Consider the following 57,671-nt stretch of genomic DNA (forward strand, 5'->3'; position numbering starts at 1 on the left):
CTGCGCATGGCCACGCAGCAGCGCGGCAAGGCGGTGTCGGTGTCGCTCAAGTCGCGCGCGGCCATCGCCATGGCGGGCCGGCTGGGCCAGGCGTGGTGGTTCGACGAGGGCAGCGGCAGGTTCGTCACCGGCACCTGGTACGCGAAGGAGTTCCCCCAGTGGGTCCAGCAGCTCAACGCACGCAAGCTCCCGGACCGGTCCTTCGGCAAGGCGTGGGAGCTGTCGCGTCCGCGCGCCGAGTACGTGGGCGAGGATGATCTGCCCCACGAGGCGGACTCGTATGGCCTGGGCCGCGTGTTCCCCCACCCGCTCACCGGCGGACTGAAGGAGCCGGGGACGGAGTTCTACAAGGCGTTCGGCGTGTCGCCGGACTCGCACGACATCCTCGTGGAGGCGGCGAAGGCGGCCATCACCGGCGAGGGCCTGGGCAAGGACGCGGTGCCGGACCTGCTCGCGGTGAGCTTCAGCGGCACGGACAACGTGTTCCATGAGTACGGCCCGTACTCGTGGGAGATGCAGGACACGGTGTTGCGGTTGGACAAGGCGCTCGGGGAGCTCATCTCCGCGGCCGAGCGCGCCGCCGGCGGTCGCGCCAACCTGAGCATCGCGCTGGTGGCGGACCACGGTGGAGCGACGGCGCCCGAGCAGTGGGCCACAGCGGGCCTGCCCGCGCAGCGGATGCCCCCGAAGGCCATCAGCGAGGCCATCGCGGCGATGGTGAAGGAGCGCTTCGGTCCGGACGTCACCGTGGCGATGGAGGAGCTGGACGTGTACCTGGGAGGCCCCGCGCTGACGTCGGGCAAGGTGGATGGCGCCCAGGTGCGCCGCGCGGTGGTGGACTGGCTGATGAAGCAGCCCACCGTGGTGGCGGCGGTGACGCGCGAGGAGCTGTTCTCCGCTCCGGACCCGGCGGGCTACCTGGCCACGCTGCGCAAGGGCTACTACCCGGAGCGCAGCGGCGACGTGCTCTACCTGCTGCGCCCCTTCCAGGTCGTCTACTACGACGCGCAGGGCAGCACGCACGGCTCGCCGTATTCGTACGACTCGCAGGTGCCGGTGGTGTTCGCGGGCAAGGGCGTCAAACCGGGCACGTACATGACGGAGATGGACCCGGTGGACGTGGCGCCCACGCTCGCGGCGTTGCTGGAGATGGGCATGCCCGCGTCGACGGAGGGCAAGCCCCGGGCGGAGGTTCTCACCGGCAAGTGACACGGCCTCCCCGGGCCCGTGAGCGGGCCTAGGGGGTCTTCGCGATGAGCTTCTGGACCGCGTCGAGCTCCGCGTCCACCGACTGCCGCTGGGTGGAGAGCTGCTGGAGTTGGAGCTCGAACGCCTTGTCGACCTGCTGGATGTTCGCGATGCGCGACTCCAGCGTCCGTCCCTCGCGCGAGCCGGGAGGATGCTTCGCCGCCAGATTGGACAGGACGCCAATCAGGTGGGTGAGCTGGTGGCGCGACTGGAGGATGTGCTGGGACTGGAGCTCCAGCTCGGACTTCTTCGTGGTCAGCACCGCCAGTCGCGCCTGTGAGGCCGCGAAGCCGGTGCGGGGTGGAGCCCCCGAGGGCTGGAACCCGTCCTTCGATGACGCGTTGACCCGCGCCGGTATCGGCGTGAGGGGCTTCGTGTCAGGCGGACGTGCGGGGACGGACGCCTTCGGCGGAATGTCCGGGAGCCCTCGGGCCCCGGGCTTCTTGGGAAACTTGATCATGGTCGGCTGGGGGATGACGGCGCGACGCTGGCCCTACGATCCGAATCTTCACATCACGACATTTCCCGGCAACGCCCGCACACCACGAATGCCCACCACGCGACACCCACGCCGCCCTTCGGAACGAGGATGAGGCCGGCGCGGCCGTGGATCAACTTGTGGTCACGAGGAACCGGTCCAGGACGCCATTCACCCACACAGGCGCATCCAGTTGGAGCCAGTGTCCGGTGACGGGCTCCACCTTCAGGAACGGCAACCCGGACACCACGTGCTGGTACGCGTCGGGGCCCTGGTTGTACGCCGTCACCACCGACAGCTTGGGCCCGGGGTAGGCCCGCAGCGCCGTCACCGGGTCGAACGTCAACAGCGCGCCGAGTCCTGAGCGCACCGCGCCCTGCGGGGTGGAGCGCAGACCTCCAAGCACCTGCGCCCGGACCTCTTCGCTCGACGGCGCGAGCATCGGCGCCCAGTACTCCTCCACCACGGACAGCCACGCGTCCGAGGCCAGCACCGCCATCAACCCCTGGGCCTGCTCGGCGGGAATCTGGCGACCGTCGGAGGCCGGGTCCAACAGCAGGAGCCCCGCCACGCGCGTGGGGTGCGCCGCCGCGTAGGCCGCGCACACCGCGCCGCCCAGGCTGTGTCCGACGAGCACGAACCGCTCCAGCTTCAACCCATCCACCACGGCGGCCACATCCGAGGCGAAGTCCTCGACGGTGGCGTCCGTGGCCTGCGGGAGCTCGGACTGACCGTGGCCGCGCAGGTCCAACGCGAGCGCGCGACGCGACGTGCGCAGGTGCTCGAGCTGCGCGCGCCAGTGCTTCGTGCTCCCAGCGCTCGAGTGGACGAACACCACCGGAAGCCCCCCTGCTCCACCGTCATCCACGTACAGCGCACCCGCCGGGCCCTTCATGACGACCTCCAGGAATCAAAAAGCGCGTCCAGCCGCGCCATGAATCCTCGAGTACGCCCCATCCCTGTCAGAATCTGTCAGCAAATGACGCGAGTCAGCCGAGTGATGCGACTGGTGGACTTCTTGCGCGGACGCGAGGCCACCACCGTGGGGGAGATTGCCGAGGAGTTGGCGGTGAGCGAGCGCACCGTCCATCGAGACCTCGCCACGCTGCGCGAGCAGGGCCTGCCCATCGCCAGCGACACGGGCCCGGGAGGCGGCGTGCGCCTGGAGCGGGACCGGGGCGTCACCGCCGTCCACCTGTCGGTGGAGGAGGTCGTCTCCCTGTGGCTGATGGCGAGCCTGTCCTCCACGGGGAGCGCGCTGCCGTGGGGGGACGCGGCGCGCTCGGGGCTCGACAAGCTGTTCGCCAGCGTGCCGAAGGAGCGCTCACGCAGCATGCGCGAGCTCTGCCGGGGCGTGGTTGGTGGGCAAGCCCGCGACAGAGCGGGTGCTCGCGGAGCTGGGGGCTCCGCCGCGGGAGCTGCTCGCCGTGTTCGAGCAGGCCTTCCGTGAGCAGGTGTGCCTGTCGTTCGACTAAGTGGACCGGCACGGGAAGAAGAGCCGCCGGTGCGTGGAGCCGCACGGCCTGCTGGTGGAGGCGCCCGTCTGGTACGTGCTCGCGCGCGACGTGGAGAAGTCCGCGGCGCGGATGTTCCGGATGGACCGCATCCAGCGGCCCCGGCGCGTGCCGGGGCGCCACTTCACGCCCGACATGGAGGGGTTGAAGGCCCAGGCCCTCGCCCAGAGAGGCAAGGGCCCGGAGCAGTGACGCTCAGCCCTGCGTGGGCGTCGCGCGCGGACGACGCGGCTTCTTGGTGCTGGTGATTTCGAGCGACAGGTCCATGGCCCGCGCCGAGTGCGTCAGCGCGCCCATGGAGACGAAGTCCACGCCCATCTTCGCCAACCGGGGCAGCCGGTCCAGCGTGACGCCACCGGAGACCTCGAGCGGGACGCGGCCCCCCGCGAGCTTCACGGCCTCGCGAATCTGCGCGTCGTCCATGTTGTCGAGCATCACCACGTCCGCCCCACCCTCCAGGGCCTCCGCGAGCTGCTTGAGGTTGGTGACCTCGATTTCAATCTTGCACAGGCGCGGGCCGTTCGCCTTGGCGCGCTTGAGCGCCTCGGAGATGGAGCCGCCCACCGCCGCGATGTGGTTGTCCTTGATGAGGACGCCATCGAAGAGGCCGAAGCGGTGGTTGGTGGCGCCGCCCATGCGGACGGCGTCCTTGGCCAGCACGCGCATGCCCGGAGGCGTCTTGCGCGTGTCCAGCACCTGCATCTTCGAGCCACGCACCGACGTCATCGCCTGTTGAGCCAGGGTGGCGATGCCGGCGGCGCGCTGCACGAGGTTGAGCGCGGTGCGCTCGGCGGCGAGCAGGGAGCGCAGCCGCCCGTGACACCGGGCGGCCACGACCTTGGGTTTGATCTCCTGACCGTCCTGGCGGACCAGCTCCACCTCGACGTCCGGGTCGACCTTGTGGAAGACGCGCGTGAAGGCCTCCAGCCCCGCGAGGACCAACTGCTCCTTGGCGACCAGCTCAGCGCTTCCCTCCGCGTCGGGAGGGATGAGCGCTTGCGAGGTGACGTCTCCCGCCGCCCCCAGGTCTTCGTCGAGGGCGAGGTCGATGAGCCGATCCAGGTAATCCTGCTGCACGTCTCCTCCTGCTACCGCCGGGCCTTCGCCCGTGTCGAGGGCTTCGCCCGGGTGACCTTCTTGGCCGCCGCCTTCCGGGCGGAAGCCTTCTTCGCGGTGGCCTTGCCACCCGTCTTCTTGCCCGCCGACTTCGCAGGGGCCTTCTTCGCGGCCTTGCCCACGGCCTTCTTCGCCGCGGCCTTGCCCGCGGCCTTCTTCGCCGCGGCCTTGCCCGCGGCCTTCTTCGCCGGGGCGCCCTTCTTCGCGGCGGCCTTGCCCGTCGCCTTCTTGGCGGCCTTGCCCGTGGCCTTCACGCCAGTCTTCTTCGCGGCGGCCTTGCCCGTGGCCTTCGCGCCAGCCTTCTTCGCGGCGGCCTTGCCCGCGGCCTTCTTCGCCGGAGCCTTGTCCGCGGGCTTCGCGGGAGCCTTCTTCGCCGGGGCCTTCACCACGAACTCCGCGCCAGGAGGCGCCACGTCCGCGTCGGCCTTCTTCGCGGAAACCCCACCCGGAGGCGTGGGCTTGGGCGCGGAGGGCTTCTTCGCCGGAGCCTTCTTGGCGACAGGGGCCGAAGCCTCCGTCGTCGTGGGCAGGAACGTGGTCGCGCTGGGCGCCTCCTCGTCGGCCTCCGTCACAGGCGCGGCGGCCTGGGCCTTGGCCTTCTTGGGCTTCTTCTCGGCCTTGGGAGCATCGGCGGGAGCCTCGCGGCCATCGCCGCCCTCCTTCGCCTTGCCGAACTCGCGCATCGCGTCGTCCACGAGCCCCATGCTCATGTACGCCACGCCCAGGTCGTGGTGGTCGGAGGGAGACAGCCCCTCCTTCGTCCCCTCGCGCAGCTTCGCGAGCGCGTCCTGGACCTGGGGGTCCGTCTGGGGCACCTGGCCCTCGTCTGCGCCCAACTCACCCTTCAGTTCCTGGCCCAGGTCGACGCCGCCCGTCTCCTCCTTCGACGGGGCGACCTTCACCTGGGCCGGCTCGGAGGGGGAGGCACTCTCCTCGGGATTCGTGGTGCTCTCGGACGGCAGGTTCTCGGGCATGGAGGGCTCCGGGGCAATCCGCTGCAGGTGATCTTCGAGCTTGGCCTTGCGCTCCTTCAACTCCTCCACGCGGGCGCGATCTTTCTCCACCACGTCCGGAGGCGCCTTGGCCACGAAGTTGGGGTTGTCGAGCTTGCGAAGGACGCTGGCCGCTTCCTGCTCGGCGCGGGCAATCTCCTTGCGCAGCCGCTCCCGCTCCGCGTCCAGGTCGATGAGCCCGGCCAACGGAACGTAGATCTCCAGGTTCGTCGCCACGAAGGCCGCCGCCTGGGGAGGCTTGGGGCCCGGCGGGCCCACCTGGACGTCGGACAGGCCGGCCAGGGGCAGCAGGTAGCCCCGCCACCGCTCGAGCAGCTCGCGCGTGCGCGCATCCGGGCTCTGCACCACGGCCTTCACCTTGGTGGCCGGCGGCAGGTTGCTCTCACCCCGGATGGTCCGCAGCCCCTCGATGGCCGCGATGACCGGCGCCATCTCCGACTCGGCCGCCTCGTCCACCAGCGCCGTGTCCGGCTCCGGGTAGGAGGCAATCATGATGCTCTCCGTCGGCCGGGACATCGGCAGCTTCTGCCAGATCTCCTCGGTGATGAAGGGCATGAACGGGTGCATCAGCCGCAGCACGCGGTCCAGCGCGTACACCAGCACCGCGCGCGTGGTGTCCTTCGCCGTCGCGTCGTCGCCGTACAGCGAGGGCTTCGACAGCTCGATGTACCAGTCACACAGCTCCGCCCAGAGGAACTGGTACAGCGTGGAGGCGGCCTCCGCGAAGCCGTAGACCTCCAGCGACGCGCTGGCCTCCTTCGTCGCGCGCTGCAGGCGCGAGAGGATCCACCGGTCCGCCAGCGTCAGCGGCAGCTCCTTCGGCGAGCGGCCGTCGTACTGGTACCCGCCGCCCATGTTCATCAGGGCGAAGCGGCTGGCGTTCCACAGCTTGTTGCAGAACGCCTTGTAGCCAGCGAGCCGGTCCATCGACAGCTTGATGTCGCGGCCCTGCTGCGTGAGCGACGCGAGCGTGAAGCGCAGCGCGTCCGCGCCGAAGGCGGGCATGCCCTGCGGGAACTTGTTCTTCAGCGTCGCGTTGAGCTGCTCGGGCTTGGCGCCGAGGATGACGTCCAGGGGATCGATGACGTTCCCCTTCGTCTTGGACATCTTCTCGCCCTTCTCGTCGCGCACCATCGCGTGCAGGTACACGGTGCGGAAGGGCACATCGCCCATGAAGTGCAGGCCCATCATCATCATCCGGGCGACCCAGAAGAAGATGATGTCGTGGCCCGTCTCCATGACGGACGTCGGATAGAAGGTCTTCAGCTCCGCCGTGTCGCGCGGCCAGCCCAGCGTGGAGAAGGGCCAGAGCGCGGACGAGAACCACGTGTCCAGCACGTCCGGGTCCTGGATGAAGCTCTTGCCGCCACACTTGGGGCACGCCTCGGGCGCGGTGCGAGAGACGATGGGCTCCGCGCGAGCGAAGTCCACGCCGCCCACCTTCACCGTCGGCGCATCCAGCGGGAGGTCGGTGTCGTCACCCTGACGGGGGCTGCAGGAGGTGCAGTAGTACGCGGGAATCTGGTGGCCCCACCACAGCTGGCGGCTGACGCACCAGTCGTGGATGTTGCGCATCCAGTGGAAGTACGTGTTCGTCCACGACTCGGGGACGAACTTGGTGCGGCCCTGCTCCACCGCCTCGATGGCCGGACGCGCCAGGGGTTCGATCTTGATGAACCACTGCGGCGACAGGCGCGGCTCCACCACGGTGGCACAGCGCTGACAGGTGCCCACGTTGAGCTTGTGCGGCTCCTCCTTCTCCAGGAGCCCCTGCTCCTGCAGGTCCGCGAGCACCGCCTTGCGCGCCTCGAAGCGGTCCAGGCCGGCGTACTTGCCGGTGTCCTTCGTCATCCGCGCCGACTCGTCCAGGATGGACAGCATCGGCAGCTTGTGCCGCAGGCCCGTCTGGTAGTCGTTGAAGTCGTGCGCGGGCGTGACCTTCACCACGCCGGTGCCGAACTTCGGGTCCACCAGCTCCGCGTCCGCGATGATGGGAATCTCGCGGCCCGTCAGCGGCAGCACCACGAACTGGCCGGCGAGGCCCAGGTAGCGCTCGTCCTCGGGGTGGATGGCGACGGCGGTGTCACCCAGCATCGTCTCCGGGCGCGTCGTCGCCACGGTGAGCGTGCGCTCGCTGTCCTTGATGGGATAGCGGATGTGCCAGATGGAGCCGTTCTTCTCCTCGTGCTCGACCTCCAGGTCGCTGAGCGCCGTGCGGCACGAGGGGCACCAGTTGATGAGCTTCTGGGCCCGGTACATCAGGCCCTCTTCGTACAGCCGGACGAAGACCTCGCGCACCGCGGCCGACGACTGGTCGTCCATGGTGAAGCGCTCGCGGCTCCAGTCCAGCGACGCCCCCAGGTAGCGGTGCTGCTCGCCGATGCGGGCGCCGTACTTGCCCTTCCACGTCCAGACGCGCTCGAGGAACTTCTCGCGGCCGAGGTCGTGGCGGCTCTTGCCCTCGGTCTTCTTGAGCTCCTTCTCCACCACCATCTGCGTGGCGATGCCGGCGTGGTCCGTGCCCGGCAGCCAGAGCGCGTTGAAGCCGCTCATCCGCTTCCAGCGCGTGAGGATGTCCTGGATGGTCGCGGTGAGCGCGTGGCCGATGTGCAGGCTGCCCGTGACGTTGGGCGGCGGCAGGACGATGGAGAAGGCGGGCTTGTCGGAGGTCGCCGCGGCGCGGAAGTAATCTCGCTCGAGCCAGAGGGCATAGAGGCGAGCCTCGACCTCGGAGGGCTCGTAGGCCTTGGACAGTTCGGTCGTGTCGGTCATTGAAGACGGCCAGTCCCCCTGAGGGGGACCGGCAAAGGTCAAGGGGTTACGGCGCGAAGCGCCTCAGTGCTGGGTCTCTCGGTCCTTGATGAGCCGCTCGAGCTCCTCACGGATGATGGTCTCCGCCAGCTGCGGTACGACCTCCCAGGCAATCTTCTCGATGACCTCGCGCGACGCCTTGGACAGCGCCTCGCGAAGCAGGGCCTCGCCCCCATCCGACGACGTGGGACGCGCCGTGGCGGCCGGACGGGCCACCGGAGCGGGCGCCGTCGGCGGGCCACCGATGTCGAGGGAGATCTCCTCCGCGCCGCTGGTGTCGGGCAGCGAGTCCTCGATGCTGATGGCCGGCTGAGCGGCCACCGGCGCCGCCGGAGCCCCCAGGCCGAACGGATCCCGGTTGCGAGCCGCCGGCTGCGTCACCCCGCCACCGGCGATGGGAGGCAGCGGCGTGGCCCCCGGCGGACGGGGCACCCCACCCGGCATGCCCGGCCCGGGCGCACCCGGACGCCCGGCCATGCCCGGAGCCCCAGGCCCCGGAGGCATCCCCGGACGCGGCGGCATGCCCGGCGCGGGAGCCCCCGGCGGAGGCGGTACACCCGGACGACCCACGGCGCCCGGCGGCATGCCCGGCCCCGGAGGACGCGGAGCACCAGGGCCCGGCGGCATCCCAGGGCCCGGAGGACGCGCCATGCCAGGACCCGGCGGCATGCCCGGACCCGGCGGACGCGGGGCGCCAGGGCCCGGCGGCATCCCAGGGCCCGGAGGACGCGCCATGCCCGGCGGCATCCCAGGGCCCGGAGGACGCGGAGCACCAGGGCCCGGCGGCATCCCAGGGCCCGGAGGACGCGCACCCGGCGCCGGCGGCACGCCCGGACGGGCGGCCATGGGGGGCGCGGCGGCGGGGGCCGGCTGCGGCGCGACGGGCGCGGCGGAGGGACGAATCACCTGCGTGGCGATGGAGGCCGGCAGGGTGTTGGACTTCTGGCCGACCAGCGCCTTCACCTTGTCGAGCAGCACCTGGCTCTCGAACGGCTTGGTGATGTGGTCGTCGGCGCGGGCCGCGCGGGCGCGGTTCTCGTCGAACGCCTCGAAGGTGCCCGCCAGCAGCATCACCGGGATGCCCTGGGTGGCCGGGTCGTTCTTCAGCGCCTCGCAGACCTCGTAGCCGCTCTTGCCCGGCATCATCACGTCGGCCAGGACGACGTCCGGGCGCAGCTCCCGGCTGCGCGAGATGGCGTCCAGCCCGTTGTCGACCGCGGTCACCTGAAAGTCCTCGGTCGCGAAGATCATGCCGATCACCTTGCGGATGGTGAGCGAGTCATCGGCGACCAGCAGATTCTTGGGCATCGGTATCGGGCCTCGGGGGCGTCGGACCCCCTGAATTCGTTGAAGAATCCGGCCGTGAAAACCTGCTTCACGGCACGGTATCAAGCCTGGCAGCTTACGGTTCGCGCTCCGGGACGATCAAGAAAACATGCGCTGCAGGTCGAGGAACAGCACCGGCTCCGCCAACCCGGGCACCCGGAAGGTCCCCGCCGTCTCGTCCGGCTCGAAGCGCTGCAGCACTCCGAGCACCCGCGTGGCCGTCAGCCCCACGTGACGACCCGCCAGCTCCGCCAGGAGGAAGAACGGCTCCGGCGCGGGGGGCGTCCCGAGCAATGCCGGAACCGAACAGATGGGCCACAGGACCTGAGCATGCGGGAAGATACCGGCGACCGGCCCGCTCTGCACGGGCAGGACGCTGAATGCTTCACCCCGGGCCACCACCTGGGACACGAAGGCCAGGGGCACGCCGAACAGCCGCCCCTGTGACTCGAAGACCAGCGCCCGCTCGGGCACGGACTCGGCCCAGTGCACGGGGCGCGGGGGAGCAGGCGTCGAGCGCGGGCCCACCCGGTGCGGCAGCGCCTCCGCGATGAGTTCCAGATACAGCCGGTCCTTGTGCAGCACCGCCCCCCGGCTCAACGGCGCCAGCGAGTCCGCCAACCCCGGCGGCAACAGGAAGAACGGCGCGCGCGCCACGTCCGCCACCTCCACCACGGAGCGCACTCGCACCGCGAGCGTGGGGCTCACATCCAACACCACCACCATGCCCGCGTCTGGCTCCGGCGCGCCGCCGAGCAGCGCCGCCAGGTCCTTCACTTCGAGCACGCCTCGCAGGTTGCTGCCATTGCCACCGGGCATCGCCACTTCCATGACGGATGTGGCTTCCACGGCATAGCGGGTCTCCCCGGCTTCGACGAGCAAGCAGAGACGGCGACCGCTTTCGAAGGGCGACACGGGGCGCGACCCTAGCAGCGTTCCATGGGGGGTGCTAAGCCATGCGGGAGATGGCGCGCATTCTCCTCGTCGACGACGAAAAGATCGCCCGCACCCTCTACGGCGACTACCTCACGGCCGTGGGCCACACCGTCACGGCGGTGGCCACGTTCCTGGAGGCCCGACAGGCGCTCGCCGCGGACCGGTTCGACGCGGTGGTGACGGACCTCATCCTCCCCGGTGGCGACGGCATGGAGGTCCTCCGGCACGTGCGGGAGCGACATCCGGGCGTGGAGGTCGTCGTCATCACCGGTCTGGACAAGGTGGACCCCGCGGTGCGCGCCATCAAGAGCGGCGCGGCGGAGTACCTGGTCAAGCCTGTCGCCCCGGAGGCCCTCCAGCACGCGGTGCGCCGCGCGCTCACCACGCGTGAGCTGATGCAGGAGAACGCCTCGCTGCGCCGGCATGTCGCGCTGCTCGAGGCCGGACAGCGCCTGGCCACCACGCTGGACCGCGAGAAGCTGGCCGTGGCCACCACCAGCGCGCTGGAGACCATGGCGCACGCCAACGGCGTCGTCCTGTTGGAGCGCGACGCCAACATGGGCCTGCGCGCGCAGGGCACGCGCGGACTCCCCGAGGGGACCGAGGAAGCACTGGTCGCGTGGCTGCGTGAGCAGCTCCTGCACGGCAAGGCGCCCAGCGATTCGGAGATGCTGGACGTCCCCTTCCAGCGCGTGAGCTCCTTCCCCGCCATCGAATCGAACACGGTGCTGGGCCACGCGGTGCTCTTCTACTCGGACGCGCGCGCCACCGACGGCAGCGCCGAGGCCGCCGGCTACCTGGTGCGCAACTGGGCGCTGGCCCTGCGCAACCTGGACCGCTTCGCGGCGGTCGAGGACCTGGCGTACGTCGATGACCTGACGCGCCTGTTCAACACGCGCTACCTGCACCTGGTGCTGGACCGCGAGGTCCAGGCCTCGATCCAGACCGAGCGCCCCTTCAGCCTGCTGTTCCTGGACCTGGACCACTTCAAGTCCATCAACGACAACCACGGCCACCTGGTCGGCTCGAAGCTCCTGGTGGAGACCGCGCGCGTGGTGAAGGGCTGCGTGAGAGACCACGACGTGGTGGCGCGCTATGGCGGCGACGAGTACGTGGTGCTCTTGCGCAACACCGACTCGGGCGGCGCCCTCAAGGTGGCCGAGCGCATCCGGCGCACCATGGAGACGCACCAGTTCCTCGCGCGCGAGGGGCTGTCGCTCAAGCTGTCCACGTGTATCGGTGTCGCGAGCTTCCCGGAGCACGCACGGGACAAGGCCACGCTGCTGGATTTGTCGGACCGGGCGATGTACCGCGGCAAGCGCGGCACCCGGAACGTGGTCTACATGGCGGCGCAGGACCTGGAGGCCCCCCCGGCCGAGCGGCGCCAGGGGAGCAACGGCACCTGAACTTCAGGGCCGCATGTTCCCCACGGTGAGGCGCTTGACGATGCTGGGCTCGGGGGCCTCGGCGCCGCCCTTGCCTTCCTTGCCCACCGCCTCCACGGACTCATGCGGGGCACCGGAGATGATGAGCCTGAACTTCTCCACGGCCTCCTGGGCGTGCTGGGCCTGCTCCGGGTCCAACCGGGCGATGAGCTGCCAGAAGAGGGCGGCGTGCTCGCGCTCCTCGTCCATGACGTGACGGAGGACGGCCTTGGCCTCCTCGTTGTCGGTGGCGTCGATGTGGGCGGCGTAGAGGTTGATGGCGTCCAGCTCCGCCTCGATGTTGAGCCGGATGGAGCGCGCCAGCTCGGAGTCGGTCATCTTCCGGGGCACGAGCGAATGGAACGGGTCGGTCTGCGGCATTGAGGCCCTCCGAGGCCTACCGGCGGCGTCCAGTCCAGGGGAGGCTGGGGCCGCGAGGCGAACGCGCGGAGCATCCGTGTCCCCGGGGAGTCGGTCAACGGAATCCCTCCTGGTGCGTTGCGTGGAGCCGCCCGCCTCCGTCATGCTCTTCACATGGAGATACCCGCGCCGCTCGCCCAACTGCTCCAGGCCCTGGATGCGGGGGACCTGCCAGCCGCGCGCGCGGCCGCGGCGGCCTTCCAGCGCTCGGGACTCCACTCCACCCAGCTCGCCGCCGAGGTGCTGCACGAGCTGCGGCAGCCGCTGCTCGGCGTGAAGGCGTATGCCCAGCTGCTCGCCGAGGACCGTGGCCCCACGGGCCCCTTGCGGCTGCTCATGGCGCAGGTGGAGCGGATGGAGCAGATCGTCTCCGACTACATCCGCCTGGCGAGCGAGCGTCCCGCGCCGCAGCAGCGCCTGTCGCTGGCCGCGCCCATCTGGGCCGCCGCGAGGCTCTTCAGCGTCAACCCGGACTCGGCGCGAATGTCGCTGGAGGTCGAGGCCCCCGAGGACATCTTCGCGCAGGGCAACGCGCGGCTCATCGAGCAGCTCACGCTGAACCTGCTCAACAACGCGCGCGACGCGATGTCGGGGCGCGGGCGGGTGAAGGTGGTGCTCACGCGCGAGGGCTCGGCGCCAGTGCTGTATGTCGCGGACTGGGGTCCGGGCATCCCCGACGATCTCAAGGAGCGCATCTTCGAGCCGTACGTCACCGCCAGCAAGCGAGGCACGGGGCTGGGGCTGTCGGTGTGTCGGCGCATCGCGCAGGAGCACCACGCGCGCATCGACCTGGCGCCGCAGGGCGCGATTCGGGACGTGCCTCCGCCGGCGACGGTGTTCCGGGTGCTCTTCCCCGCGACGGAGGCGGCACCCGGGCGACGCAAGCGACTGTTGGTGGTGGATGACGAGACCATCATCCGCATGGTGTTCCGCGACCTGATGAGCAAGGAGTGCGAGGTCATCGAGGCCGCGAGCGGCGAGGAGGCGCTGGACCTGCTGCGCGAGGCGCCCGTGGACCTCATCGTCACGGACAAGAACCTGCCGGGCCTGTCGGGGCTGGAGCTGGCGCAGCAGGCGCGGCGGTTGTCCGCGACGTCGCGGGTGATTCTGATGACGGGCTATCCGTCGCTCGTGACGACGCAGCAGGCGCTGGAGCTGGGCGTGGTGGACTACCTGCTCAAGCCCTTCGACGACATCCGCGAGGTGCGCAACCTGCTGCGCGCGACGCTCGCGGCGCCGCCGGCACAGCCTGGCGCGGCGACGCAGGTGAAGCGGGTGGACGTGCTCGAGGACAACCCCACCACGGCGGCGCAGATCGCCGAGGCGCTGGAGTTGGTGGGCCTGGAGGCGCGCATCCTCCCGACGTCGGAGCTCATCGCGTTGGAGCAGCCCGCGGGCGTGGTGGTGAGCTGGGACTTCGCGCCGGCGTACGGGCGCAAGGCGCTGGAGCTGGGCAAGGCGCTGGCGCAGGGCGCGCCCTTCGTGGTGCTCGCCGAGCACCTGACGATGGAGACGGCGCTGGAGTCGCTGCGCGCGGGCGCGGCGGCGTGCCTGCCGAAGTTGTTGTCCGACACCACGGCGCTCAGCCGTGAGCTGAGTCGCGCGTTCAAGAAAGGCGTCCCATGAGACTCGCGCTCCTGTCCGTTCTGTTGCTGGGTGTGGCGTGCTCCTCGGACAAGCCCCCGGCGCAGGGCGAACCGGACGCGAGCGGGCCCGTGGACTCGGGCTCGGATGCGGGGAGTGACGCGGGCTCCGACGACGATGGAGGGACGGGCGCAGAGGACGGAGGCTCGACGGGAGACGGAGGCACGGGCACTCCGGACGCGGGCCCCGGTGAGGAGGACGCGGGGAGCTGCGAGCCCCCCGCCTCGGTGCGCGAATCCCTGCTCGTCCCAGGGCTGAACAATCCGCGCAGGCTCGCGGTGGACGCGACCGACATCTACATCTCCGAATCCCACTCGCTGCGCCCCAATCAGACCGAGGGCAACGGGCAGATTCTCCGGGTCCCCAAGTCGGGCGGTGATGCGGTGACGGTGGCCAAGGGCTTCTTCGTCCCCAATGCCATCGCCGTGAACGCGCAGTTCCTGTTCGTATTGGACGAGACGGGACTGTGGCGCGTGGACAAGGCCACGGGAGCGCGCGGCACCGTGCCCATCGAGGCGTCGGTGCCGGATGTCATCTCCAGCGGGACGGACGTTCGCCTCGGACGGTTGGCGGGGCGCGACTACGTCGTGGTGGCGACGGGAGCACGGCGGCTCGTGCGCGTGGACGCGACGGGGAGCGCCTCCTCGGCGCTGGTGCTCTACGAGGGTCCCGCCGGCACCCAGGTCCGAGGTGCGCGTATCGACGGCTCGGACGTGTGGTTCCTCGTGACGGGAAACACGGAGCCCGGGCTCTACCGCGTCCCACTGGACCTGGAGACACCGGCGCAACGGGTGAATGCGAGCATCACGACAGGGACCTCCCTGGAGCTGACGCCCACGCGCTTCCTCATCACCGAAGGAGGCGGCGGCGCGGGCCGTGTCCTCGCGCTGCCGAGAGCCGGTGGCGAGGCCCGCGTGCTCGCGGACGGGCTGCAGGGGCCCCTCTTCCCCGTCGAGTTGCACGGCGCCGTGTACTTCAAGGAGTCCGTGGCGGGTGACGCGGGATTCCTGCGTCGAGTGCGCGGCTGCCCGGCGAACACCACGGACTCCGTGGGCCCCGTGGGCACGGGCCCGGGTGGCCTCATCGTGGATGGAGACACCCTGCTCTTCACCTCGCAGGAGAGCGGCACCGGGGGCGCGGTCGGACGCGTGCCCTGAAGCATCGTCGGACAGGGTCGGCCCTCTCCACACCCGACCTCGGTTTGAAGCACCCGTAGCAAGAGCCGATGCCCTCCGCGCCCAAGGCGCAACGGACCGCATCCCCTGAAGCGCGCCGGCCTCGCGTCGGCGCTTCGTCCGCGTGGGCCCGTGGGCACCCCGACGCACGCGGCCTCCCCTGCCCCGCCCAAAAACAACGGCCCCGGTGCCTCACACGAGGCAACCGGGGCCGAGGTCGGCTCACCCACCACGTCCCCGGGCATCGAGCCCGGGGCGCGGAGCGTGGCTCAGTACTCCATGTCGTCGCCGCCGTAGTCCGGCATGCCGGCGCCAGCGCCGCCGCCCTTGGACTTGCCCTTCGGACGCTCGGCCACCATCGCCTCGGTGGTCAGCAGCAGCGACGCGACGGAGGCCGCGTTCTGCAGCGCGGTGCGCTCGACCTTCGTCGGGTCGATGACGCCGGCCTTCTCCAGGTCCTCGTAGGTGTCCGTGCGGGCGTTGTAGCCGAACGCGCCCTTGCCCTCGCGCACCTTGTTGATGACCACGGCGCCCTCGACGCCCGCGTTGCTGGCGATCTTCCGCAGCGGCTCCTGCAGCGCGCGGCGGATGATCTCCACGCCGAAGTTCTGCTCCCCACCCAGCTTGAGCGCCTCCAGCGCGCCCAGCGTGCGCAGGTACGCCACGCCGCCGCCCGGGACGATGCCCTCCTCGACGGCCGCGCGCGTCGCGTGCAGCGCGTCCTCGACGCGGGCCTTCTTCTCCTTCATCTCCGTCTCGGTCGCCGCGCCGACGTTGATGACGGCCACGCCGCCCACCAGCTTCGCCAGCCGCTCCTGGAGCTTCTCGCGGTCGTAGTCGCTCGTCACCGTGTCCATCTGCCCACGGATGAGCTTGATGCGACCCTCGATCTCCTCCTTCTTGCCGTTGCCATCGACGATGGTGGTGTTGTCCTTGTCCACCGTGATGCGCTTGGCGCGGCCCAGCTCGGCGAGCGTCAGCTTCTCGTACGTGTGGCCCAGGTCCTCGCTCACCACCATGCCGCCCGTCAGCGTGGCGATGTCCTTGAGCATCTCCTTGCGACGGTCACCGAAGCCCGGCGCCTTCACCGCCGCCACGTTCAGCACGCCGCGGATCTTGTTCACCACGAGCGTGGCCAGCGCCTCGCCCTCGATGTCGTCCGCGATGATGAGCAGGGGCTTGCCCGAGCGCGCGACCTGCTCGAGGATGGGAATCATGTCCTGCATCGAGGAGATCTTCTTCTCGCTGATGAGGATGTAGGGGTCGTCGACCACGACCTCCATGCGCTCGCGGTTCGTCACGAAGTACGGCGACACGTAGCCGCGGTCGAACTGCATGCCCTCCACGACGTCGAGCGTCGTCTCGAGGCCCTTGGCCTCCTCGACGGTGATGACGCCCTCCTTGCCCACCTTCTCCATCGCGTCCGCGATGATGGTGCCGATGGTCTCATCCCCGTTCGCGGAGATGGTGCCCACCTGCGCGATCTCCTTCTTGTCGGAGGTCGGCTTGGAGATCTTCTTCAGCTCCTCCACCACCACCTCGACGGCCTTGTCGATGCCGCGCTTGAGGTCCATCGGGCTGTGACCGGCGGCCACCAGCTTCAGGCCCTCCTCGTAGATGGCGCGCGCCAGCACCGTCGCCGTCGTCGTGCCGTCACCCGCCTTGTCGGAGGTCTTGGACGCGACCTCCTTCACCATCTGCGCGCCCATGTTCTCGAACTTGTTCTCGAGATCGATCTCCTTGGCGACGGTGACGCCGTCCTTGGTGATGGTGGGCGAGCCGAAGCTCTTCTCGATGACCACGTTGCGGCCCTTGGGACCGAGCGTCACCGCGACCGCATCCGCCAGCGTACGAACGCCGCGCAGGATGGCCTCACGGGCGGACTGGTGGAAGAAAATCTCCTTCGCTGCCATCGCAACCTCCTGAAGTTACTTGGAATTTTCGTGGATACAACGCAGGCCGTTAGCACTCGGCCCTGGCGAGCGCCAACATAAGGGGCGGGGCAACGATGTCAACCGAGAAGGGCGGACGTGTGGCCGAGCGGACGGCCCGCCGCGTCCTTGGGACGGGGGCGGCCGGGACTACTCGGCGAAGCGCACCAGGGTCAGCAACTGACCCATGTCCAGGGGCTTGTTGAGGGTGAGGGCCACGCCCTTGCGCAGGCCCCGCTCGGTGACGTTGCCGTCAGTGCTGGCCGTCATGAGGAGCACCGGGATGGCCTGGAAGCGGGGATCCGCCTTGACCATCTCCGTGAAGGCGATGCCATCCAGGTGGGGCATGATGTAGTCCGTGATGACCATGCCCACCTCGTTGCGCTCCATGATGTCGAGCGCCTGGAGGGCGTCGGACGCCGAGTACACGGTGTACCCATGCATCTCCAGGAAGCGAGAGAGCAAGGTGCACAGCTCGAGATCGTCGTCGACGACAAGGATGTTCACAGGACGGAATGCCGCACCAACAGGGCGCTGAACCGTAACAGCCGCCCCTGTCGTTGACAACGCACAGCGGGCCTTCTTATGAGCCGGGCCATGGAGAAGCGGACCGGGAAGGCATCGGGGTCGGGGGACCCGAGGGTGCGGTTGGAGGCGGTGGCGGACGCCTTCGAGGCGGGCGATTTCGAGGGCGCCCTGGGACAGGTGGAGGGTCTGCTTTCGGACGCGCCGGAGCTGCCGGAGGCCCTGCACTACCGGGCCGCGGCCCTCACGGAGCTGGGGCGCCTGGAGGAAGCCGGCCGCGCCTTCGGCCTGGCGCTGAAGGCCGCCCCCGAGGACCTGGAAATCCTGTTGAGCGCCGCGGACTGTCTGGTGTGCCGCGCGGGGGAGGACCGCGAGGCGGTGGAGGAAGGCCTGGAGTTGTGTGCGCGGGGCAAGCGCCTGGCGCAGCGAGAGCAGGACGTGGAGATGCTCTACGAGTTCCTGCTCCTGGAGGGCATGGGGCTCAACCAGATGGGCGAGTGCGAGCAGGCCCTGGTGAGCCTGGACGCGGCGCTCGGGCACATGCCGCGCTCGGTGGACGCGAGGCTGGAGCGGGGCATCGCCCTGTTCGAGCTGTGCCGCTTCGACGACGCGCGCGGCGCCTTCGACGCGGTGCTCAAGGACATGCCGGACGAGCCCTGGGCGCACCACTACCTGGGGCTGATGGCGGAGCGGCGCGGGGACGAGAAGGAGGCGAAGAAGCGCTTCGCGCGGGCGCAGGCGCTGGTGCCCGAGGAGTTCCCTCCCCCGGTGGCGCTGGGCGAGGCGGAGTTCGACCGCGCGGTGGAGGACGCGGTGAAGGCGCTGCCCCAGCACGCCAAGCAGTACCTGGACAACGTCACCATCGCGGTGGAGGACATCCCGTCGGACGAGGACCTGTTGGGGCAGGATCCGCCCCTGTCACCGAGCATCCTCGGCGTGTTCCGCGGGACGCCCGTGGGCGAGCGCAGCGTGACGAACGCGTACGACCACCTCACCGCGTCCATCGTGCTCTACCAGAAGAACCTGGAGCGCTTCGCGAAGACGCGCGAGGAGCTCATCGAGCAGATTGGAATCACGGTGATGCACGAGGTCGGTCACCTCATGGGGTTGGACGAGGACGACCTGTGGCAACGGGGGCTGGACTGACGGGGGCCGTGCGCGGCGCTTTCATGGCGGCGAGCGTCTGGCGGATGCCCTCGGCGTAGGGCGTCTTGGGGACGTCCCCGAGCAGGTGGCGCAGCTCCGAGTCGTCCATGAGCACGGGATTCGTGAGCAGGTAGTGCATCTCCACCAGCTCGCGCATGAACGGGTCGAACAGGCCGATGAAGCGCACCATCCCCTTCCCCATCGTGGAGAGCTTCGTGGGACGGCCGAGCTGTCGGTACGTCTCTTCCATCATCTGTCGCTGGGAGGTGGCGCCGGCGCCGGCGAGGTTCCAGGAGCGGCCGTAGGCGCGGGGCTCGTCCATGAGCTTGAGGACGATGGGGCCCACGTCGGGGACGAAGATGAACTCGTGGGGTGGGTCGATGGGGCCGATGAGCTGCGAGCGCTTGCCGGCGAGCGCGGCGACGAAGGCGCGGTGGAGGAAGCTGCGCTCGACGTGGGGGCCGTAGAAGTCGGGCAGGCGGAGGATGGTGCCCTGGATGCGGCCGGCGGCGTGCTCGGCGAGGAGGAGGTCCTCCTGTTCCTTGCGCATGCGGCCCTTGAAGGAGTTGGGCTCGCGCGGGTGGTCATCGCGCACGGGCGTGGTGCGAGGCAGACCGTAGGGATAGACGGTGCCGATGAGGACCACGTGCTTGACGCCCTCGGCGATGGCGCCGTCGAGCGTCTTTCGCATGAGCTGCGGATGCAGGTGGAACTGCCAGTAATTGACGCCCACCATGTAGATGAGCGTGTCCACGCCCCGAGCCGCTTCGCGGACGGAGACCGGGTCATCCGGGTTCCACGTCACGACTTCGGCGAGCGGGTCCGCGCCGAACTCGGACTCGAGTGAGCCCCTGGAGCGGCCGACCACCCGGTAGGGTCGTCCCTCGGCCTTCAAGGCGCTGGCCACGCTCTGGCCGATGACTCCGGACGCTCCGAACAACGCCACCTTGCCTGCCATGTCGGACTCCTTTGTGCGAACAGCGGAGACTTTATGAACACCGTTCACTGAACGCCGTTCATTTAGTGGTGGTCGTTCGGAAGGTCAAGTCCTAGGGTGGTGGGTATGGGGATTCCAGAGCGGAAGGAGCGCCAGCGGGCGGAGTTGCGGGAGCACATCCTGCGGGTGGCGCGGGAGATGGTGGTGAAGGAGGGGTTCGGGGCGCTGTCGATGCGCAAGCTGGCGGACGCGGTGGAGTACGCGCCGGCGACGCTGTACCTGCACTTCGAGAACCGGGAGGCGATCGCCCGGGAGCTGTGCATCCGGGGGTTCGAGGAGTTCCTGGCGAAGCTGGAGCCCGCGGCGGTGGAGCCCGAGCCGCTGGCGAGGTTGAAGGTGATGTCCGCGGCCTATGTGGCGTTCGGCCTGGAGCATCCGGAGACCTACCGGCTCATCTTCATGGAAGACCCCAAGCTGTCGGCGGAGCTGTTCCAGGGCACGCAGGATGGAGCGGGGCCGCGCTCGTTCGGACTGTTGGCGAGTGTGTTCGTGGATCTGCAGACCGCTGGGAGGCTGGCGCCGGAGGCCCAGCCCGCGAGGCTCGCGGAGATGCTGTGGGCCGGGCTGCACGGGATTGTGAGCCTCAAGCTGACGTGCGCCGCGTTCAAGGACACGACGGCGGAGATGCTGCGGGATACGTTGTTGGAGACGCTGGTGCACGGGCTGCCGGGGTTGAATCCAGTGCGGGGCTCACGGGCGCGTTGACGGGTGCGGGGGTGGCCGGCACTAATCGGAGGCGGTAGGGCCTCCGGACCTGGTGGCCGGCTTGATCTTCAAAATCAATGGGAGGCGCTGAAAGGCGTCTTCGGCGAGTTCGATTCCCGTGCCCTACCGATAGGAACTTCAGACGTCACCACGCAGGGCGACGGCAAGAGACTCCTCAAGACTTGCACGCAAAGCCAAAGGCATTGCATCGAAGTGAGCGTCTACGACCTCGAACGGTTCAAGGAGCGCTCATCCAGACGCCAGGTGAGGCGCTTCAAAATCTCCCGGCCCTGGAACTAACATGTGGCCATGGCGACCCTCATCCCCGCGCTGAGCCAGTGCCTCCCTCGGATGCAGTCCGGCGAGAAGCGCGTCGCCCGACGACTCGAAGAGAAGCTCGAGGATGACTACCTCCTCTGGTACGACGTCGCCATTGGACAGACGGGGCACCACCCCGACTTCATCGTCCTGAACCCCCGCCGAGGCATCCTCGTCCTCGAGGTGAAGGATTGGAAGCGCGACACAATCCATCGCATCGACAAGAACCGTGTCACCCTCATCACCGGTGACGGCCCGAAGGAAGTCGCCAACCCCTTCGAGCAGGCGCGGCTCTACGCTCAGGACATCGTGAGCCTGCTTCAAAAGGATGCCTCCCTCGCTCTACCCGAGGGCCCTCACCGAGGCCGGCTGGCCGTCCCTTGGAGCTACGGCGTCGTCTTCTCCAATCTGACCCGGGCACAGTTCGACGAAGCACAACTCCATGAAGTGATTCCAGCACAGCGGGTCCTCTGCAAGGACGAGATCACCGAAAGCGTCGACCCCGAGGCCTTTCAGCAGCGGCTCTGGGGGATGTTCCCGTGGGTCCCCTCACGCCCGCTGACGCTCCCACAGATAGACCGCATTCGATGGCACATCTTCCCGGAGCTCCGCATCGGAGGAGCGCAGCTCGGTCTCTTCGAGGAGCCGGACGCCGCAGCGGCGCTGCCCGACCTCATCCGCATCATGGACCTCCAGCAGGAGCAACTCGCTCGCAGTCTGGGTGAGGGGCACCGCGTCATCCATGGCGTCGCGGGCTCCGGCAAGACGATGATCCTGGGCTACCGCTGCTTGCAGCTCGCGAAGGTCCTGCGACGGCCCATCCTCGTGCTGTGTTACAACCGCGCCCTGACCGACTGGTTGGAAGCCTATCTCGCCGCGCGAGGCATCTCACGCCAGCAGGTGAACGTCAGCACCTTCCACGCCTGGTGCCGCGAACAGCTCAAGACGTTCCACGTGGGACTGCCACGCGAGGGAACCTCCGACTACTTCGAGCAGCTCATCCAGCGCGTCATCCTCGCTGCCGACCGGGGCCTCATCCCTCGTGGACAGTACGGAGCAGTGCTGATTGACGAAGGGCACGACTTCCAGCCCGAGTGGCTCAAGCTCGTGGCCCAGATGGTCGCCCCGGAGACCAACTCGCTCCTCGTGCTCTACGACGATGCCCAGTCCATCTACCGGCGCGGGCGATTCAGCTTCCGCAGCGTCGGCATCCATGCCCAGGGAAGGACCACCATCCTTCGCCTGAACTACCGGAACACCTCCGAAATCCTCCAGTTCGCATATCACTACGCCAAGGACGTGCTGACGCCGGAGGATGCGGATGAAGACGGGGTTCCACTCCTCCTGCCGCAGAGCGCGGGCCGACATGGGCCACCACCGCAAGTCATTGCATTGCCCAACTTGAGCGTCGAGCTGCGCTACATCTCAGGGCACCTGCAGCAGCTCCGCTCGGAAGGCCTTCGCTGGAGTGACATGGCGGTGCTCTACCGCACCGTCGATGTGGGAGCCGCGGCCATCCACCAACTGCGGCAGTCGGGCATCCCATCCCAGTGGGTGGGTACTCGCGCACCTCAATCCCCGCTGAGGCCCACGGAAGACAGCGTCAAGGTCATCACCTTCCATTCCAGCAAGGGCTTGGAATTCCCAGTCATCGCGATCCCCGGGGTCGGGCGGCCCTCTCGGCGTCCGACCGACGCAAAAGAGGAGGCCCGCCTCCTTTATGTCGCCATGACGCGAGCCGTGGACCGACTGGTGCTCACGGGGACCCCCGATGCACTGCGCGTCACCCTGCCCTCCCACCGGCTCTCTCCGTAAAAGCCCCCAAGCGCGACAGGGCCGCACTCGGCAGCCGCCTTTCGTGGCCAGGGTGTGAGCACGGTCGCCGAGCAGATGTCGACACACGGATGTGACACAAAGCGCTGCGTCCCAAACGTGTCACAAAAAAACATCACAATCAGGTGACGGCCAGGGCTTGCCCTACCCAGCGAGGGGTAAGGCATACGCAGTGTGGCCGGAGCACCTCTCGCGTGGCTCCCGGTGACTCCACTGTGTCTGAAAAGTTTCATTAGACACCGCTGGGGCGTGTCAAGGACGTGGGTATTCCCTACGGGCTTGAAACATTCGGGAGACCCACGAGATGCGAACGTCCCCACGCCTATTATTGGCCGCGCTTGCCGCGTTGATGCTGTCCCACGTTGGATGCTCGTCCGATGATGACTCGGGATGCGAGGATCCCAAGACCTGCCTCGCTCCTTCTTGTGGAAACGGAGTGAAGGAAACAGGAGAAGCCTGTGATGACGGCAATCGCATCAACGGTGATGGCTGTGAGTCCGACTGCACCCTGACGCCCGGTGCTCCCGTTTGTGGCAACGGTGTCCGCGAGGGGACCGAGGCCTGCGACGACGGCAACACGGTCTCCGGCGACGGCTGCGAAGCCGACTGCACCCCGACGCCGACGAAGGCCGACTGCGGCAACGGCAAGCTCGAGGGCGCCGAGGTCTGTGATGACGGCAACACGACCTCCGGTGACGGCTGCGAGGCCGACTGCACGCTGACCCAGACCCGCTGTGCGGCGGCGGACGCACCTCCGCTGGCGGACGGCGCGACGTGCGCGGTGACGAAGGCCGGCAACGGCGCGCGCCTGTTCACGGGCGTGGTCCTCAAGGACGGCGAGACGCTGGTCGGTGGCCAGGTCCTGGTGAACACCAGCGGTGTCATCACCTGCGCCCAGTGTGACTGCTCCGCCGCCGAGGGCGCCGCGGACGCCACCCAGATCTCCTGCCCCTCGGGTGTCATCTCCCCGGGCCTCATCAACCCGCACGAGCACCTCACCTACCCCGACAAGCCGCACGCGGGCACCGAGGAGCGCTACGAGCACCGCAATGAGTGGCGCACGGGCGCCAACCGCCACACGCGGATCTCCAACGGCGGCTCGAAGAGCAGCGCGGACGTGGTGGGCTACGCGGAGCTGCGCCATGTCATGGCGGGCACGACGTCCATCGCCGGCGCCGGTGGCGCCTCGGGCTTCCTGCGCAACCTGGACCAGAACCCCGTCGCTCGCCAGGAGGGCCTCGACGAGGGCGTCGCCGACTCGGACACCTTCCCCCTGGGCGACAGCAACGGCCGCATCGTGACCACGGGCTGCACGGACTACTCGACGCGCCCCACCGCCGCGGGCCTGTCGAAGCTGGCCGCCTACCTGCCGCACGTCGCGGAGGGCATCAGCGCCGGTGCCCACAACGAGTTCACCTGCCTCTCCACGGGCGCCAATGACGTGATGCTGGGACGCACCGCGCTCATCCACGGCATCGGCCTGACGGCGCGGGAGATCGAGCTGATGGCCTCGCGCGGCACGGGCCTCATCTGGTCCCCGCGCTCCAACATCGCGCTGTACGGCGACACCGCCATGGTGACGACGCACAAGCGCCTGGGCGTGAGCATCTCCCTGGGCACCGACTGGCTGCAGTCGGGCTCCATGAACATCCTGCGCGAGCTGAAGTGCGCGGACTCGCTCAACACCCACCAGTTCGCGCGCGCGTTCAGCGACGAGCAGCTGTGGCGCATGGTCACCTCCAACGCCTCCGAGGCGGTGGACGTCTACGAGAAGGTGGGCCGCATCGCGCCGGGCAAGATGGGCGACCTGGCCATCTTCCAGCTCAAGGACTTCAAGGCCTCGCCGCACCGCGCGGTCGTCGCCGCCGAGCCCACGAACGTGGTGCTGACGATGCGTGGAGGCAAGGCGCTCTACGGCGACCAGGCGCTGGTGGCGGCCCTGAAGGGCGCCGCGGAGACGTGTGACGCGGTGGACGTGTGCGGCACGGCCAAGTCGGCCTGTGTCCAGTCCGAGGCGGGCAAGAACCTGGCGGCGCTGCAAGCGGCCAACCCCACCGCCTACCCGCTGTTCGCCTGCGGTGTCCCGGAGGCGGAGCCCTCCTGCACGCCCCAGCGCATCTCCAACAACACCGCGTGGCCGGCGTCCGTGAACAACTCCACCGTCTACTCCGGCGTGAGCGAGGCGGGCGATATCGACGGTGACGGCGTGCAAGACGCGGCGGACAACTGCCGGGACGTTTTCAACCCGATCCGCCCGATGGACAATGGCAAGCAGCTCGACTCGGACGGTGACGGGGTGGGCGACGCGTGCGACCCGTGCCCCCTGTCGGCGGACAACAGCGTGTGCACGACCTACACGGTCGGCGACGATGACCACGACGGGCTGCCCACGTGGCTGGACAACTGCCCGTTCGTGGCCAACCCGGACCAGACGGACACGGATGGCGACGGAAAGGGTGACGCGTGCGACGCGTGCCCCATCGCGAACCCCGGCGCCACCGCGTGCCCGGTGACCATCCATGACCTGAAGACGCCGGTGAACGGCGCCCTGCCCTTCGCGGGTGAGCTGGTGTCCCTGACGGATGTCATCGTCACGGGCGTGGTGAAGGGCACCGCGAGCTCCAGCGGCTACTGGGTGCAGGTGCATCCGGTGCCGTCTGGCAAGAGCGTCGAGTACTCGGGCCTGTTCGTCTACGGCCCCAAGGGCGACCTCGCCGTGGGCGACCGCCTGGACATCAGCAAGGGCGCGCTGACCATCTTCAACGGCCTGCCCGAGCTGATCGACGTGACGTACAGCCGCCGCAGCACCGGCAACACGCCTCCCGCACCGGTCGTCGTGAGCGCGGCGGACGTGCGCACGGGCGGTCCTCGCGCGGTGGCGCTCGAAGGCGTGCTCCTCGAGCTGCGCGAAGTGACGGTCACCGAGGGCGTGAACAGCTTCAAGGAGTTCCGCGTGAACGAGAGCGGCAACGCCTCCCAGCCCTCGCTCATGGTGGACGACCAGGCGTTCGACTACGCGGACCCGGCGGTGGGCACCCCCTACTTCTCCCTGCGCGGCCTGCTGACCTTCAACTTCAACGACCACAAGCTCGTCCCCCGTGGGGCGGGTGACATGCTCGGCACGCCGCCGACGCTGACCGCCTTCGGGCCCGGTGGGTTCGTGCGTGCCGGCGAGTCGGGCGCGCAGAGCGCCTTCCCGCAGGTGCTCACGGTGACGCTGTCCACCACCTACTCGGTGCCCGTCGAAGTCGCGGTGACGTCGAGCAACCCGGCCGCCCTGGTGGTGCCGGGTGGGAAGGTCTCGATTCCCGCGGGACAGACCTCGGCGGAGGTGAAGCTGGAGCCGCTCGCCCAGGCGCAGAATGTCACGCTCACCGCCACCCTCGGCACGGTCTCGCTCCAGTCGTCCCTCCGGGTGCTGGGCGCGACGGAGCAGGCGCAGGTGACGTCCCTGTCTCCCGCGACGGTGAGCCTGGTGCCCGGCGGCACGGTGACGCTCACGGTGGCGCTGGACCGTCCGGCCCCAGCCAACGCGACCATCGCGCTGAGCGTGGACCCGATGACGGGCTTCGGCGTGCTCGACCCGGCGAACGGTGTCCTGACGGTGGCGAAGAACGCGACCCAGGCGACGTTCACCTTCACGGCCGACGAGGCCGCGGAGGTCGCCTCGGGCACGGTGACGGCGCAGGTCGGGGCCAGCAGCGCCAGCACGGCGGTGACGCTGGACCAGGCCGCGCCGCGACTCGTGTCGCTGCTGCCCTCCACGCCCGTGGTGGTGCGGTTCGGAGAGACGCAGGAGTACCGCGTCGTGCTGTCCTCCGCGCCGGCCCAGGACCTCGAGGTGGCGCTCGTGGCGACGCCGGCCGCGGGGGTCACCCACTTCGGCACGGTGCCCGCCTCCGTGACGGTGCGCGCGGGTACGACGGATGCCACGTTCCTCTTCACCGCGGATGCGCGGGGTGAGGGAGCGGGCACGGTGTCCGCGTCGCTGCAGGGAATCACGCGGACCTCGGACATCACGGTGACGCCGCCGGCCGCGGCGCTCCAGGCGCTGACGCCTTCGACGGCGACCGTGTTCTTCAACGCGACGCAGGCGTTCACGGTGACGCTGGACCGGGCCGCGCCAGTTGGGGGCGCTCTGGTGGAGGTGGCGCTGACGCCGGCCACGGGCCTGGGCTCGCTGTCCTCCGCGACGGTGGCCATCGCCGCGGGCCAGACGAGCGGTCAGGTGGTGTTCACCGCGGGCCAGACGGCCGGTGACGTCCGGCTGACGGCGACGTACGGCGGCCAGTCGCTGTCGGCGGTGGTGACGGTGGCCAATCGCCCGGCCATCAACCACCTGGTCATCAACGAGGTGGACTACGACCAGATCGGCACGGACACGAAGGAGTTCGTCGAAATCTACAACCCGACGGGGGGACCTGTTTCCCTGGCGAACACGTTCCTGGTGTTCGTCAACGGCGCGGTGAATCCTCCGGCGAGCTACCAGAAGATCGACCTCGCGGAGGTCGGTACGCTGGGCGCGGGTGAGTACCTGGTGGTGGGCTCGGCCGCGGTCGTCGGTCCCCTGGCGGGTCGTCCCGGGGTGAAGACCCTCCAGCGAGGGACCTCGGACTTCATCCAGAACGGCGGCAACGCGGCGAATCCCTCCGCGGACGCCGTGGCGCTCTACGACGGGGTCCAGGATGCGCTCATCGACTCGCTCTCCTACGAGGGTGCCATCATGCAGGCCACCATGGCGGGTTCCTCGAAGCGGTTCGACATGCAGGAGGGCACCACGAGCACGGCGGCCTTGGCGGACAGCAACACGATCGAAGGCTCGCTGTGCCGCGACGCGAACAGCACGGACACCGACGACAACGGGGTGGACTTCAAGTTCACCACCACCGTGACGCCGGGCGCGGCCAACATCATCACCGCCGCTCCCGCACCGTGATGCACGTCCGATAACCGGACAACGAAAGCCTGGGCCGCGCTGGAGACTTCAGCGCGCGCCCGGGCTTTCACCGTTCATCGACTCTCAAGAGCGAGACCCGGTAGCCCATCCGCATCAACCGGTCATGGGCATAGGTCAAGTTGAGCTGGCTGAAGAACGGCAGGGAGTGGGGCCAGTTCGACTTGCGCTTGGTGATGATGGCGAACACCACCTCATATTTCGAGGGGTCAGGCCTCGTGTCCGGGATGAGCGCCCCCAGCGCGGGCCGCCCCTTCACGATCTGATTCCGGGTGTGACTCCGGTACTCCGGGTCCATCCAGAACGAGTCGGCGGAGACAACACCCTGCGCGAAGAGGTGGCTCAGCGTCGCGGAGCGCGTCTTCCTCTTCACGTGGACGAACTGGCAATCCTTCGTGAACAGGTCGCACACTTCGATTCGGGTCTTGCTCCCATCCACGAAGACGTTTCGCCGGTCCATCAGCGCATAGTTCTTCGAGGTCTTCGCCACCTGGCTGTTGTAGTCGTCCTCGTGCTGCTCGCTCCCCGCCGAAGGGAGCACGAGCTTCGAAGCGGGAATCCGCCCCAACTTCGCCTTCACTCCATCCGCGAACTTCTTGTCGACCTGGAACCAGTCTCCTCCGGAGAGGACGTAGACCTTCCCCTCCAGCTCCGTCTCGAAGACGAGGGTGTCGAACACGCTCCATTTCGAGAGCGGGACCTCCGAGCGCGTATCGTGGAGCCGCACCACGTCCCGCTTGAGCTTCTCGAACGAGAGTTCGTCCTCGTCCACCGTGCGGAGATACTCCTCCATCTGCAACTCATGGCGCGGCGCCGGCTCAGCCTCCGTGGAGAAGGAGAACCCCCACGATTCGTGCCAATCGATGATGTCGGGAGGGGCCAGATGCAGGTCGTCGTAGTTCTTGGAGCGGATCGTCTCGAGCAGCGTCGTGGAGAGACTCGCGATCACTGACGGGTCGCGCACGGCCCTCAGCTGGTCGAACCAGGGGAAATGCTCCCGGTACGCGATGCTCTGGTAGGCCGTCAGCAGCGCCTCGCACTTCGCCCCCAGGTCTTCGACCTCCAGCTTGGCGCTCAGCGACAAGGAGTCCGAGCCCGCGATCAACTTCGCGAACTCCTCGTCGATGGGCTTCCCCGCGATGACCCGAGGGATGTCCTGATGCAGGTTCAGCGCGAACGCCGTCATCGGTGAGTTCCGACTCAGCTGCTTCCGCGTCTGTGTCGTCAGGCTCTCGACGCTCCTCACATCGACGCTCCGGAGCTGCTTCGGATCCACCGAGTTCAGCACCACCTTGATGCCGAAGTCCCGCTCGAAGCAGTCGACCTTCAGCAGGTTCCTGCCGTGCCCCTGAGTGAAGACCAACCACCGCTTCTGGACACGAACGAAGAGGACCGCACAGATGTTGTCGTTCTTCGGCTCCGGAAGGCGCCCCTCCAGCATCTGCGCCACGAAGCCCATCCAGGCAGCGGACCTGGCCCGTTTGGACTGCACGTAGAACTCACCTGTGAAACCCAGACCGCGCTTCACCTCCATCTGAGTCACGGAGGCAGGATCCTTGATGCAGTCCTTGGGACTTTTGAACTCGCTCTTGATCAACAAAGCGGTCAGATGTCTGACGCGCTTTCGCGACGGAGCCTTCTTCGTGGCCATTCACTCCCCCAATCGAATGTCGTGTTTCGATCGGGAGGATGAGTCCCAGGGGCTGAGATGTCTCTACCACCCCAGGGGTACGCACGGTGGCGCTAACCAGCGCGACGAAACACACCGTCCAACGCGCGGAAGCGCTCCAACGTGCTCGAGGGAATCTCATCGAGCGCGGCCACGAGCGGCAGCGTGAACCGGTGGAAGCTCGCGTCATAAAGCGGCTGCCCCACGAACCGCGCGCCCATCTTCCTGGCGAACAGCGACGGCGCCCGGGGCATCCTCAATCCCGCCAACAAGCCTTGCCCTGCCCGCTCGCGCTCCGTTGGAGTGTAGAACGGGCTCCTGGGGATCGCAGGCGACTCATGAGGCACCGTCGACCTCACCCGCCAACGCGGGCTCACCCAGCCCCGGTGCTCCGCCACACACGCAATCCACCGCGCGTCCTCGTGTGAGTCCGTGTCCATGTTGGCCGCTGCAACCCAGTGCGTCACACCGCGCCGCCGGCTCTCCGCGTAGATGCCCGCCTGCAGATGCGCCACCGCCTCCGTGTGCCTCCACTGCTCGAGCACGCAGAAGCGCGCCGTCTCCGCGATGACCCGCCCGGGCCCCACCAGGCTCGACAGGTCCAGCTTCTGCTCCATCTCCACCCCGAGTCGCCCTCCCGTCGCCAGCGCAACCTCCGGATTCGTCAACAACATCCGCAGCGTCGCCACCGGCGTCCGGTCCGCGTAGACCACCAGGTGCACCGTCGTCTCGAGCGTGTCGAAGCAGCTCAGCTCGCGCCGCGTCGGTGACGGCTTGCCGCCCAGCAACCGCAGCTCCCCTCCGAAAACAGCCCAGCGGATCCGCAGCGCGTCATCCAACTCGCGCTGGGTGGTGGCGACTCGGCAGTGCATGGACGTCATGGGTCCCTCCCTGAATCAGGCCGGCGACATACCGACCTCGTCCCCTTTTTCGGCGCCGCTTCCCTGACTGCGCCCACCACCCCATGTCTCGTCCACCGCGAGCCATACCACCCGGGAGGTACAGACATTGCTTCGCTCCGCGACCAACCTTCCGCGGACGTGAACGAGACACGGGCCGTCGAACTCAGGGAGCCGGTAACGAAAGGACACACAGTTCGATGTCAACCCGAGAGCGGGCACGTGTTCCCGGCGAGGAGTGGGGATGAGTCTTCCAACACCAACGGAGGAGCAGGAGCTTCACCAGCGCGTCCTGAAGGGTGAGTCATTGGCACCCAAGGACGTCTTCACGGTCTTCGTTGACCCAATCACTGCACGTTTGTGCAGAGACCCGAGACAGTCCAAGGAACAGGCGTGGGACGCGGTCATCGATGTCATCTACGCCTACCTCGCGCATCCTGAACGGTACATCCCCGAAAGGAGTCGCCTGTCCACCTACCTGAGCGAGGCGGCCAAGAAGAAGCTCTTCGATGGCTACCGCTCCCGGGAAGCCCGCACTCGCCGGGAACGGGAATTCGGGACGGTTTTCGAACTTTGCGCGAGGGCACCGAAAGAAAGCCTGGAGGTCACCGTGGAAGCCAGGCTCGCCGTGAGACGAATCGACCATGCCAGATTGCCGGAGCGAGACCGGGTCTTCATCGGGCTGGTCCTCCAGGGAGAGGGCTCCACGCACGTCCTCGCCCGGGCAATGGGGCTGCCTCCCATGCCAGACAAGGACCGCAAGCGCGAGGTGAAGCGGAATCGAGACCGCCTCGTGAAGTGGTTGAGGCGCTTCGGAAAGGAGGACCGAGATGACGAATCCTGAATGGCTCGACCGAGCAGCTCGACGGGGCCGGAGCGAGCCCTGGTCAATGGCCTACACATTCGAGCAGTACCAGCGCATTGAGGGCATCAGCGAGGACACGCTGGCGGAGGAGTTTCAGTGCACCCGGGAGACACTCCACTGGATGTCTCTGTGCCGCCGCCCTGAGGGCAACAGCTTCAGCGAACAGTGCACCGCCATCGCCCAGAAGTTCGGCGTGGACCGCCTGACCCTCATGAAGGTGATTCGCCAAGTCGACGCCATCAATGCCTTCTCCAAGGGCACACGAGACGAGTCGACGCCCCCCATCCGGATGGCGGCCCGAGACTGTCATCCTGACGAAGAAACGGACCCGTGATGGAAAGCTGGCTGCAAGAAGCAGTGGAGGCTTGTGCACTGAAAGACTGCCATGCATCCGTCCATGATCTGCTCGATTGCTTCTGCGGCCAGTTCTCCGTTGTGCCGGTCGCCATTCCAAAGGTCACCCAGCAGGCAGCCCAAGACTGGTTGTCCTTCAGAAGACCGGGCCAGTGGTTCACGACGGAACCCCATAGCCACCATGGCCTCATGGCATGGTGGCGCGGGCACGGCATCCTCTTCTACAATAAACAGACGAAGGCGCCGGAGCAGCGCTTCACCGTCGTCCACGAGGTCGCGCACTTCGTCCTGGAGGAATGGGTTCCTCGCAGGCGGGCCCTGAGCGTCTTCGGCCCGGAGATACTCCCGGTCCTCGATGGCGAACGAGCCCCCTCTCCCGAAGAGGCCCTGACCCTGTTCTTCGAACAGGTCCCGCTCAATCTGAGCATGGACCTCATGGCCCGCGACGAATCGGGTGGCTATGCCAGCCGGGACATCGTGTTGGCCGAGCACCGCGCGGACCGGGTCGCCCTCGAACTCCTGGCACCCGTGGAGCAAGTCCTGCCACTCGTGAAACAGCTCTCACGGGAGGCCGCCATCAACAGCTTGCGGTTCCAGTTCCACCTGCCCATGGAGAAGGCCACCGAATACGTCGATGGGCTTCGGCGGCGACTGCGTGTCTCCAGTTTTTCCATCGCGGAGTTCCTGGGAGTGGAGGAGGGGTAATCCATGTCGAGTGACTTGCCGCCCGAGGCGGATGAACTGAAGGAAGAGCTGTTTGGTGATGCGGACTACCGTTCGGCGTTCGGGGAGGACCTCGCCTCGACGTTGGACCTCGACCGGTGGTCCACGGGGCTCGACCTCGACAAGATCATGGAGCGGTTCCGTCGGGAGATCGCCAGCGCGGTCCACAAGGAAGGAGAGCTGCGCGCCATCGTGCGCAGCGAGGTCTTCCCCCGGCTGGCCTCGCGCGGTGACGCCTTCCCGGACGCCGGTGTCTACAAGGTCACCCCCGAAGACCTGTCCCTCATCCACGAGCGCCTGCTGTTCCGCAGCAAGGTCGACGCGGTGACCGGAACCCACGTCTCGCATGACAGCCTGCCCATCGGCATCTCGCAGATTGGTGTCGGTATCGTCAGCTACCAGGGCACCTCGGGCGCCTTCACCAAGCGACTGTTCCGCAAGGAGATGGCGTCCCAGAACACCGGCAACCCCCTCCAGGAGGCGATGGACTTCATCGACATGCGCCAGAATCGCTATCAGGGGAAGCAGGACACCCTGTCGCGCATGGCCCGCCGTGGCATCCAGGCCTATGCCGAGCGGGCCGCCCTCGTCGAGAAGGCCACCGCGGAGTGGCGCATGGGCTCCGGCAATCCGTGCGCCCACGAGCTGCTCTCAGGCTCGGGCTACATGACGCTCCTGGACCGCTCGCTCACCGTGCTCGAGCGGCTCATCCACGAGCACAAGAAGTTCGTCTACGTCTCGGACTCACTCACCGACCGCGGCTTCCTCACGATGGGGCTCGCGCTGGACGCGGGCGAGTATGCCCTCCTGGAGACGCTCCAACGCGAGGGCAAGCAGATCGTCCGCAATTGGGAGTACGGCGGACGGAGCAAGCACCGCGCCTGGAAGTTCGTGCGTGAGTCGAGCCCCTGCGTCGTCAAGGGCATCTTCCGCGTGTCGGACACCTCGGCGCCGCGCTTGTTCTACGCCCACAAGGACCACGCCCACGAGGCCGCATGGGTGGCCATGGCCGACAGCATCCTGCGCCCCGAGCGTGGCTTCCCGATGCTGCTCGATGTCGCAGCGGTGACGTGCCGCGGTGTCTTCGGGGTCGACGGATTCCTGGGACTCGTCGAGGACGCCTACAGCCAGGCCGGAGCCAATCTGCAGTTCATGACCGAGCGCGGGATGCGCCGTTAAGGGGGGACCACGGATGTCCAATGATGGCAAGGAACCGAGGCCGCAGGGTGCAGGTGACGTCAATGGGAAGGCACCTTCCCTCCAGATAGTGAATGGCGCGCGCACCGTGCCTCCACGTCACGGCACGCCACCGCCGCACGGCGCGTCGAGGGCCGCTCCGCCCAACGGGCAGCGTGAGCCCACTTCAAATGGCGCAGCCAACCGCCCCGCGACTCCGAATGGTTCGACCCACCGCCCCACCTCTCCGCCGGTGTCCATCGGACGAGCGCCGTCATCCACACAGGCGCCTGACCGCGCCGCGCCACCTGGAGCGCCACCGGCCACGAGAGCTCCATCGACATCCCCGTCGTTGACCTCTGCTTCGGGAGCCACCCCTTCCGGCCCGGGCGGCGCCTCCCGTGCTTCAGGTGGCCCTTCAACCAGCTCGGGAGCCGAGGCCTCCGGTTCGGAAGGCCCCTCCCGCACCTCGGGAGGCCCCTCAAACATCTCGGGGCCTCCGTCCTCCAGCGCGCAGAGCACCTCCCGCTCCATGGGAGCGACCTCCAGCGCGGGCACCACGTCTCGCGCCTCAGGAGGCCCACCCCCTGTCCCGGGAGCGCCCGCCGACGCGGGAGGCTCGTCTCGCGCCACGGGAGCGCCCTCCCCTGCTTCGGCACGCGTGCCCACGGGAGCTCCCGGCCCGACGTCCGCGCGGGGGCCCTCGACGCCTCCCATCGGGCCTGAGAGCGTCGTCCGCGAGACGCCCCCTGCGGCCCGCGCCGCGCTCGAGCAGCTGAAGAACGACCCGGCAGCGGCCCCCATCGACCCGGAGCTCGAGTCCGCCGCGGGCTTCACCCACTTCGACACCGCGTCGAGCGCGGACAACCTGCTCACGGTGCTGCTCACTCGCGCGGACCTGCACCTGCTCGCGTCGCAGACGCTGGTGCGGGTGAAGTCTCGCGAGGATGGCCGCGCCTACCTGGGCGTCGTCGTCAAGGGCCCCTTCGCCGAACCCAACGCGGTCCCCGCCAACTCGACGATGGCCGTCGGCGTCGTCACGCACGGCAAGAAGCTCACGTACACGTTCGACTACCACGGCCGCGCGGAGGTGGAGCTGCTCGGCGAAGAAGTGGAAGGCACCCTCAAGCCGCCCCGCTTCCGTCCTCGCCCACAGAGCCCCGTGTTCGTGCTGACGGACGAGGAGAGCCAGCGCGTGCTCGGTGTCGGTGGAGACATGTGCCTGGGTGTCGTCGTCGGGTACGAGCAGATGGAGGCCCGGATCAGTCCCAGCGACAAGTCCGTCCTCCCTCGCCACACCGGCATCATCGGGACGACGGGTGGCGGCAAGTCCACCACCGTGGCCACGCTCGTCCACCGCGCCCAGTCACAAGGCATCGCCACCATCGTGTTCGACGTCGAGGGCGAGTACACCCACGTGGACGAGCCCACCGACCATGAGCCCATGCTCGAGGCCCTCAAGCGCCGGGGCCAGCGCGCCGAGGGTGTCCGCGACCTGCACATCCATCACCTCATCGGCCGCGCCAGCCGCAACCCTCGTCATCGCAACCTGCACCGCTTCTCCCTCAACTTCTCCAGCCTCTCGCCCTACGCCATCGCGGAGATTCTCGGCCTGTCGGATGCCCAGCAGGAGCGCTTCCTCAAGGCCTACGACGTCACCAAGCAACTGCTGGAGGACTTCGAGGTCTTCCCGCAGACGGACGAAGAGAAGCGCCAGGCGCTCGAAGTGGACGAGATGTCCACGGGCTATCCCAAGATGACCATCCAGCACCTGCTGGATGTCGTGAACGCCTACATCTACAGCCTGGGCGACGAGAACCGCGGTGAGACGCCCCGAAGCCGCTCACGCACCCGGCGAAGGGAGACGACCGCCGAAGCCGGTGAAGCCGAGGACGAGGCCGACGAGGCAACGACGCCGACCGGTCCTTCTCTTCAAAGCGAGTTCAAGGCCAACCGAGGCATGGTCATGAGACGCGTCATGGCCCAGAGCAGCCGCAACGCGGTGAGCTGGAAGACGCTCTACGGCAAGCTCCACCGTCTGCGCCGGCTCAACATCTTCGACATGGGCTCGGTGCCCGGCCCCGCGTACAACTCGATGCTCGCGCCGGGCCGCGTGTCCGTCATCGACCTGTCGGATACGGACTCGCCGCAGCTCAACAACCTGGTCATCGCGGATGTCCTCCGGGGACTCCAGGAAGCCCAGGAGGTCCGCTACGAGAAGGCCAACGCCCAGGACCAGGCCGTGCCTCCCGTGCTCATCATCATCGAGGAAGCCCACGAGTTCCTCTCCGCCAGCCGCATCAGCCAGATGCCCGTCCTCTTCGAACAGGTGGCTCGCATCGCCAAACGCGGCCGCAAGCGCTGGCTCGGACTCGTGTTCGTCACCCAGCTCCCTCAACACCTCCCCAACGAGGTGCTCGGCCTGCTCAACAACTTCATCATCCACAAGATGACCGACAGCACCGTCATCTCCCGCATGCAACGCACCGTGGGCAGCATCGACGAGAGCCTCTGGAATCGCGTGACACGGCTCGCGCCAGGACAGGCCCTCGTCTCCTTCAGCAACTTCGCGCGCCCGCTCATGGTCGCCGTCGACCCCGCGCCCGTGAAACGCCTGCTCGTCGATTGAACACGCATCCAAATCCACCCGGGGAGGCATGGTATGACGCGCCACCATGCCGCCCTCGGAGACCGAGTCCTACCTCCTCGACTACCACCGCCGCCTCGCGGGAGTGACGGCGCGGTGGTTCTCCCGCACGCCCGTGACTCGAGGCGACCACCGCTTCGCCTCGACCTACGCGCTGCTCGCCGCCGAAGTCCCCTCGGACTCGCACGAGCACACGGTGCTCGACCTGGCCTGCGGTGATGGCTACCTGCTGGCGCAGCTGGCCCAGCGCGAGCCGCACCGTCCCCGACTCCTCGGCCTGGACATGAGCGCCGATGAGCTCGCCCACGCCCAGGCCCGACTCCACGGCGCCGCCACGCTCCACCAGGGATTCGCGCAGTCACTCCCCTTCGAGGACGACAGCCTCGACGTCGTGCTGAGCCACCTGGCCCTCATGCTGATGGACGACTGCGAACAGGTCCTCTCCGAGGTCCGCCGCGCGCTCAAGCCCGACGGCAAGCTGTCCTGCGTGGTCGGCGGAGGCTTCGCGCCCACGGGCTCGCTGGCGGTGTTCCGCGAGCTGATGAAGCCCGCCATCGAATCACAGCCGCGTCCCCTGCTGAGCCTGGGCGACACGCGCTTCCGCTCCACCGAAGGACTCCAGCAGCTCTTCGGCCTCGCCTTCCAACACGTCGACGTCTTCGACCTCCGGGTCCACGACGGCGGCACCCCCGAGTATGTCTGGGACTCGCTCGCCCAGACGTATGACGCCGACCAGCTCTCCGCCGCCACCCGCGAGGACGTCCGCAAGGCCTTCCTGGCTGCCGTGGAGCCCATGCGAGACTCCGCTGGAAACATCTCCTGCCACTGGAGCATGCGGCAGGTGACGGCACGTGCCCCGCGACGCTGAAGGCTGGCATTGAGGTGACGAATGCGTGGCCTTGTCGTCCACGCGACAAGGTCACCGACTCGTGATGCGGTGGGCATGCTTCGCCATGCGACTCAATCTCCTTCGCCCTCCTGGCGATTGGAGACATGCCCATGCAGCGCAGGAACTTCCTTCGACTCACCGCGATGAGCAGCGGAATCCTGGTCCTGGGGCCCGGCTTCTGGCGCGCGGCCTATGCCGCTCCCGCCCGACCGGGGCCCGGCCCCTATGGCGCCATCGCCGGCTCACCCGATGCGCAGGGATTGAGGCTCCCCGCGGGCTTCACCTCGCGCATCCTCGCCCAGACCGGACAGAACGTCCCCGGTACCCACTACCCCTGGCACGTCGCGCCGGATGGTGGTGCTTGCTTCGACACCGGCGACGGAGGCTGGGTCTACGTCTCCAACAGCGAGATTCCGCTCCTGGGCGGCGTGTCCTCCCTCCGCTTCGATGGCGGCGGCAACGTGGTGGACGCCTACCGCATCCTCTCCAACACGAGCGTCAACTGCGCCGGAGGCCCCACCCCCTGGGGCACCTGGCTGTCGTGTGAGGAATGGGACCTGGGCCACGTCTGGGAATGCGACCCGCGCTCCCCCTCCCAGGGCCAGCGCCGCTCGGCCCTCGGCGCCTTCACCCACGAGGCCGTGGCCGTGGACCCGGTGGGACAATGCCTGTACCTCACCGAGGACCGCCCCGAGGGCCGGTTCTACCGCTTCACGCCCTCGCAGTGGCCCTCGCTCGGCGCCGGGCGCCTGGAGGCCGCGAAGCTCCATGGCAACGCACTGGACGGCACCGCGAGCTTCAGCTGGGTGAAGGTCTCCGCGTCACGCTCGGCCTCGCTCCAGCTCGAGCGCTTCCTCACCACCGGCTTCGACGGCGGCGAGGGCTGCTGGTACGACAGCGGCACCGTCTACTTCACCACCAAGGGCGACAACCGCGTGTGGGCTCACACCCCCGCCACCGGCCAGGTCGAAATCATCTACGACGACGACCTCTACCCGGACTCGCCCCTTCGCGGCGTGGACAACATCACCATGTCCCGCTCGGGTGACCTCTTCGTCGCGGAGGACGGCGGAGACTTGCAGCTGTGCCTCATCACCCCGGGCCCCGAGCGCACCGTGGCCCCCTTCCTCCAGCTCGAGGGGCACGCGGGCTCCGAGCTCACCGGCCCCGCCTTCAGCCCCGATGGCCGGCGCCTGTACTTCAGCTCGCAGCGCGGGACGGACGGCACCACCGGCGTCACTTTCGAGGTGAGCGGGCCGTTCCGCTGAGAGACACGACGCCCCGCGCGGGGGATGGCCTCGCGCGGGGCGCCAGCACGACTCAGGGCGAGTAGTAGAACGCGTTGCCCCAGACAAAGGCGGACTTCCCGGGCGGCGGCGTGCCCAGGTAGCAGTTGGCGCCGTCGAACCAGCCGTACTCACACGTGTTGTTCGGGCCGCGCGTGATGTAATAGTTGTTGGCGTGGATGAAGGGCGAGCCGTCCGTCGCGGGGACAGCGGCCACGTAGCAGTTGGCGCTATCGAAGCCCGCCTTGATGGTGTTGCCCAGCCAGCTCACGTCACCGGGGCAGGCGTCACCGGGCACGCCCACGACGAAGCTGGAGCTGCACACCGTCTGACCCGCCGTGTTGGCGACGTTCATCGTCACCGTCGAGTAACGACCCGGCAGGGCGCCGGCCGCCATGATGAAGCTCAGGTAGAGCGTCGTCGAAGAGCCGATGAAGCCCTTCTGCCCGTTACTCCAGCTCACACCGGGCGCCGCGCTGAAGGCCAGGTTGATGAGCCCGGCGCTGCCGGAGAACGACGCCGTGATGATGTACGTGCCGTAGGCCAGCCCCGAGACGTTGATGGTGTCCGCGTACGACGTCCCCGGCGCCACCGAGGTGTTGGTGGGCCAGCTCGTACACTGGGCCTCGGCGCGCACCGGCGCCCCCAGGGCGAGCGCCACCGCGGCGACAGCCACCAGCGTGCCAAGACGAGACATACCCATGCGTCCACGAGACGATGAAGAAACAGCGTGCATACGACCTCCAGGTGATGCGCGCACTCTGCTGTGATTGACGGCTCAAAAACAAGACACAACATCAACATTTCACGACACGCCACTCCGAGCTGTGACGCTCGACGCTACACGTCTGACAGCGACGTCCCGAACACGTGATGACACATTGAAACTGTAGCGACCCACGCCACAGCCGAGTCAGCTTTGTCAGCCATCCGCTGTAACACCACTCGTCACAACCGAGACACCACCACCCGACCCTGTCTCCGACCGTCCCCCAAACGTCACGGAGCCCCGCCCGCTCCAACAGGTCCTCTCGCTCCGGGTGTGTCCTCTGAGCGGCGGACCGTCGCCCCGAGCCGTCGACCAGGCGTCGCCCCTCTCAGAAAGGGCGCGGCGCGGGCGGGAAACTGGCGTATGGAGCGCTCCATGGCGCGGAACATCGATGGAACCGAGATCAGCCGGGTGATGCGGGCAGAGATGGCCCAGCAGGTCGCCGAGCTCCTGGCCCAGGGAATCATTCCGGGGCTCTCCGTGGTGTTGGTGGGCAACAACCCCGCCAGCCAGGCCTACGTGGCGAGCAAGACCCGCGCGTGCGAGGCGCTCGGCATGCGCGGGCAGACGCTCAACCTGCCCGAGGAGGTCTCCCAGGAGGAGCTCTTCTCCGTCATCGACCGGCTCAACCAGGACCCCGCCGTCCACGGCATCCTCGTCCAGCTCCCCCTCCCTGCGCACCTTCCCTACAAGGCCGTGCTGGAGCACATCGACCCGGACAAGGACGTGGACGGCTTCCACCCGCGCAACGCGGGCCTGGCCTTCGTGGGAGACCCGCGCGCCTTCATCCCGTGCACGCCCGCGGGCATCCTCGAGATGCTGCGCCGGGAGAACATCTCCACCCGGGGCAGGCACGTGGTCATCGTGGGCAGGAGCCTCATCGTCAGCAAGCCGCTGGCGTCGCTGCTCATGGCCCCCGGCCCGGACGCCACCGTCACCCTCACCCACCGGCACACCCCGGACCTGGCCTCCTTCACCCGTCAGGCGGACATCCTCATCGTCGCCGTGGGCAAGCAGAACCTCATCACCCGCGACATGGTGAAGCCCGGCGTCGTGGTCATCGACGTGGGACAGAACCGCGTCGAGGACCCCGGCTCCGCGCGCGGCTTCCGCATGGTGGGCGACGTGGACTTCGACGGCGTCAGCCAGGTCGCCGAGGCCATCACCCCCGTCCCCGGCGGCGTGGGCCCCATGACCATCACCATGCTGCTGGCCAACACCCTCCAGGCCGCGCGGCAGTCCGCCCAGGCCCGCAAGTAGCCACACCGGGGAGTCCACCGCGCCCCATCCCGGGGTGCGCACTCGGGCGCGACTCCGTGTGAATACATCGACGCGGCTTGCGTCGAGTACCGCACGTTTGCCGGCGCGACGACGCGTCAGCGCCATTCACGGACTCCCCACCATGACGAAGCATGTCCTCGCCCTCGCCGGGCTGTGCCTCTGGCTGTTCACGCCGGGCACCGTCCACGCCGCGCCCCGCCCCTTCGATTTCTCCGCGCGCCACCGGTCCTCGGCCCTGCGGCTGACGTCCTCGCGCGTCGCGAGGGGTGTGATGGCGGAGGGCCACCGCCCGCGGGCCCTGCAAGCCGACGGGTACGAGGACGACACGTTCATCCCCACCCACGTCTGGCTCGTGCCCTTGATTCTCACGGGCGGGGGGCTCGTCGCGGGCATCGCCGTCTGCGCGAGCGGCGGGGTGGGCGACGGGGACTGCGGCAAGGCCATCCTGGGGGGAATCGTGGTCGGCGCGGCGCTCGGCCTGGGCTACCTGGAGCTGCTCGCGGACCTGGATGACGACGAGGACACCGAGGACTATGGCGGCTGCGTCGACAAGGCGTCCTGCCGTCAGGCCCAGCGCGGCGGCCCCCGCCCCACCCGGAAGGCCCAGCTCGCGCCCTCGCGCGGCCCGCAGCTGCGGCTCCCCCTGGGGCTCATGCCCACGGTGGGCCGGGTCAACGACGCCGCGGTGCTCGGCCTCGGCCGCAGCTTCTGACAACTCCCAGCAACTCCGGCCCCCCATGACAACGGGCGCGGCCGGAGTGCCGTCCTCTTCCCACTCAGTACATGAAGTTCAGCGCCGCGATGTCCGTCGAGGTGAACTCCCCGTTCGTGCTCAGGGGCACGCACGTGTTCATGATGGAGCCGCCCGGCGTCGCGCTGGAGGGCGTCCCGGGGATGAGGATGGCGCCTCCCGGGTTCGCGCCCTCGCGCACGGGCGTGCCTCCACAGCTGATGGCCGTGTTGAAGAAGTCCGTGTGGCGAAAGCCAATCGTGTGCCCCAGCTCATGCGTGAGGACGTGCTCGATGACGTTCAGCGGGTACGTGGACAGGCCCGTGCCGATCCAGATGGTTGAAAAGGGCAAACCTCCGGAAGGGTAGCCGCTCGCCCCGCTCGGGCCGCTGGGAAGCGAGGGGTTGACCACCACGTTGATGAGGGCGTGGCTGCCGGGCGGACACGCCGAGGGATTCGCGAGGCACGGATTGGCGGTGTAGAACGTGAGGCGCAGCCCCAGCGCGTTGTAGTTGGCGACGGCCTCCGCCAGGCCCGCGGCAACCGTCGAGGTGGCGGGAGACTGGAGCTGGACGGTGATCTTCGTCACGGCGCTGGAGACCAGGTTCGTGGTCCGGTAGTGCTCGGCCCCCGCGCCTCCCGTGTCGAGCATCTCCCGCGAGGCCTGGAGGCTCACCACCGCGTCGCCTCCCACCTGGACCACGCCATCAGCCACCCGGATGTCGTCGGCCCGGAACCCCGCGGCCACCAGGTTCTCGACCGTCTCCCGCGTCGCGTCCTCGACGCCAGACTCGACACCACAGCCGACCATCCACGCGCAGCAAAGCCATGCAACCGCGGTCACCTGCTTCGTCATCAGCCTCTCCCCGTCAGCGTTCGATGTGGACGTGCCATTACAGAAGCACGGCATCAATCCAAACCGACGGGCCGCGGGAAGTCCACCAGCGGATGGACGCAATCGCAGACGCGAATCCCAGGCATTGACGGCACCAACGCCATGTCACCATGCGCCCGCGGCAAACGCCCCTGGCGGGCAGAGGAGACACCTGTATGCACTGGCTCGATTTCCGTCGTCTCACGCGCGCGGGCTCATGGAGCCTCGGCGCCCTTCTCACGGTGGCGGGGCTCGCGACGGGCTCGCTGCTCCTGTCCCCGGCGCAGGCCCAGGCCGATGACACGAATCCCTGTGCCTTCTCGGACGTGCTCTGCCTGTTCGATGGGGAGGACTACACCGGCGCGGTGTGGAACGTCCGGGCCTGGCCTCCGGGCACGTCCACCTGCGTGGGCCTGCCCGAGCACGGCTGGGAGGGCCGCGCGGAGTCCGCCATCAACCGGGGCACCCAGAACGCCTACCTGTATGCCGAAGAGGACTGCTCGGGCTACCCGGTGACGCTCCTGCCGGGCGAGTGGCTGAGCCCGCTCGAGTTCGCGCCCAAGAGCGTCTTCGTCTTCTGATGCGGGACGGGGCGCGCCAGGGGACTCTTCGCCTCCCTGGCGCACCCCTTCACCAGACTACCGTGCGTCCGCCTCCAGCCAGACGGCGCGGTAGGAGTCCACGGGCGTCACCGTGACGTACCAGAGCCCCGGCGCGGGGTCGTAGACCCAGCACACGCTCGACGACATCTGAGGGACGCTGGCCTTGCAGCCGTACTCGGTGGCTGTCGGCGGGCTGCCCTTGCGCGCGGAGACCGCCATCGTCCCCCAGGTGGAGCCCGACTCGGCGATGCCCGCCTCCACGGCGAGGTGGTCCACGCCCGGAGGCACCATGACCTTGAACGTGCGAGGCACCGCCGTCGAAGCCGACAGCCCCTTCGTCCGCACACCGCTCCGCAAGAGCGGCACGTCGTCCACCTGCGACGTGTGGTGGCCGATGAGCCACAGGTCATCCAGCGCGCTGCGCGTGGACGTCACCTTCACGAACCAGGTCCCGGCCCCGGGATTCGCCACGGAGCACCGCACCACCCCCATGGAGGACTCCACGCAGGCCGTGCTCGGGGCCGTGGGCAGCACGTCCTTCGCCACGGAGACGGACAGGTCCCCCGTGCGCGTCGCGGCGGCCGTCACGTCGAACGTCAGCAGGGACTCGCCCGCGGGCACGTCCAGCGCGAAGTACTGGTCCGTGCCCACCCGGGACACCAGGTTCATCTGGGGCACGCCATTGGTGAGCGGCGTCACCGCCGACGCATCGACATAGCCGCCCGTCAGCGCCAGCCCGTTGTAGGCCAGGGGCGCATCCGGCAGCGCCACGAACCAGGTGCCGGCCACGGGATTGGCGATGACGCACTGCTGGCCGCGGGCCGTCGTCACACTCGCGCAGTCCACCGCGCCGCCCTCGATGGGACGGCTCCCGCGCTTCACCTTCAGGCTCGGGGACCCCCGGCCCTCCTGGGTGCCGAACCACAGCAGGCGCTGCCCCTCGGGCACCTCCAGCTTCCACATCCTGCGCGAGCGCGCCGCGCCCCGCAGCCCCGTGAGCGTCTCGTGAGACGTGAGCGAGGGCACGTCCTCGTCCGCCGCCTGGAGGTACGTCGCCGACAGCCGCGCGCGCGAGCCCGCGGTCCGCGTGTACACGCCGACGTACCAGGTGCCGGCCTGGGGATTGGCGAAGTCACACGTCTCCTCGGCCCCCGAGGCGTTGCGCGACGCGCAGTCGTACGTGGAGGTGCCAGGGAGGCCACCCCGGCGCACGTAGAGGTCCACGTCGCCGTTGTTGGGCTGCTCGCCCTTCAGGTTGACGTTCAGGTGGGCGGCGCCCGCGGGCACCTCCAACCGGAACAGCGTCATCGACTGGAGCGCCGCGGAGGGCATCGTCAGCTCCGTCATCCCATTGACCAGGTTGCGCTGGTGCTTGCTCGCCGTCGTGACGCGGAGCGCGCCGTCGATGGCGTTGATGGCCCGCAGGGTGATGTACCAGGTGCCCGCCTCGGGTGAGGTCACCTCGCAGGAGCGACTGCCCCTGCACCGCAGGTAGAAGTCCGTGGGGTACGCCTGGTGCTGCATCCAGACCTCGTTGGCGGTGTACTCGTCGTTGACACGGTCGATGACCTCGGCCAGCAGGTACGCCTGTCCCGCGGGCACCTCGACGCGGTAGGTGGCGAAGCCCTTCCTCGGGATGGACACGAGCACGGGCGTGTTCTCCGTGGCGACGCCCAGCGGCCCCACCTCCGAGTACTTCGCCTCCAGCGTCACGTTCCATCCCGAGGGCTCGGGGAACATGGAGAAGGTCTCCACCAGCGCGAACCACGGGCCACCCTGCGGGTCGAAGAAGTCACAGCGCTCGGAGGACGTGTTGAAGACGGCCGAGGCGCAGTGATAGTCCGTCCGCGAAGGCAGCGCGCCCTGCTTGACGTACAGGTTCGCATCCGAACGGTACTGCCCCCCGGTGGTGAAGCTCAGCCCGTTCTGCCCCGGGGGCACGTCCAGCCGGTAGTAGTTCTTCACGCCCGGGGGCACGCCGTACTCGACCGTGTAGCTGCTGAGCACCTTGGGCGCCTTGAAGCTCGCGGTGATGCGCTTGTCGGTGAAGTCGGTCCGCCCGCGGACGCGCACGTACCAGAGGCCCGCCGCGGGGCGATCGAAGACACAGGATGCGTACTGACAGGCGACCGTGCCCGTCGGCGGCGCGCCGAACCCCGGCTCCACGTAGATGGCGTACCCATCCCCGTGGTTCCACTCGAACTTCAGCTCGGATTGATGGGGAGGGACCTGCACGGTGAACAGGTACTCGTCGAACGGGGTGCCGCTCACCGGGGCCGAGGGCTCTCCGGGGATGAGCTCCGTCGTCGTGGTCGAGGGAACCGCCGTCGTGTAGTTGGCCACCAGCGTGTGGCCGTAGAAGGGCAGACCGCCGCTCGGGTCGACGTAGAAGTGCCACGTGCCAGCCTGCGGATTCGGGATGACACAGCTGCCGGGCAGCGAGCTCCGGCAGGTATACGCCTGGGGCGTGGGCCTGCTGCCGAAGCGCGCGTAGACGGAGGCCTCCCCCATGCCGGTGGTCGACCAGATGGCCAGCCGCTTCTGGCCCGCGGGGACCTCCAGCGTGAAGTAGAGCCGGTCCACGTCCTCACCGCCCACGTCGAGCACGGGCTGCCCCGCCACCAGCGCCTGGGTGCTGATGGTGCCCTCGTACGTGGCCTTCAGGCTCAGGTACCTGAAGGTCGGGTTGCCCGGCGTCAGGCGCACGTACCAGATGCCCCCTTGCGGCGCGTCGAACGTGCAGCTGCCGTACTGGCTCGTCTGGCGGCAGTCGTAGTCGGTGCCCACCGGAGGGCTGCCGCGCTTCACCGTCATGGCGAACTCGCCCGAGAAGACGTTCGTCACCTGGAACCGGAGCGACGAGACGCTGCCGGGGACCTCGAGCTTGTAGAGGAATGGACCGCCGGTGCTGCCCTCCAGGCCGACGACCTCCTGGCCATTGGTGAGCGGAACCGCGGGCTCGGCGCCCGACACCGTCTGGGCGAGCAGCGCGACGCCACTGAAGGCGGCGCTGGCGCGCACCATGACGTAGTACGTGCCCGCCGTCGGGGGGGTCATGGTGCAGGACTCCGTGTTGGTGCTGCCCCACGAGCGGCAGCCGTAGCTGGTGGTGGTGGGGATGGCACCGTGCTTCACGTAGAGGTCCGCGTCGCCCGTGCCGCCCGCGAGCGTCACGTTGAGGGCGCTCTGCCCCGCGGGGACCTCGAGCGTGTAGTAGAGCGCGGTGCCCTGGGCCGCCGAGAGCGGGCCCACGGGCTGACCGTTGACGAGCGCCGTCAACGGCGGCGTCACGGTGGCCACCACCGACACGCCGCTGAAGGCCGTGTAGCCACGCAGCATGATGTACCAGAGCCCCGCCTGGGGCGCGGTCACCTGACAGGACTCCGTGTTGCCCGTGTTGGTGGAGCGGCAGGCGTGGTTCGTGAGGTCGGGCGTGGAGCCCTGGCGCAGATAGAGGTCCGCGTCGCCGGTGCCGCCGGAGACCGCCACGTTCAGCACCGCCTGGTTCGCGGGGACCTGGAAGGAGAACATCTTCCAGTCGCCCGTCACGCCCGAGTTGCCGACGTAGGAGACGCCGTTCGTCAGCGTCCGCACGGGGCTGGAGTTGGTGCCCAGCGGGGCGTAGCTGCCCGTGAGCGTCACGTTGGAGAAGGACGCGGTGGCGGAGAGCTGCACGTACCACGTGCCCGCCGCGGCGCGGGCGGAGACGGTGCAGGTCTCCACGCTGTCCGGGCCGGCGGAGGTGCACGCGGCGTTGGAGGTGGTGGGCTCGGCCCCGAAGGCCACCTTCATGTCCAGGTTGCCAGGGCCCCCCGAGGTGGTGAAGGTCACCGTGTTCTGGTTGGCGGGGACCGCCAGTGAGTACACGAGGGAGGCGCCCCCGGGCGCGGCGAGCGAGTTCAGCGGCGTGCCCGAGGTGAGCGCGCCGTTGACCGCCGCCTGCGTCTGACTTCCGGTGGAGGCCTCGCCCGACTCGCGGGCTCCACCACAGGCGCTCAGGAGGAGCAGGGCTCCAGCGAGCAGGAGAATGCTTCGACGATGGTTCACGAGGACCTCGAGGGGTGTGTCGGAGCGCGGGCACACGTGTGCCCGGACCCGCGTTTCATGCAATCCAGTGGCTCTTGTTTCCGACACTCCCGAACGGTCCCGGCGGCGGAATGTCGCGCCGCGCCATGCGGATTGCGGAGCACCGTTCCGGTGCCATCCGACCTGGGACGTCCGTTCGTTCAGCGCGGGCCCTGTCCCACCGCGCACTTCCACGACGGAGGCCCGGCGGAACGGTCCGCCCCGGCAGGTCCAGCTCCGCCGCGCCAGGATGCGCGGGAGCAGGGCCGGAGGACGGGGCCACGCGCCTTCTTCAGCACGTGGCCCCGGACGACAGCACTACTCCGCGGAGACCTCTTCCGCGGCGCGCTCCCAGGAGGCGTCGACGTCCTCGGAGGACATCAGCGACTCCTCCTCGTTGCCCTCGGCCGCCAGGCTCGGCGTGCACATCCCCGGCTGGTGGTACTCGGTCTCCCACCTTCCGCAGTTGATGATGCGCGTGGTCCACGGCACGGCGCACGTGGTGTCACACGCCTCGAAATCCGCGCAGATGACATCACAGTCCGGAGGCAGCGCCAGCGCGGACAGGGGGGACAGCACCAGCGCCGTGAGCCCCGTGAGCAACGTCTTCGAGATGCGATTCATTGAGTTCTCCAGGATGAAACGTCGAATGGAACCAGTCACCACACGCCCCCGAGGGGACGGGACTCACTGCTCGGCGGCGTCCGCTTCGGAGCACTCCCAGGAGGCGTCGAGCTCGTCCGCGTCCTCGGACGAGAACAGCTGCTCCTCCTCGCGGGCCTCCGCCGTCAGGCCCGGCGCGCACGCCGCGCCGGGGTCGTAGTCGGCCACCCAGACGCCGCACGACACCACCTTCATGCTCCAGGGGATGGCGCAGACGATTCGACATGGCACATCGGACGTGCAGCGGACATCGCAGTCCGGCGGCAGCGCCAACGCCGACAGGGGAGCCAACGCCAACGCCGCGAACAACGACTTCGAGATGCTGTTCATGAAGTCTCCAGAACGACACATCGTGTTCGAACAGCCGTGTCACGTCACACGGCCGCGGGACTATCCTCCCCGAGCCAGGAAACATCAAAGACAGTCGTCCCGGGTCGGACACCACTCCCCAGGATGGATTCGATTCAACGACAGACGAAGCCTCCGCTGTTTCATCCCGCCGCAAGACTTCACCCACGCGGCAGTTTCCTGCCCGGGCCCCCTGCCCCACCCGCCAAGGACAGTCGTTCCCAGATGACGCAACACGTCGTGAGTCTTTCGGAATCGGGGCGCGTGGACACTGTTGACACCCCGCCAACAAGCCTCCAATATCCCTGACATCGAAGTGATGAGGCCCCCACCATGAGCTACCAACACATCCGGACCTCGGTCTCGGACCGGGTTGCCACTCTCGAGCTGAACCGTCCCGAGGCGCGCAATGGCTTCACCATCACCATGGCGGACGAGCTGGCGGACGCGCTGACCCAGGCGGACACCAACGAGGACGTGCGCGTCGTCATCCTCACGGGGGCCGGCAAGGACTTCTGTGTGGGCGCCGACCTGAGCGGCATGTCCTTCGAGGTCGCCAACGGCGGCCTGCCCGAGCCGGGGTGGGTGGAGCCCGCGACGCGGGTGACCCGCCGCCTGTTCTCCCTGCGAAAACCCGTCATCGCCGCCGTGCGGGGCGCCGCGGTGGGCGTGGGCTCGACGATGCTCCTGCCCGCGGACTTCCGGCTCGCGGCGAAGGACAGCCGCTTCGGCTTCGTCTTCAGCCGCCGGGGCATCTACCCGGAGGGCGGCTCGAGCTGGTTCTTGCCCCGACTGGTGGGCATGGGCCGCGCGCTCGACTGGATGGTGAGCGGCCGGCTCATCCCCGCGGACGAGGCGCTCGGCGCGGGGCTGGTGCGCTCGCTGCACGAACCCGACGACGTCCTGGGCGCGGCCCAGGCGCTGGCGCGCGAGCTGGTGGACTCCACCGCGCCCGTGTCGGTGGCGGTCATCCGTCAGTCCCTCTATCAGATGAGCGCCCTGCCCTCCCCGGAGCAGGCCTTCTCCCTGGACAGCCAGCTCATCGCCAGCCTGGGACAGAACCCGGACGCCGTGGAGGGCGTGATGGCGTTCCTCCAGAAGCGGCCCCCCGCCTTCACGCGCACTGTGGAGCAAGATTTGCCGGGCTTCCTTCCGTGGCGGGAGCGCAAGTCATGAGCCCCTCCCCCGCCCCCCGCTGGAAGCGCCTGGAGCCGGACGAGCGCCGCGAGCAGATCCTCGAGGTCGCCACGCGGCTGTTCGGTGAGCGTCCCTACGCGGATGTCTCCACCACGGACATCGCCAAGGAAGCGGGTGTCGCCCGCGGCCTGCTCAACCACTACTTCGGGCAGAAGCGCGACCTGTACCTCAAGGTCGTCAAGCGGATGCTCCTGATGCCCGGCCTGGAGGAGAAGGTCAGCAACACGGGCACCCTGCGCGAGCGCGTGGAGCGCAGCGTCCGGTGGTACCTGGACACGGTGGCCACCCACGGCAAGACGTACGTGGCCGTCACCGCGGTGGGCGGCATCGGCGCGGACCCGGAGGTCGAGCGCATCATCTCCGCGGCGGACGACGTGGCCGCGGCGAAGACGCTCGAGTTCCTGGGCCTCAAGGTGGAGGTGGGCAGTGACGCCCGCCACCGCGCGATGATGCGCTCCTACTCCGGCATGGTGAAGGCCACCATCCGCGAGTGGATTCGCGGCGGGACGCTCACGCGCGAGGAGGCACACCTGCTGCTGAGCGAATCGCTCATCACCCTCGTCCGCGACGTCATCCCCCAACTGAAGAACATGCCGCCCCGCGCGGAGCCGGTGGCCCCTCCCGCTCCGTCCGAGGGCCCGCAAGACCCGGAGTCGTGATGAGCTCGAAGCCCCTGTCGGGACGCACGCTGTTGATGTCGGGAGGAAGCCGCGGAATCGGCCTGGCGATCGGCGTCGCCGCGGGGAGGCTGGGCGCCAACGTGGTGCTCCTGGCGAAGACAGACACGCCCGACCCCAGGCTTCCGGGCACCGTCCACACGGCCGCGGCGGACATCGAGGCCGCCGGAGGCCAGGCGCTCGCGGTGGTGGGCGACGTGCGCGAGGAAGCGGACGTCCAGCGCGCCGTGGACCAGGCCGTCCAGCGCTTTGGCGGCATCGACTTCTGCGTGAACAACGCCAGCGCGCTGGCGCCGCTGAAGACAGACGAGCTGCCCCTCAAGCGCTTCGACCTGATGCAGCAGATTCAGGTGCGCGGCACCTTCCTGCTCACGCGCGCCGCGCTGCCCCACCTCAAGCGCTCCCCGCACGCGCACATCCTGTCGCTGTCGCCGCCCATCAACCTGGCGCCGCACTGGCTGGGCAAGCACCCGGCGTACACGATGGCCAAGTACGGGATGACGCTGCTGACGCTGGGCTGGGCCGCGGAGTTCGCCGAGGCGGGCATCGCCGCCAACGCGCTGTGGCCGCGCACGCTCATCGCCACCGCGGCGGTGAAGAACCTGCTGGGCGGGGATGACTCCATGCAGCGCGCGCGCACGCCGGACATCATGGCGGACGCGGCGGTGGCCCTCCTTCAACGCCCACCCCGCGACTGCACCGGCCACACCTTCATCGACGAGGATGTGCTGCGCGCCGAGGGCATCACCGACTTCAGCCGCTACGGGGGCGGCGACGACGTCATCCTCGACCTGTACGTCGACCCCTGAGGAGCACCGCAGTCGCCGCAAAACCAGACGCAGGAGGAGTCCATGGGTACGTCGCTCGCAGACCTGGAGGCGCAGTGCCAATCCCTGGCGAACAAGCTCACCCTGCCGCTCTTGCTCAAGCGCAACGCGGACGAGCTCGCGGACGAGCCGGCGCTCACCGCCGGTGACACCACGCTCACCTGGGCGCAGATTCGCGCCCGCACCGCGTCGCTGTGCCGGGGCCTGGGCGCGCTCGGACTCCAGCGCGGCGAGCGGATGATGATCATGATGTCGAGCCGGCCCGAGCACTGGCTCATCGACTACGCCGCGGCCCACCTGGGCGCCATCCCCTGTACCGCCTACCAAACGCTGAGCACGGAGCAAGTAGGCTACGTCGCCCAGCACAGCGCGGCCACGGTGGTGGTGCTCGAGGGCGCCGAGGAGGTGGCCCGCTGGCGCCCCATCCTCAAGTCGCTCTTCTCCCTCAAGCGCATCGTCGTCATCGACGCGGCGGCCGTCCCCGCGGGCGACCCGCTCTATGTCTCCTTCAAGCAGCTGGAGGCGGACGGCGCCGCGCTGCATGAGCAGGCGCCGCAAGTCTTCGAGGACACCTGGAAGCCCATCCGTCCCGAGGACCCCATCGCGATGATGTACACCTCCGGGACCACCGGAGATCCGAAGGGCGTGGTGCTCAGCCACCGCAACGCCTTCTACGAGGCCATCTGCGTGGACGCGGTGGTGCCCACGCCCATGCGCGCCCCGTCCATCGCCTACCTGCCGCTGGCGCACATCGCCGAGCGCGAGCTGGGCCTGTACCGGATGCTCTTCAAGGCGCTGCACGTGCACGTCTGCTCGGACCCGGCGGGCGTGGTGCCGCTGATGGCCAAGGTCCGGCCGCCCGCCTTCTTCGGCGTGCCCCGCGTCTGGGAGAAGCTGGCCGCGGGCCTGCGCGCGAAGCTGGGCACGCTGGAGGCGCCCCGCCGCGACGCCATCATGGGCGCGCACGCGCTCGCGCTGGAGGCCTTCCGCCTGGAGGGCTCCGGCCAGAAGGTGTCCGAGGAGCTGGCCGCCAAGGTCGCGGTGGCGGAGGAGAAGGTGCTCAAGCCCCTGCGCTCGACGCTGGGCCTGGACGCGCTCCAGTGGGCCAGCAGCGGCTCCGCGCCCATCCCCGTGGAGGTGCTGGAGTACCTGGGCGGCTTCGGCATCCGCGTGCTCGAGGTGTGGGGCATGAGCGAGACGACGGGCTGCGCCACCATCAACCTGCCCACGGACTTCCGCGTGGGCTCGGTGGGCCGCCCCGTCCCCGGGCTCGAGCTGAAGCTCGCCTCCGACGGCGAGATCTTCGTGCGCGGCCCCGTGCTGTTCATGGGCTACCTGTCCGGAGACGGGCGCATCGTCAGCGCCACGGACGAGGACGGGTGGCTTGCCACCGGTGACATCGGCACCATCGACGCCGAGGGCTACCTCACCATCACGGACCGCAAGAAGGAGCTCATCATCACCTCGAGCGGGAAGAACATCGCCCCGTCCCGCGTCGAGGGCTTCCTGCGCGCCCACCCGCTCGTGGGACAGGCGCTCGCGATTGGCGATGGCTGGCCGTATCTCACCGCGCTCATCTGCCTGGACGCGGAGGTCGCGCCCGTGTGGGCCAAGGCCCGGGGCCTGCCGCCCATGTCCGTGGCGGAGCTGACGCGAGATCCCGCCATCCGCTCGGAGCTGGAGGCGCTGGTGGCCTCCGTCAACCAGCGGCTGTCGCGCGCCGAGCAGCTCAAGCGCTTCGAGGTCGTCGACGAGACGTGGTCCCCCGCGACGGGCGAGCTCACCCCCACGCTCAAGCTCAAGCGCCGCGTCATCCTCCAGCAGTACGCCGAGCGCATCGCCACCTTCTACGAGAACGCCTGAGCCCCGCCGCCATGCACGCCAGAACCCCCGAGCAAGCTTCGTTCGCCGCGTCCATCGATGCCTTCTGCCGCGCCAGGACGGGCACCCGCGCCCAGCGCGACGCCCTCACCCAGCACGGCGTCGAGGCGCACAACGCGGCGCTGTACGCGCAGATGGCCGAGCTGGGCTGGCTCGGCGTGGGCATCGACGCGGAGTACGGCGGCTCCGGTGGCGGCATGTCGGAGATCTGCCTGTTCGCCGAGCGGACCGCCTATGGGCTCGCGCCCGTGGGCGGCTACGTCACCACCGCCGTCGCGGCCGGGCCCTACGCGAAGTTCGGCACGCCCGCGCAGAAGCAGAAGGTGCTCACGGGAATCACGCAAGGACGGGTGGAGGCCATCTCCATCTCGGAGCCTGGCGCGGGCTCGGACGCGGCGGCCATCACCTGCCGCGCCGAGCGCGCCTCCGGCGGCTTCGTGGTCAACGGCCAGAAGACGTGGTGCTCCAACGCGCACATCGCCGACCACCTGCTGCTGGTGGCGAGGACGCGCGGCGCGGGCCCGGGCTCGCGGCATGAGGGGCTCACCATGTTCTGCGTGCCCGCGAGCACGCCGGGCGTGGAGATTCGCGGCATCCCCACGCTCAACGGCAAGGAGGTCAACGACGTCTACTTCACCGACTGCTTCCTGCCCGAGGACAGCGTCGTGGGCGTGGTGGACCAGGCGTGGCCGCAGCTGATGTCGGGGCTCAACAGCGAGCGGCTCATCCTGGCGGCGACGATGCTGGGCCGGGGCCGGCGCGCGTTCGACGACGCGCTGGCCTACATCAAGGACCGCAAGCAGTTCGGCAAGCCGGTGGGCTCGTTCCAGGCCCTCAAGCACCGCATCGCGGACCTGGCGCTGGAGCTGGAGTGCAGCGAGCTCTTGCTCTACCGGGTGGCGCAGATGGCGGACGAGGCCCCCGAGAAGATGCTCCCGCGCGAGGCCTCCATGGCCAAGCTGAAGGCCACGGAGACGGCCAAGCGCGTGGCGCTCGAGGGCGTGCAGATGATGGGTGGGTATGGCTACGCCACCGAGTTCGACATGGAATCGCATCTGCGTGCGACGGTGATTTCCACCGTCTATGGTGGCACCAGCGAAATCCAGCGGGACATCATCGGCAAGACGTTCGGACTCTAGACAGCAGTCACGACAGCGCGGAGACAGACAATGACGGCACGTCCTCGGTGGAGCTCCGACGAGCTCGAGCAGGTGCGCGGCCTCGCGGCCACCTATTTCACGAAGGAGGTCCTCCCCAACGTGCCCAAGCACGTGGCCCAGGGCTTCCCGGACAAGGCGCTCTACCGCCGTGCGGGCGAGCTGGGCCTGTTGTGCATGTCCGTCCCGGAGGCGTACGGCGGCGGCGGCGGCACGTTCGCCCACGAGGCCATCCTGCTGGAGGAGCAGGTGCGCGCCGGAGACCCGACGATGGGCTTCGCGGTGCACTCCACCATCGTCGCGCACTACGTGCTCGCGTACGCCTCCGAGGCGCAGAAGCTCAAGTGGCTGCCCAAGCTCGCCAGCGGCGAGTGGGTGGGCGCCATCGCCATGACGGAGCCGGGCACGGGCTCCGACTTGCAGGCCATCTCCACCCGCGCGGTGCGCGACGGCGACTTCTACAAGGTGAGCGGCTCCAAGACGTTCATCTCCAACGGCCGCGTCTGTGACTTCCTCATCATCGCGGTGCGCACCAGCGACGTGAAGGGCCACGCGGGCATCTCCCTCTTGTGTGCCGAGGTCTCCGACACCACGCCCGGCTTCGAGCGGGGCCGCATCCTGGAGAAGCTGGGAGGTCACGGTCAGGACACGACGGAGCTGTTCTTCGACGACCTCCAGGTCCCGGCCGTCAACGTGCTCGGCGGCGAGGAGGGCGCGGGCTTCATCCAGCTGATGCAGCAGCTGCCCCAGGAGCGGCTGGCCACGGCGGTGCTCGCGCAGGCGAGCATCGAGCGGGCCGTGGCGCTCACGGTCGACTACACCAAGCAGCGCCAGGTGTTCGGCAAGCCACTTTTCGCGCTGCAGAACACGCGCTTCGAGCTGGCGGAATGCGCGACGCTGGGGCGGGTTGGACGGGCGTTCCTCGACGAGTGCGTGGAGAAGCACCTGTTGGGGGAGCTGGACGTGGCGTCCGCGGCCATGGCCAAGTACTGGCTGACGGACCAGGCGAGCAGCGTCGCGGACCGTTGCCTCCAGCTTTTCGGAGGGTATGGGTACATGAAGGAATACCCCATCGCTCACCTGTTCGCGGATACTCGCGTCATGCGCATCTTCGCCGGCGCCAACGAGGTCATGAAAGAGCTCGTCGCCCGTTCGCTGTAGACCACTCCCACACCGAATCCCAAGGAGGCTCCCGGTGAGCCAGGAAGCATTCATCTTCGACGCCGTCCGTACACCTCGCGGCAAGGGCAAGAAGGGCGCGCTGCACGGCATCAAGCCCATCTCCCTGCTCGTCGGCCTGGTGGACGCCCTCAAGCAGCGCCACCCCACGCTGGACCCCAAGCAGATCGACGACATCGTGCTGGGCATCGTGTCGCCGGTGGGCGACCAGGGCGCGGACATCGCGCGCACGCTGGTGCTGGCGGCGGGCCTGCCGGAGACGGTGGGCGGCGTGCAGCTCAACCGCTTCTGTGCCTCCGGCCTGACGGCGGTGAACATGGCCGCGCAGCAGGTGCGCTCGGGCTGGGAGCACCTGGTCATCGCGGGCGGCGTGGAGAGCATGTCGCGCGTGCCCATGGGCTCCGACGGCGGCGCGTGGGCCATGGACCCCGCCACCAACTACGACACGTACTTCGTGCCGCAGGGCATCTCCGCGGACCTCATCGCGACGATGGAGGGCTTCACCCGCGAGGACGTGGACACCTACGCCGCGCAGTCGCAGGCGCGCGCCGCGAAGTCCTGGGCGGAGGGCTACTTCAAGAACTCCGTCATCCCCGTGCTGGACCAGAACGGGCTGGTGGTCCTGGACCGCGACGAGCACCCGCGCAAGGACACCACGGTGGCGTCGCTGGGCCAGCTGAGCCCGTCCTTCGCCGGCATGGGGGAGATGGGCGGCTTCGACGCGGTGGCGCTGCAGAAGTACCACATGGTGGAGCGCATCGAGCACGTGCACACCCCGGGCAACTCGTCGGGCATCGTGGACGGCGCGGCGCTGGTGCTCATCGGTTCGGAGAAGGTGGGCAAGTCGCTGGGGCTGACGCCGCGCGCGCGCATCGCCGCGGTGGCCACGTCCGGCTCGGACCCGACCATCATGCTGACGGGCCCCATCCCCGCCACGCGCAAGCTGCTCGACATGACGGGCCTGTCGGTGAAGGACATCGACCTGTTCGAGCTCAACGAGGCCTTCGCCTCCGTGGTGCTCAAGTACCAGAAGGACCTGGGCATCCCGAACGAGAAGATCAACGTCAACGGCGGCGCCATCGCCATGGGGCACCCGCTGGGCGCCACGGGCGCGATGATCCTGGGCACCATGGTGGACGAGCTGGAGCGGCGCAAGGCGCGCCGGGCCGTCATCACCCTGTGCGTCGGCGGTGGCATGGGCGTGGCCACCCTCATCGAGCGCGTCTGACCTTCCTGCGCATCCCCTTTCGACCAAGATTCGAGCAAACCCCATGAGCGAGCAGAGCACCATCCGCTGGGACAAGGATGCCGACGGCATCGTCACCTTGACGCTGGATGACCCCAACCAGTCCGCCAACACCATGAACGCCGCGTACATCCAGTCGATGCGCGCGACGGTGGAGCGGCTGGTCAAGGAGAAGGCGGACATCACCGGCGTCGTCATCACCTCCGCGAAGAAGACCTTCTTCGCCGGCGGCGACCTGAATGACCTGTTGAAGATCCGCAAGGAGAACGCGAAGCAGGCGTTCGAGCTGGGCCAGGAGCTCAAGGCGCAGCTGCGCGCGCTGGAGACGCTGGGCAAGCCCGTGGTCGCCGCCATCAACGGCGCGGCGCTGGGCGGCGGTCTGGAGATTGCGCTGGCCTGTCACCGCCGCATCGTGGCGGACGTGAAGGGCGTGCAGATCGGCCTGCCGGAAGTCACCCTGGGCCTGCTGCCCGGCGCGGGCGGCGTGGTGCGCACGGTGCGGATGCTGGGCATCGTGGACGCGCTGATGAAGGTGCTGCTGCAGGGCCAGCGCTACCGCCCGCAGGAGGCCAAGGAGGTGGGCCTGGTGCACGAGGTGGTGGAGTCGGTGGAGGCGCTCGTCCCGGCGGCCAAGGCGTGGGTGAAGGCGAACCCGAGCTCGCAGCAGGCGTGGGACCAGAAGGGCTACAAGATTCCGGGCGGCACGCCGACGTCCCCCGGGCTCGCGGCGAACCTGCCGGCCTTCCCCGCCAACCTGCGCAAGCAGCTCAAGGGCGCGAACATGCCCGCCCCCCGCGCCATCATGGCGGTGGCGGTGGAGAGCACGCAGGTGGACGTGGACACCGCGTTCACCATCGAGTCGCGCTACTTCACGGAGCTGGCGACGGGCCAGGTCGCGAAGAACATGATTCAGGCGTTCTTCTTCGACATGCAGCACATCAACTCCGGTGGCGGCCGGCCCAAGGGCCATCCGCAGCACACGGCGAAGAAGGTGGGCATCCTGGGCGCCGGCATGATGGGCGCGGGCATCGCCTACGTGTGCGCCAAGGCGGGCATCGACGTGGTGCTCAAGGACGTGAGCACCGAGGCCGCCCAGAAGGGCAAGCAGTACTCCGTGAAGCTGGTGGAGAAGGCCCTGGAGAAGGGCAAGACGACGAAGGAGAAGGGCGACGCGCTGCTCGCGCGCATCACCCCCACCGGGGACGCCGCGGCGCTCAAGGGCTGCGACCTGGTCATCGAGGCCGTGTTCGAGGGCGTGGAGCTCAAGCACAAGGTCTTCCAGGAGGTGCAGGACGTGGTGGCGCCCGACGCGGTGCTGGCGTCCAACACGTCCACGCTGCCCATCACCCTGCTCGCGGAGGGAGTGAAGCGCTCCGAGGACTTCGTGGGCATGCACTTCTTCTCGCCCGTGGACAAGATGCCGCTCCTGGAGCTCATCGCCGGCAAGAAGACGAGCGACGCGACGCTGGCGAAGGCCATCGACATCGCGGTGCAGATTGGCAAGACGCCCATCGTCGTCAACGACAGCCGGGGCTTCTTCACCAGCCGCGTCATCGGCACGTTCCTCAACGAGGCCATCGCCATGGTGGGCGAGGGCATCTCCCCGGCGTCCATCGAGCAGGCGGGCCTGCAGGCGGGCTACCCCGCGGCGCCCCTGGCGCTGATGGACGAGCTGACGCTGACGCTGCCGCGGAAGATCCGCCTGGAGACGAAGGCGGCCGTGGAGGCCTCGGGCAAGCCGTGGGCGGACCATGGCAGCTACGCGGTGGTGGACGCGCTCATCGACCAGCACGGGCGCAAGGGCCGCTCCACGGGGGCGGGCTTCTACGACTACGTGGACGGCAAGCGCGCGGGCCTGTGGGCGGGGCTGGCGAAGCACTACACCAAGCCGGGCACCACCATCCCCTTCGAGGACATGAAGGAGCGGATGCTGTTCGCGGAGGCCATCGACACGGTGCGCTGCTTCGACGAGGGCGTGCTGCGCTCGGCGGCGGACGCCAACATCGGCTCCATCCTGGGCATCGGCTTCCCGGCGTGGACGGGCGGCGTGGCCCAGTTCATCAACGGCTACGAGGGGCCCACGGGCACGGGCCTGAGGGGCTTCATCGCCCGCGCGAACGAGCTGGCGAAGCGCTACGGCAAGCACTTCGAGC

At 68.8% G+C, this 57,671-nt stretch carries 45 protein-coding genes and 1 tRNA gene (2 of these 46 running past the window's edge); 29 read left to right on the top strand and 17 right to left on the bottom strand.

The genetic code is table 11. The features are described from left to right. A protein-coding gene (locus tag LXT21_RS39430; protein WP_254043400.1) for an alkaline phosphatase family protein crosses the window boundary here: on the top strand, nt 1–1,209 show its 3' portion. The gene continues 408 nt to the left of window position 1, outside the view; only the last 1,209 of its 1,617 coding nucleotides appear in the window; the start codon falls outside the window, past its left edge; its stop codon occupies nt 1,207–1,209. A 28-nt stretch (nt 1,210–1,237) separates the two neighbouring features. Here the strand turns inward: LXT21_RS39430 and LXT21_RS39435 are convergent, their stop codons facing one another. Continuing rightward, the gene (locus tag LXT21_RS39435; protein ID WP_254043401.1) at nt 1,238–1,708 is read right to left on the bottom strand and encodes a hypothetical protein; all 471 of its coding nucleotides are present in this window, start codon (nt 1,706–1,708) and stop codon (nt 1,238–1,240) included. Nucleotides 1,709–1,859: 151 nt separating this feature from the next. Then, nucleotides 1,860–2,621: an alpha/beta fold hydrolase gene (locus LXT21_RS39440; RefSeq protein ID WP_254043402.1), complete on the bottom strand. Its 762-nt coding sequence runs from the start codon at nt 2,619–2,621 to the stop codon at nt 1,860–1,862. A gap of 84 nt (nt 2,622–2,705) precedes the next feature. On the opposite strand from LXT21_RS39440, the gene LXT21_RS39445 reads away from it, so the two are divergent. Further along, nucleotides 2,706–3,176, top strand: coding sequence for a helix-turn-helix transcriptional regulator (locus tag LXT21_RS39445; protein WP_254043403.1), 471 nt, complete (start codon nt 2,706–2,708; stop codon nt 3,174–3,176). Between the two features lie 58 nt (nt 3,177–3,234). After that, a complete protein-coding gene (locus LXT21_RS39450) occupies nt 3,235–3,432 on the top strand; it encodes a WYL domain-containing protein (protein WP_254043404.1) in 198 nt (65 codons plus the stop codon). 3 nt (nt 3,433–3,435) lie between these two features. Here LXT21_RS39450 and nadC read toward each other — a convergent pair whose 3' ends face one another. From nadC to LXT21_RS39470, 4 genes are all read right to left on the bottom strand, one after another. After that, nucleotides 3,436–4,317, bottom strand: a complete 882-nt coding sequence (nadC, locus tag LXT21_RS39455) for a carboxylating nicotinate-nucleotide diphosphorylase (protein ID WP_174816738.1) — start codon at nt 4,315–4,317, stop codon at nt 3,436–3,438. Between the two features lie 11 nt (nt 4,318–4,328). After that, complete coding sequence (locus LXT21_RS39460) at nt 4,329–8,141, bottom strand: valine--tRNA ligase (RefSeq protein WP_254043405.1); 3,813 nt, start codon at nt 8,139–8,141, stop codon at nt 4,329–4,331. 63 nt (nt 8,142–8,204) lie between these two features. Next, a complete protein-coding gene (locus LXT21_RS39465; protein WP_254043406.1) occupies nt 8,205–9,488 on the bottom strand; it encodes a response regulator in 1,284 nt (427 codons plus the stop codon). A gap of 117 nt (nt 9,489–9,605) precedes the next feature. Continuing rightward, nucleotides 9,606–10,421, bottom strand: a complete 816-nt coding sequence (locus tag LXT21_RS39470; protein ID WP_254043407.1) for a chemotaxis protein CheW — start codon at nt 10,419–10,421, stop codon at nt 9,606–9,608. A gap of 50 nt (nt 10,422–10,471) precedes the next feature. Here LXT21_RS39470 and LXT21_RS39475 point away from each other — a divergent pair, with 50 nt between their 5' ends. After that, on the top strand, nt 10,472–11,848 hold the full coding sequence (locus LXT21_RS39475) for a GGDEF domain-containing response regulator (protein ID WP_254043408.1): 1,377 nt from the start codon (nt 10,472–10,474) through the stop codon (nt 11,846–11,848). A gap of 3 nt (nt 11,849–11,851) precedes the next feature. Here the strand turns inward: LXT21_RS39475 and LXT21_RS39480 are convergent, their stop codons facing one another. Then, nucleotides 11,852–12,247, bottom strand: a complete 396-nt coding sequence (locus LXT21_RS39480) for a demethoxyubiquinone hydroxylase family protein (RefSeq protein ID WP_254043409.1) — start codon at nt 12,245–12,247, stop codon at nt 11,852–11,854. Nucleotides 12,248–12,400: 153 nt separating this feature from the next. Between LXT21_RS39480 and sinK the strand changes: the two genes are divergently transcribed. Continuing rightward, the gene (gene sinK / locus LXT21_RS39485; protein WP_254043410.1) at nt 12,401–13,912 is read left to right on the top strand and encodes a hybrid histidine protein kinase/response regulator SinK; all 1,512 of its coding nucleotides are present in this window, start codon (nt 12,401–12,403) and stop codon (nt 13,910–13,912) included. After that, on the top strand, nt 13,909–15,087 hold the full coding sequence (gene sinM, locus LXT21_RS39490; protein ID WP_254043411.1) for a signal integration modulator SinM: 1,179 nt from the start codon (nt 13,909–13,911) through the stop codon (nt 15,085–15,087). Before sinK ends, sinM begins: the two co-directional genes overlap by 4 nt. A gap of 287 nt (nt 15,088–15,374) precedes the next feature. Here the strand turns inward: sinM and groL are convergent, their stop codons facing one another. Beyond that, entirely contained in the window at nt 15,375–17,018 is a 1,644-nt protein-coding gene (gene groL / locus LXT21_RS39495; protein WP_254043412.1) for a chaperonin GroEL, read from the bottom strand. Nucleotides 17,019–17,186: 168 nt separating this feature from the next. Continuing rightward, nucleotides 17,187–17,543, bottom strand: a complete 357-nt coding sequence (locus LXT21_RS39500) for a response regulator (protein WP_254043413.1) — start codon at nt 17,541–17,543, stop codon at nt 17,187–17,189. 90 nt (nt 17,544–17,633) lie between these two features. Here LXT21_RS39500 and LXT21_RS39505 point away from each other — a divergent pair, with 90 nt between their 5' ends. After that, complete coding sequence (locus LXT21_RS39505; RefSeq protein WP_254043414.1) at nt 17,634–18,707, top strand: metallopeptidase family protein; 1,074 nt, start codon at nt 17,634–17,636, stop codon at nt 18,705–18,707. Here LXT21_RS39505 and LXT21_RS39510 read toward each other — a convergent pair. Next, nucleotides 18,661–19,665: an NAD-dependent epimerase/dehydratase family protein gene (locus LXT21_RS39510; protein ID WP_254043415.1), complete on the bottom strand. Its 1,005-nt coding sequence runs from the start codon at nt 19,663–19,665 to the stop codon at nt 18,661–18,663. The two genes, LXT21_RS39505 and LXT21_RS39510, sit on opposite strands and share 47 nt — an antisense overlap. 105 nt (nt 19,666–19,770) lie before the next feature. Between LXT21_RS39510 and LXT21_RS39515 the strand changes: the two genes are divergently transcribed. From LXT21_RS39515 to LXT21_RS39530, 4 genes are all read left to right on the top strand, one after another. After that, nucleotides 19,771–20,409: a TetR/AcrR family transcriptional regulator gene (locus LXT21_RS39515; protein ID WP_254043416.1), complete on the top strand. Its 639-nt coding sequence runs from the start codon at nt 19,771–19,773 to the stop codon at nt 20,407–20,409. A 33-nt stretch (nt 20,410–20,442) separates the two neighbouring features. Further along, nucleotides 20,443–20,539 (top strand) — tRNA-Sec (locus LXT21_RS39520). 179 nt (nt 20,540–20,718) lie between these two features. Then, nucleotides 20,719–22,542, top strand: coding sequence for a DEAD/DEAH box helicase (locus LXT21_RS39525; protein ID WP_254043417.1), 1,824 nt, complete (start codon nt 20,719–20,721; stop codon nt 22,540–22,542). Between the two features lie 322 nt (nt 22,543–22,864). Continuing rightward, a complete protein-coding gene (locus LXT21_RS39530; protein ID WP_456094095.1) occupies nt 22,865–27,496 on the top strand; it encodes an amidohydrolase family protein in 4,632 nt (1,543 codons plus the stop codon). Nucleotides 27,497–27,563: 67 nt separating this feature from the next. On the opposite strand, the gene LXT21_RS39535 is transcribed toward LXT21_RS39530, so the two are convergent. Both LXT21_RS39535 and LXT21_RS39540 read right to left on the bottom strand, forming a co-directional pair. Further along, nucleotides 27,564–29,165: a DUF6119 family protein gene (locus LXT21_RS39535; RefSeq protein WP_254043419.1), complete on the bottom strand. Its 1,602-nt coding sequence runs from the start codon at nt 29,163–29,165 to the stop codon at nt 27,564–27,566. A 92-nt stretch (nt 29,166–29,257) separates the two neighbouring features. Continuing rightward, nucleotides 29,258–30,064 (bottom strand): GNAT family N-acyltransferase, encoded by an 807-nt coding sequence (locus LXT21_RS39540; protein WP_254043420.1) that lies wholly within the window; start codon nt 30,062–30,064, stop codon nt 29,258–29,260. A gap of 262 nt (nt 30,065–30,326) precedes the next feature. Between LXT21_RS39540 and LXT21_RS39545 the strand changes: the two genes are divergently transcribed. The 7 genes from LXT21_RS39545 (at nt 30,327) to LXT21_RS39575 (ending at nt 38,004) form a co-directional block, all read left to right on the top strand. Beyond that, nucleotides 30,327–30,926 (top strand): RNA polymerase sigma factor, encoded by a 600-nt coding sequence (locus tag LXT21_RS39545; protein WP_254043421.1) that lies wholly within the window; start codon nt 30,327–30,329, stop codon nt 30,924–30,926. After that, nucleotides 30,913–31,281 carry a hypothetical protein gene (locus LXT21_RS39550; protein WP_254043422.1) on the top strand — a complete coding sequence of 123 codons (369 nt, stop codon included), beginning with the start codon at nt 30,913–30,915 and terminating at the stop codon, nt 31,279–31,281. Before LXT21_RS39545 ends, LXT21_RS39550 begins: the two co-directional genes overlap by 14 nt. Beyond that, complete coding sequence (locus tag LXT21_RS39555; protein WP_254043450.1) at nt 31,281–32,006, top strand: ImmA/IrrE family metallo-endopeptidase; 726 nt, start codon at nt 31,281–31,283, stop codon at nt 32,004–32,006. The genes LXT21_RS39550 and LXT21_RS39555 overlap by 1 nt, the downstream gene beginning before the upstream one ends. A gap of 3 nt (nt 32,007–32,009) precedes the next feature. Then, nucleotides 32,010–33,203, top strand: a complete 1,194-nt coding sequence (locus tag LXT21_RS39560; protein ID WP_254043423.1) for a hypothetical protein — start codon at nt 32,010–32,012, stop codon at nt 33,201–33,203. 658 nt (nt 33,204–33,861) lie between these two features. Continuing rightward, a complete protein-coding gene (locus tag LXT21_RS39565; protein ID WP_323395599.1) occupies nt 33,862–35,829 on the top strand; it encodes an ATP-binding protein in 1,968 nt (655 codons plus the stop codon). 46 nt (nt 35,830–35,875) lie between these two features. Next, complete coding sequence (locus LXT21_RS39570; RefSeq protein ID WP_254043425.1) at nt 35,876–36,715, top strand: class I SAM-dependent methyltransferase; 840 nt, start codon at nt 35,876–35,878, stop codon at nt 36,713–36,715. A gap of 125 nt (nt 36,716–36,840) precedes the next feature. Beyond that, nucleotides 36,841–38,004: an alkaline phosphatase PhoX gene (locus LXT21_RS39575; protein WP_254043426.1), complete on the top strand. Its 1,164-nt coding sequence runs from the start codon at nt 36,841–36,843 to the stop codon at nt 38,002–38,004. Between the two features lie 52 nt (nt 38,005–38,056). Here LXT21_RS39575 and LXT21_RS39580 read toward each other — a convergent pair whose 3' ends face one another. Next, nucleotides 38,057–38,719 (bottom strand): hypothetical protein, encoded by a 663-nt coding sequence (locus tag LXT21_RS39580; RefSeq protein ID WP_254043427.1) that lies wholly within the window; start codon nt 38,717–38,719, stop codon nt 38,057–38,059. Between the two features lie 447 nt (nt 38,720–39,166). On the opposite strand from LXT21_RS39580, the gene LXT21_RS39585 reads away from it, so the two are divergent. Both LXT21_RS39585 and LXT21_RS39590 read left to right on the top strand, forming a co-directional pair. Beyond that, nucleotides 39,167–40,051: a bifunctional 5,10-methylenetetrahydrofolate dehydrogenase/5,10-methenyltetrahydrofolate cyclohydrolase gene (locus LXT21_RS39585; RefSeq protein ID WP_254043428.1), complete on the top strand. Its 885-nt coding sequence runs from the start codon at nt 39,167–39,169 to the stop codon at nt 40,049–40,051. Nucleotides 40,052–40,193: 142 nt separating this feature from the next. Next, nucleotides 40,194–40,784: a hypothetical protein gene (locus LXT21_RS39590; RefSeq protein ID WP_254043429.1), complete on the top strand. Its 591-nt coding sequence runs from the start codon at nt 40,194–40,196 to the stop codon at nt 40,782–40,784. Nucleotides 40,785–40,848: 64 nt separating this feature from the next. Here LXT21_RS39590 and LXT21_RS39595 read toward each other — a convergent pair whose 3' ends face one another. Beyond that, nucleotides 40,849–41,658 (bottom strand): M57 family metalloprotease, encoded by an 810-nt coding sequence (locus LXT21_RS39595; protein ID WP_254043430.1) that lies wholly within the window; start codon nt 41,656–41,658, stop codon nt 40,849–40,851. 194 nt (nt 41,659–41,852) lie between these two features. On the opposite strand from LXT21_RS39595, the gene LXT21_RS39600 reads away from it, so the two are divergent. Beyond that, nucleotides 41,853–42,257, top strand: a complete 405-nt coding sequence (locus LXT21_RS39600; RefSeq protein WP_254043431.1) for a peptidase inhibitor family I36 protein — start codon at nt 41,853–41,855, stop codon at nt 42,255–42,257. Nucleotides 42,258–42,314: 57 nt separating this feature from the next. Here LXT21_RS39600 and LXT21_RS39605 read toward each other — a convergent pair whose 3' ends face one another. The 3 genes from LXT21_RS39605 to LXT21_RS39615 form a co-directional block, all read right to left on the bottom strand. Then, on the bottom strand, nt 42,315–46,325 hold the full coding sequence (locus LXT21_RS39605; protein WP_254043432.1) for a PPC domain-containing protein: 4,011 nt from the start codon (nt 46,323–46,325) through the stop codon (nt 42,315–42,317). A 336-nt stretch (nt 46,326–46,661) separates the two neighbouring features. After that, nucleotides 46,662–46,967, bottom strand: a complete 306-nt coding sequence (locus LXT21_RS39610; RefSeq protein ID WP_254043433.1) for a hypothetical protein — start codon at nt 46,965–46,967, stop codon at nt 46,662–46,664. 63 nt (nt 46,968–47,030) lie between these two features. Then, nucleotides 47,031–47,336: a hypothetical protein gene (locus tag LXT21_RS39615; protein ID WP_254043434.1), complete on the bottom strand. Its 306-nt coding sequence runs from the start codon at nt 47,334–47,336 to the stop codon at nt 47,031–47,033. A gap of 351 nt (nt 47,337–47,687) precedes the next feature. Here LXT21_RS39615 and LXT21_RS39620 point away from each other — a divergent pair, with 351 nt between their 5' ends. The 8 genes in view from LXT21_RS39620 to LXT21_RS39655 are tightly spaced (at most 43 nt apart) and all read left to right on the top strand, a layout consistent with a single transcriptional unit that may run on beyond the window. Further along, on the top strand, nt 47,688–48,530 hold the full coding sequence (locus tag LXT21_RS39620; RefSeq protein WP_254043435.1) for an enoyl-CoA hydratase-related protein: 843 nt from the start codon (nt 47,688–47,690) through the stop codon (nt 48,528–48,530). Beyond that, a complete protein-coding gene (locus LXT21_RS39625; RefSeq protein ID WP_254043436.1) occupies nt 48,527–49,210 on the top strand; it encodes a TetR/AcrR family transcriptional regulator in 684 nt (227 codons plus the stop codon). The genes LXT21_RS39620 and LXT21_RS39625 overlap by 4 nt, the downstream gene beginning before the upstream one ends. After that, entirely contained in the window at nt 49,210–50,037 is an 828-nt protein-coding gene (locus LXT21_RS39630; RefSeq protein WP_254043437.1) for an SDR family oxidoreductase, read from the top strand. The genes LXT21_RS39625 and LXT21_RS39630 overlap by 1 nt, the downstream gene beginning before the upstream one ends. Before the next feature lie 42 nt (nt 50,038–50,079). Further along, a complete protein-coding gene (locus LXT21_RS39635; RefSeq protein ID WP_254043438.1) occupies nt 50,080–51,918 on the top strand; it encodes an AMP-dependent synthetase/ligase in 1,839 nt (612 codons plus the stop codon). An 11-nt stretch (nt 51,919–51,929) separates the two neighbouring features. Continuing rightward, entirely contained in the window at nt 51,930–53,075 is a 1,146-nt protein-coding gene (locus LXT21_RS39640) for an acyl-CoA dehydrogenase family protein (protein ID WP_254043439.1), read from the top strand. Nucleotides 53,076–53,105: 30 nt separating this feature from the next. Beyond that, nucleotides 53,106–54,254 carry an acyl-CoA dehydrogenase family protein gene (locus LXT21_RS39645; RefSeq protein ID WP_254043440.1) on the top strand — a complete coding sequence of 383 codons (1,149 nt, stop codon included), beginning with the start codon at nt 53,106–53,108 and terminating at the stop codon, nt 54,252–54,254. Nucleotides 54,255–54,288: 34 nt separating this feature from the next. After that, entirely contained in the window at nt 54,289–55,500 is a 1,212-nt protein-coding gene (locus tag LXT21_RS39650; RefSeq protein WP_254043441.1) for an acetyl-CoA C-acetyltransferase, read from the top strand. 43 nt (nt 55,501–55,543) lie between these two features. Beyond that, a protein-coding gene (locus LXT21_RS39655) for a 3-hydroxyacyl-CoA dehydrogenase NAD-binding domain-containing protein (protein ID WP_254043442.1) crosses the window boundary here: on the top strand, nt 55,544–57,671 show its 5' portion. Its footprint extends 50 nt past the window's final position; 2,128 of the gene's 2,178 nt are visible here — the first part of the coding sequence; the start codon lies at nt 55,544–55,546; the stop codon falls past the right edge of the window.

The sequence above is a fragment of the Myxococcus guangdongensis genome, from assembly GCF_024198255.1.
In the GTDB taxonomy this organism is placed as follows: domain Bacteria; phylum Myxococcota; class Myxococcia; order Myxococcales; family Myxococcaceae; genus Myxococcus; species Myxococcus guangdongensis.

What these genes read in the sequence shown, in the direction of transcription:
- LXT21_RS39435 (WP_254043401.1), bottom strand. Translation starts at nt 1,708, where the DNA reads ATGATCAAGTTTCCCAAGAAGCCCGGGGCCCGAGGGCTCCCGGACATT.
- LXT21_RS39440 (WP_254043402.1), bottom strand. Translation starts at nt 2,621, where the DNA reads ATGAAGGGCCCGGCGGGTGCGCTGTACGTGGATGACGGTGGAGCAGGG.
- LXT21_RS39445 (WP_254043403.1), top strand. Translation starts at nt 2,706, where the DNA reads ATGACGCGAGTCAGCCGAGTGATGCGACTGGTGGACTTCTTGCGCGGA.
- LXT21_RS39460 (WP_254043405.1), bottom strand. Translation starts at nt 8,141, where the DNA reads ATGACCGACACGACCGAACTGTCCAAGGCCTACGAGCCCTCCGAGGTC.
- LXT21_RS39465 (WP_254043406.1), bottom strand. Translation starts at nt 9,488, where the DNA reads ATGCCCAAGAATCTGCTGGTCGCCGATGACTCGCTCACCATCCGCAAG.
- LXT21_RS39475 (WP_254043408.1), top strand. Translation starts at nt 10,472, where the DNA reads ATGGCGCGCATTCTCCTCGTCGACGACGAAAAGATCGCCCGCACCCTC.
- LXT21_RS39480 (WP_254043409.1), bottom strand. Translation starts at nt 12,247, where the DNA reads ATGCCGCAGACCGACCCGTTCCATTCGCTCGTGCCCCGGAAGATGACC.
- sinK (WP_254043410.1), top strand. Translation starts at nt 12,401, where the DNA reads ATGGAGATACCCGCGCCGCTCGCCCAACTGCTCCAGGCCCTGGATGCG.
- sinM (WP_254043411.1), top strand. Translation starts at nt 13,909, where the DNA reads ATGAGACTCGCGCTCCTGTCCGTTCTGTTGCTGGGTGTGGCGTGCTCC.
- groL (WP_254043412.1), bottom strand. Translation starts at nt 17,018, where the DNA reads ATGGCAGCGAAGGAGATTTTCTTCCACCAGTCCGCCCGTGAGGCCATC.
- LXT21_RS39505 (WP_254043414.1), top strand. Translation starts at nt 17,634, where the DNA reads ATGGAGAAGCGGACCGGGAAGGCATCGGGGTCGGGGGACCCGAGGGTG.
- LXT21_RS39510 (WP_254043415.1), bottom strand. Translation starts at nt 19,665, where the DNA reads ATGGCAGGCAAGGTGGCGTTGTTCGGAGCGTCCGGAGTCATCGGCCAG.
- LXT21_RS39515 (WP_254043416.1), top strand. Translation starts at nt 19,771, where the DNA reads ATGGGGATTCCAGAGCGGAAGGAGCGCCAGCGGGCGGAGTTGCGGGAG.
- LXT21_RS39525 (WP_254043417.1), top strand. Translation starts at nt 20,719, where the DNA reads ATGGCGACCCTCATCCCCGCGCTGAGCCAGTGCCTCCCTCGGATGCAG.
- LXT21_RS39530 (WP_456094095.1), top strand. Translation starts at nt 22,865, where the DNA reads ATGCGAACGTCCCCACGCCTATTATTGGCCGCGCTTGCCGCGTTGATG.
- LXT21_RS39535 (WP_254043419.1), bottom strand. Translation starts at nt 29,165, where the DNA reads ATGGCCACGAAGAAGGCTCCGTCGCGAAAGCGCGTCAGACATCTGACC.
- LXT21_RS39540 (WP_254043420.1), bottom strand. Translation starts at nt 30,064, where the DNA reads ATGACGTCCATGCACTGCCGAGTCGCCACCACCCAGCGCGAGTTGGAT.
- LXT21_RS39545 (WP_254043421.1), top strand. Translation starts at nt 30,327, where the DNA reads ATGAGTCTTCCAACACCAACGGAGGAGCAGGAGCTTCACCAGCGCGTC.
- LXT21_RS39550 (WP_254043422.1), top strand. Translation starts at nt 30,913, where the DNA reads ATGACGAATCCTGAATGGCTCGACCGAGCAGCTCGACGGGGCCGGAGC.
- LXT21_RS39555 (WP_254043450.1), top strand. Translation starts at nt 31,281, where the DNA reads ATGGAAAGCTGGCTGCAAGAAGCAGTGGAGGCTTGTGCACTGAAAGAC.
- LXT21_RS39560 (WP_254043423.1), top strand. Translation starts at nt 32,010, where the DNA reads ATGTCGAGTGACTTGCCGCCCGAGGCGGATGAACTGAAGGAAGAGCTG.
- LXT21_RS39570 (WP_254043425.1), top strand. Translation starts at nt 35,876, where the DNA reads ATGCCGCCCTCGGAGACCGAGTCCTACCTCCTCGACTACCACCGCCGC.
- LXT21_RS39575 (WP_254043426.1), top strand. Translation starts at nt 36,841, where the DNA reads ATGCCCATGCAGCGCAGGAACTTCCTTCGACTCACCGCGATGAGCAGC.
- LXT21_RS39580 (WP_254043427.1), bottom strand. Translation starts at nt 38,719, where the DNA reads ATGTCTCGTCTTGGCACGCTGGTGGCTGTCGCCGCGGTGGCGCTCGCC.
- LXT21_RS39585 (WP_254043428.1), top strand. Translation starts at nt 39,167, where the DNA reads ATGGCGCGGAACATCGATGGAACCGAGATCAGCCGGGTGATGCGGGCA.
- LXT21_RS39590 (WP_254043429.1), top strand. Translation starts at nt 40,194, where the DNA reads ATGACGAAGCATGTCCTCGCCCTCGCCGGGCTGTGCCTCTGGCTGTTC.
- LXT21_RS39595 (WP_254043430.1), bottom strand. Translation starts at nt 41,658, where the DNA reads ATGACGAAGCAGGTGACCGCGGTTGCATGGCTTTGCTGCGCGTGGATG.
- LXT21_RS39600 (WP_254043431.1), top strand. Translation starts at nt 41,853, where the DNA reads ATGCACTGGCTCGATTTCCGTCGTCTCACGCGCGCGGGCTCATGGAGC.
- LXT21_RS39610 (WP_254043433.1), bottom strand. Translation starts at nt 46,967, where the DNA reads ATGAATCGCATCTCGAAGACGTTGCTCACGGGGCTCACGGCGCTGGTG.
- LXT21_RS39615 (WP_254043434.1), bottom strand. Translation starts at nt 47,336, where the DNA reads ATGAACAGCATCTCGAAGTCGTTGTTCGCGGCGTTGGCGTTGGCTCCC.
- LXT21_RS39620 (WP_254043435.1), top strand. Translation starts at nt 47,688, where the DNA reads ATGAGCTACCAACACATCCGGACCTCGGTCTCGGACCGGGTTGCCACT.
- LXT21_RS39625 (WP_254043436.1), top strand. Translation starts at nt 48,527, where the DNA reads ATGAGCCCCTCCCCCGCCCCCCGCTGGAAGCGCCTGGAGCCGGACGAG.
- LXT21_RS39630 (WP_254043437.1), top strand. Translation starts at nt 49,210, where the DNA reads ATGAGCTCGAAGCCCCTGTCGGGACGCACGCTGTTGATGTCGGGAGGA.
- LXT21_RS39635 (WP_254043438.1), top strand. Translation starts at nt 50,080, where the DNA reads ATGGGTACGTCGCTCGCAGACCTGGAGGCGCAGTGCCAATCCCTGGCG.
- LXT21_RS39640 (WP_254043439.1), top strand. Translation starts at nt 51,930, where the DNA reads ATGCACGCCAGAACCCCCGAGCAAGCTTCGTTCGCCGCGTCCATCGAT.
- LXT21_RS39645 (WP_254043440.1), top strand. Translation starts at nt 53,106, where the DNA reads ATGACGGCACGTCCTCGGTGGAGCTCCGACGAGCTCGAGCAGGTGCGC.